52 protein-coding genes (1 of these 52 cut by a window edge) are annotated in these 53,842 nt (G+C 41.9%); 18 read left to right on the forward strand and 34 right to left on the reverse strand.

Going from position 1 to position 53,842, the window contains the following annotated elements; all coding sequences use genetic code 11:
- The 11 genes from fabZ to rimO all read right to left on the reverse strand — a co-directional run.
- Positions 1-420, reverse strand: the 5' portion of a protein-coding gene (fabZ, locus tag N5J47_RS04720) for a 3-hydroxyacyl-ACP dehydratase FabZ (RefSeq protein WP_010589348.1). It extends 66 nt beyond the left edge of the window; 420 of the gene's 486 nt are visible here — the first part of the coding sequence; the start codon lies at positions 418-420; its stop codon lies off the left edge, out of view.
- Positions 421-426: 6 nt separating this feature from the next.
- The gene (gene lpxD / locus N5J47_RS04725; protein ID WP_279959008.1) at positions 427-1,497 is read right to left on the reverse strand and encodes a UDP-3-O-(3-hydroxymyristoyl)glucosamine N-acyltransferase; all 1,071 of its coding nucleotides are present in this window, start codon (positions 1,495-1,497) and stop codon (positions 427-429) included.
- A gap of 3 nt (positions 1,498-1,500) precedes the next feature.
- Complete coding sequence (locus tag N5J47_RS04730; protein WP_267979452.1) at positions 1,501-1,989, reverse strand: OmpH family outer membrane protein; 489 nt, start codon at positions 1,987-1,989, stop codon at positions 1,501-1,503.
- Positions 1,990-2,035: 46 nt separating this feature from the next.
- Positions 2,036-4,549: an outer membrane protein assembly factor BamA gene (bamA, locus tag N5J47_RS04735; RefSeq protein ID WP_279959007.1), complete on the reverse strand. Its 2,514-nt coding sequence runs from the start codon at positions 4,547-4,549 to the stop codon at positions 2,036-2,038.
- 34 nt (positions 4,550-4,583) lie between these two features.
- Complete coding sequence (gene rseP / locus N5J47_RS04740) at positions 4,584-5,939, reverse strand: RIP metalloprotease RseP (protein ID WP_279959006.1); 1,356 nt, start codon at positions 5,937-5,939, stop codon at positions 4,584-4,586.
- A gap of 5 nt (positions 5,940-5,944) precedes the next feature.
- Positions 5,945-7,141 carry a 1-deoxy-D-xylulose-5-phosphate reductoisomerase gene (gene ispC / locus N5J47_RS04745; protein ID WP_279959005.1) on the reverse strand — a complete coding sequence of 399 codons (1,197 nt, stop codon included), beginning with the start codon at positions 7,139-7,141 and terminating at the stop codon, positions 5,945-5,947.
- Positions 7,142-7,966 carry a phosphatidate cytidylyltransferase gene (locus N5J47_RS04750; RefSeq protein ID WP_279959004.1) on the reverse strand — a complete coding sequence of 275 codons (825 nt, stop codon included), beginning with the start codon at positions 7,964-7,966 and terminating at the stop codon, positions 7,142-7,144.
- Between the two features lie 2 nt (positions 7,967-7,968).
- Positions 7,969-8,718, reverse strand: a complete 750-nt coding sequence (gene uppS, locus N5J47_RS04755) for a polyprenyl diphosphate synthase (RefSeq protein WP_279959003.1) — start codon at positions 8,716-8,718, stop codon at positions 7,969-7,971.
- A 4-nt stretch (positions 8,719-8,722) separates the two neighbouring features.
- Complete coding sequence (gene frr / locus N5J47_RS04760; RefSeq protein WP_004677618.1) at positions 8,723-9,277, reverse strand: ribosome recycling factor; 555 nt, start codon at positions 9,275-9,277, stop codon at positions 8,723-8,725.
- Between the two features lie 75 nt (positions 9,278-9,352).
- Positions 9,353-10,081 carry a UMP kinase gene (gene pyrH / locus N5J47_RS04765; RefSeq protein WP_004677620.1) on the reverse strand — a complete coding sequence of 243 codons (729 nt, stop codon included), beginning with the start codon at positions 10,079-10,081 and terminating at the stop codon, positions 9,353-9,355.
- Between the two features lie 48 nt (positions 10,082-10,129).
- Positions 10,130-11,473 carry a 30S ribosomal protein S12 methylthiotransferase RimO gene (gene rimO, locus N5J47_RS04770; protein WP_279959002.1) on the reverse strand — a complete coding sequence of 448 codons (1,344 nt, stop codon included), beginning with the start codon at positions 11,471-11,473 and terminating at the stop codon, positions 10,130-10,132.
- 328 nt (positions 11,474-11,801) lie between these two features.
- On the opposite strand from rimO, the gene glnL reads away from it, so the two are divergent.
- The 4 genes from glnL to argF all read left to right on the forward strand — a co-directional run bounded on the left by glnL (position 11,802) and on the right by argF (position 16,489).
- Positions 11,802-12,911 carry a nitrogen regulation protein NR(II) gene (glnL, locus tag N5J47_RS04775; RefSeq protein WP_279959001.1) on the forward strand — a complete coding sequence of 370 codons (1,110 nt, stop codon included), beginning with the start codon at positions 11,802-11,804 and terminating at the stop codon, positions 12,909-12,911.
- A complete protein-coding gene (gene glnG, locus N5J47_RS04780) occupies positions 12,898-14,400 on the forward strand; it encodes a nitrogen regulation protein NR(I) (protein ID WP_279959000.1) in 1,503 nt (500 codons plus the stop codon). Before glnL ends, glnG begins: the two co-directional genes overlap by 14 nt.
- Positions 14,401-14,547: 147 nt before the next feature.
- Positions 14,548-15,207, forward strand: coding sequence for a TetR/AcrR family transcriptional regulator (locus tag N5J47_RS04785; protein WP_279958999.1), 660 nt, complete (start codon positions 14,548-14,550; stop codon positions 15,205-15,207).
- Between the two features lie 361 nt (positions 15,208-15,568).
- A complete protein-coding gene (gene argF / locus N5J47_RS04790; RefSeq protein WP_279958998.1) occupies positions 15,569-16,489 on the forward strand; it encodes an ornithine carbamoyltransferase in 921 nt (306 codons plus the stop codon).
- A 34-nt stretch (positions 16,490-16,523) separates the two neighbouring features.
- On the opposite strand, the gene N5J47_RS04795 is transcribed toward argF, so the two are convergent.
- Positions 16,524-16,949, reverse strand: a complete 426-nt coding sequence (locus tag N5J47_RS04795) for a type II toxin-antitoxin system VapC family toxin (RefSeq protein WP_279958997.1) — start codon at positions 16,947-16,949, stop codon at positions 16,524-16,526.
- A 1-nt stretch (position 16,950) separates the two neighbouring features.
- Positions 16,951-17,208: a type II toxin-antitoxin system Phd/YefM family antitoxin gene (locus N5J47_RS04800; RefSeq protein ID WP_279958996.1), complete on the reverse strand. Its 258-nt coding sequence runs from the start codon at positions 17,206-17,208 to the stop codon at positions 16,951-16,953.
- Positions 17,209-17,387: 179 nt separating this feature from the next.
- Between N5J47_RS04800 and N5J47_RS04805 the strand changes: the two genes are divergently transcribed.
- On the forward strand, positions 17,388-17,912 hold the full coding sequence (locus N5J47_RS04805) for a protein tyrosine phosphatase family protein (RefSeq protein WP_267979463.1): 525 nt from the start codon (positions 17,388-17,390) through the stop codon (positions 17,910-17,912).
- On the opposite strand, the gene ispF is transcribed toward N5J47_RS04805, so the two are convergent.
- Positions 17,900-18,391 (reverse strand): 2-C-methyl-D-erythritol 2,4-cyclodiphosphate synthase, encoded by a 492-nt coding sequence (gene ispF / locus N5J47_RS04810; protein WP_279958995.1) that lies wholly within the window; start codon positions 18,389-18,391, stop codon positions 17,900-17,902. The two genes, N5J47_RS04805 and ispF, sit on opposite strands and share 13 nt — an antisense overlap.
- A 98-nt stretch (positions 18,392-18,489) precedes the next feature.
- On the opposite strand from ispF, the gene N5J47_RS04815 reads away from it, so the two are divergent.
- Entirely contained in the window at positions 18,490-19,137 is a 648-nt protein-coding gene (locus N5J47_RS04815; RefSeq protein WP_279958994.1) for a hypothetical protein, read from the forward strand.
- A 54-nt stretch (positions 19,138-19,191) separates the two neighbouring features.
- On the opposite strand, the gene N5J47_RS04820 is transcribed toward N5J47_RS04815, so the two are convergent.
- The 4 genes from N5J47_RS04820 to galE form a co-directional block, all read right to left on the reverse strand.
- Positions 19,192-20,436: a D-amino acid dehydrogenase gene (locus N5J47_RS04820; RefSeq protein ID WP_279958993.1), complete on the reverse strand. Its 1,245-nt coding sequence runs from the start codon at positions 20,434-20,436 to the stop codon at positions 19,192-19,194.
- Positions 20,437-20,543: 107 nt separating this feature from the next.
- Positions 20,544-21,035, reverse strand: a complete 492-nt coding sequence (locus tag N5J47_RS04825; protein ID WP_279958992.1) for a hypothetical protein — start codon at positions 21,033-21,035, stop codon at positions 20,544-20,546.
- A gap of 133 nt (positions 21,036-21,168) precedes the next feature.
- Positions 21,169-22,563 carry a class II fumarate hydratase gene (fumC, locus tag N5J47_RS04830; RefSeq protein WP_279958991.1) on the reverse strand — a complete coding sequence of 465 codons (1,395 nt, stop codon included), beginning with the start codon at positions 22,561-22,563 and terminating at the stop codon, positions 21,169-21,171.
- 205 nt (positions 22,564-22,768) lie between these two features.
- The gene (gene galE, locus N5J47_RS04835) at positions 22,769-23,776 is read right to left on the reverse strand and encodes a UDP-glucose 4-epimerase GalE (RefSeq protein ID WP_279958990.1); all 1,008 of its coding nucleotides are present in this window, start codon (positions 23,774-23,776) and stop codon (positions 22,769-22,771) included.
- 65 nt (positions 23,777-23,841) lie between these two features.
- Between galE and tusD the strand changes: the two genes are divergently transcribed.
- From tusD to N5J47_RS04855, 4 genes are all read left to right on the forward strand, one after another.
- On the forward strand, positions 23,842-24,210 hold the full coding sequence (gene tusD / locus N5J47_RS04840) for a sulfurtransferase complex subunit TusD (RefSeq protein WP_267979470.1): 369 nt from the start codon (positions 23,842-23,844) through the stop codon (positions 24,208-24,210).
- Between the two features lie 44 nt (positions 24,211-24,254).
- A complete protein-coding gene (locus N5J47_RS04845; protein ID WP_267979471.1) occupies positions 24,255-24,605 on the forward strand; it encodes a hypothetical protein in 351 nt (116 codons plus the stop codon).
- Positions 24,606-24,616: 11 nt separating this feature from the next.
- Positions 24,617-24,901 (forward strand): hypothetical protein, encoded by a 285-nt coding sequence (locus tag N5J47_RS04850; RefSeq protein ID WP_279958989.1) that lies wholly within the window; start codon positions 24,617-24,619, stop codon positions 24,899-24,901.
- A 70-nt stretch (positions 24,902-24,971) separates the two neighbouring features.
- On the forward strand, positions 24,972-25,283 hold the full coding sequence (locus tag N5J47_RS04855; protein WP_279958988.1) for a TusE/DsrC/DsvC family sulfur relay protein: 312 nt from the start codon (positions 24,972-24,974) through the stop codon (positions 25,281-25,283).
- 16 nt (positions 25,284-25,299) lie between these two features.
- On the opposite strand, the gene N5J47_RS04860 is transcribed toward N5J47_RS04855, so the two are convergent.
- Complete coding sequence (locus N5J47_RS04860; RefSeq protein ID WP_279958987.1) at positions 25,300-26,163, reverse strand: DMT family transporter; 864 nt, start codon at positions 26,161-26,163, stop codon at positions 25,300-25,302.
- Between the two features lie 122 nt (positions 26,164-26,285).
- Between N5J47_RS04860 and N5J47_RS04865 the strand changes: the two genes are divergently transcribed.
- Positions 26,286-27,680, forward strand: a complete 1,395-nt coding sequence (locus N5J47_RS04865; protein WP_279958986.1) for a PLP-dependent aminotransferase family protein — start codon at positions 26,286-26,288, stop codon at positions 27,678-27,680.
- Between the two features lie 4 nt (positions 27,681-27,684).
- Here N5J47_RS04865 and N5J47_RS04870 read toward each other — a convergent pair whose 3' ends face one another.
- The 12 genes from N5J47_RS04870 to nirB all read right to left on the reverse strand — a co-directional run bounded on the left by N5J47_RS04870 (position 27,685) and on the right by nirB (position 43,635).
- Positions 27,685-28,167 carry a helix-turn-helix domain-containing protein gene (locus tag N5J47_RS04870; protein WP_262574140.1) on the reverse strand — a complete coding sequence of 161 codons (483 nt, stop codon included), beginning with the start codon at positions 28,165-28,167 and terminating at the stop codon, positions 27,685-27,687.
- Between the two features lie 174 nt (positions 28,168-28,341).
- Positions 28,342-29,571, reverse strand: a complete 1,230-nt coding sequence (locus N5J47_RS04875; protein WP_279958985.1) for a molybdopterin molybdotransferase MoeA — start codon at positions 29,569-29,571, stop codon at positions 28,342-28,344.
- Positions 29,571-30,494, reverse strand: a complete 924-nt coding sequence (moaCB, locus tag N5J47_RS04880; protein WP_279958984.1) for a bifunctional molybdenum cofactor biosynthesis protein MoaC/MoaB — start codon at positions 30,492-30,494, stop codon at positions 29,571-29,573. The genes N5J47_RS04875 and moaCB overlap by 1 nt, the downstream gene beginning before the upstream one ends.
- A gap of 17 nt (positions 30,495-30,511) precedes the next feature.
- Positions 30,512-31,024 carry a molybdenum cofactor biosynthesis protein MoaE gene (locus N5J47_RS04885; protein ID WP_279958983.1) on the reverse strand — a complete coding sequence of 171 codons (513 nt, stop codon included), beginning with the start codon at positions 31,022-31,024 and terminating at the stop codon, positions 30,512-30,514.
- Positions 31,025-31,026: 2 nt separating this feature from the next.
- Complete coding sequence (locus tag N5J47_RS04890) at positions 31,027-31,278, reverse strand: MoaD/ThiS family protein (protein ID WP_279958982.1); 252 nt, start codon at positions 31,276-31,278, stop codon at positions 31,027-31,029.
- 23 nt (positions 31,279-31,301) lie between these two features.
- Positions 31,302-32,333: a GTP 3',8-cyclase MoaA gene (moaA, locus tag N5J47_RS04895; RefSeq protein ID WP_279958981.1), complete on the reverse strand. Its 1,032-nt coding sequence runs from the start codon at positions 32,331-32,333 to the stop codon at positions 31,302-31,304.
- Between the two features lie 290 nt (positions 32,334-32,623).
- On the reverse strand, positions 32,624-34,906 hold the full coding sequence (locus N5J47_RS04900) for a molybdopterin-dependent oxidoreductase (RefSeq protein WP_279958980.1): 2,283 nt from the start codon (positions 34,904-34,906) through the stop codon (positions 32,624-32,626).
- Between the two features lie 19 nt (positions 34,907-34,925).
- Positions 34,926-35,801 carry a MaoC/PaaZ C-terminal domain-containing protein gene (locus N5J47_RS04905; protein WP_279958979.1) on the reverse strand — a complete coding sequence of 292 codons (876 nt, stop codon included), beginning with the start codon at positions 35,799-35,801 and terminating at the stop codon, positions 34,926-34,928.
- Between the two features lie 170 nt (positions 35,802-35,971).
- A complete protein-coding gene (locus tag N5J47_RS04910) occupies positions 35,972-36,601 on the reverse strand; it encodes an NTP transferase domain-containing protein (RefSeq protein ID WP_279958978.1) in 630 nt (209 codons plus the stop codon).
- Positions 36,598-39,378 (reverse strand): nitrate reductase, encoded by a 2,781-nt coding sequence (locus N5J47_RS04915; protein WP_279958977.1) that lies wholly within the window; start codon positions 39,376-39,378, stop codon positions 36,598-36,600. The genes N5J47_RS04910 and N5J47_RS04915 overlap by 4 nt, the downstream gene beginning before the upstream one ends.
- 82 nt (positions 39,379-39,460) lie before the next feature.
- Entirely contained in the window at positions 39,461-41,083 is a 1,623-nt protein-coding gene (nirD, locus tag N5J47_RS04920) for a nitrite reductase small subunit NirD (RefSeq protein ID WP_279959162.1), read from the reverse strand.
- Between the two features lie 5 nt (positions 41,084-41,088).
- Positions 41,089-43,635 (reverse strand): nitrite reductase large subunit NirB, encoded by a 2,547-nt coding sequence (gene nirB, locus N5J47_RS04925; RefSeq protein WP_279958976.1) that lies wholly within the window; start codon positions 43,633-43,635, stop codon positions 41,089-41,091.
- 880 nt (positions 43,636-44,515) lie between these two features.
- On the opposite strand from nirB, the gene N5J47_RS04930 reads away from it, so the two are divergent.
- The 5 genes from N5J47_RS04930 (at position 44,516) to accC (ending at position 49,112) form a co-directional block, all read left to right on the forward strand.
- Positions 44,516-45,118: an ANTAR domain-containing protein gene (locus N5J47_RS04930; RefSeq protein ID WP_279958975.1), complete on the forward strand. Its 603-nt coding sequence runs from the start codon at positions 44,516-44,518 to the stop codon at positions 45,116-45,118.
- On the forward strand, positions 45,119-46,159 hold the full coding sequence (locus tag N5J47_RS04935) for an ABC transporter substrate-binding protein (protein WP_279958974.1): 1,041 nt from the start codon (positions 45,119-45,121) through the stop codon (positions 46,157-46,159).
- 676 nt (positions 46,160-46,835) lie between these two features.
- Positions 46,836-47,285, forward strand: a complete 450-nt coding sequence (gene aroQ, locus N5J47_RS04940) for a type II 3-dehydroquinate dehydratase (protein ID WP_279958973.1) — start codon at positions 46,836-46,838, stop codon at positions 47,283-47,285.
- A gap of 25 nt (positions 47,286-47,310) precedes the next feature.
- A complete protein-coding gene (gene accB / locus N5J47_RS04945; RefSeq protein ID WP_279958972.1) occupies positions 47,311-47,730 on the forward strand; it encodes an acetyl-CoA carboxylase biotin carboxyl carrier protein in 420 nt (139 codons plus the stop codon).
- A 17-nt stretch (positions 47,731-47,747) separates the two neighbouring features.
- Positions 47,748-49,112 (forward strand): acetyl-CoA carboxylase biotin carboxylase subunit, encoded by a 1,365-nt coding sequence (gene accC, locus N5J47_RS04950; RefSeq protein WP_279958971.1) that lies wholly within the window; start codon positions 47,748-47,750, stop codon positions 49,110-49,112.
- A gap of 52 nt (positions 49,113-49,164) precedes the next feature.
- On the opposite strand, the gene N5J47_RS04955 is transcribed toward accC, so the two are convergent.
- Positions 49,165-49,641 carry a hypothetical protein gene (locus N5J47_RS04955; protein WP_267980030.1) on the reverse strand — a complete coding sequence of 159 codons (477 nt, stop codon included), beginning with the start codon at positions 49,639-49,641 and terminating at the stop codon, positions 49,165-49,167.
- 205 nt (positions 49,642-49,846) lie between these two features.
- On the opposite strand from N5J47_RS04955, the gene N5J47_RS04960 reads away from it, so the two are divergent.
- Positions 49,847-51,337 carry an amidase family protein gene (locus N5J47_RS04960; protein WP_279958970.1) on the forward strand — a complete coding sequence of 497 codons (1,491 nt, stop codon included), beginning with the start codon at positions 49,847-49,849 and terminating at the stop codon, positions 51,335-51,337.
- 2 nt (positions 51,338-51,339) lie between these two features.
- Here N5J47_RS04960 and N5J47_RS04965 read toward each other — a convergent pair whose 3' ends face one another.
- Complete coding sequence (locus N5J47_RS04965) at positions 51,340-52,521, reverse strand: MFS transporter (protein ID WP_279958969.1); 1,182 nt, start codon at positions 52,519-52,521, stop codon at positions 51,340-51,342.
- A gap of 303 nt (positions 52,522-52,824) precedes the next feature.
- On the opposite strand from N5J47_RS04965, the gene N5J47_RS04970 reads away from it, so the two are divergent.
- Positions 52,825-53,016 (forward strand): hypothetical protein, encoded by a 192-nt coding sequence (locus N5J47_RS04970; RefSeq protein ID WP_279958968.1) that lies wholly within the window; start codon positions 52,825-52,827, stop codon positions 53,014-53,016.
- Between the two features lie 162 nt (positions 53,017-53,178).
- On the opposite strand, the gene N5J47_RS04975 is transcribed toward N5J47_RS04970, so the two are convergent.
- A complete protein-coding gene (locus N5J47_RS04975; protein WP_279958967.1) occupies positions 53,179-53,703 on the reverse strand; it encodes a glycosyl hydrolase 108 family protein in 525 nt (174 codons plus the stop codon).
- Between the last annotated feature and the right edge of the window lie 139 nt (positions 53,704-53,842).

Consider the following 53,842-nt stretch of genomic DNA (forward strand, 5'->3'; position numbering starts at 1 on the left):
ACTGGCAGTACAATTGTACTTGTAAATACCACGTTTTTGCATCACAAGTTCAGATTTTAAGATAAGCTGGTCACCTGCAACAACCTGTTTCTTAAATCTTATTTTTTCTGCACCAGCAAAAAGAAACAAGGAACCCTCACTCGGCTTCTGATTGGTCAAAACAAAACCCAATATACCTGAAACCTGGGCAAGTGCTTCAATGATGAGTACACCTGGCATAATTGGGTAGGTTGGGAAATGTCCCTGCAAGAACTCTTCATTGATAGATACGTTTTTATAACCGACAATACTGTTCTCAGTGACTCCCGTAACTCGATCGACTAACAGGAAAGGATAACGATGCGGTAAATATTCACGAATGGTAAGAATATCCATCGGTAATTCAGGCATTGTGAATGCTGGAAATGTTGACTCGGTCATAATAAATTATTTACGTAACTTAAGGGTTGATTCAAGGGACTCTAATTGAGCTTGCATATGATCAAGCCTTTTGGTGATCTGGGTCAATGGCACATCTGCTAATTGTCTAAGGCGTACCACAGTTCTTTTCCAGTGACTATTTTCAAACAGTCCAATTCCCGAAGAAAAGGTTCCCGCCTCAGAAATACTTTTTGTGACCATTGACATTCCAGTAAGTGTCACATTATCCGCAATATTTAAATGCCCTGCAACGGCACTACCACCACCGATAATACAGTTTTTGCCAATTCGGACACTTCCAGCAATTGCCGTGTTTGCAGCGATGGCTGTATGTTGACCAATTTGAACGTTATGTGCGATTTGCACAAGGTTATCAATAATGACACCATCTTCCAGAATAGTGTCATCCAAGGCACCACGGTCAATGCTGCAATTTGAACCAACACGGACATCATTACCAATCTGAACCGAACCCAGTTGTGCAATGCGATGCCATTTTCCCTGATAAGGCGCAAAGCCAAACCCTTCTGCACCTATCGCTGTATTGGCATGGATACGGATACGATCCTTAAGCTTGGCAGCCCCTGTAATGGTGACATGTGCATCAATAAAACAGTCCTTGCCAATTTCAACCTGATCATCAATAAAGGCATGGGCCTGAATAATGGTATTGCTGCCCACCACACAGTTTTCACCAATCACCACATAATGACCAATATAGGCATCATCAGCAATGATGGCTGAGGGATGGATTTTAGCAGTACTTGAAATTCCCCTTTGGGTAATTTTCTTTTCAAATATATGGGTCAAAGTCGCAAACGCGAGATAAGGATTATCAACGACAATAAAGTTATTTTTTGAGGAAAGTTGTTGCTTGAGCGCTGCGGTGACAATGTAGGCACCTGCCTGGCTTGCTTCTGCTTGCGATAGGTATTTATCCCCATTCACAAAACAGATATGCTGATTTTGTGCCTGTTCTAAACTTGCTAAATTAAAAACCTGAAAATCTTTTTCACCGAAACACTCACCTTTGACAAGGTGAGCAATTTCTTCTAAACGATAACTACGTCTATTCATTGATTATTTCATTGCATTAACCTTTTGAATCATTTTATCAGTTAAATCATACTGAGCGTCAGAGGCAATCGTAGAATTTTTATTTAAAATAAAATCCAGGTTATTTTCTTTTCTTAATTGTTCAGCGGCCTGCTTCACACGATTCTCAAAATTTGTATTCATCGTTTGCAAAGTCGTCTGTACTTTGGTCTGTAGACCTTGTTGAGTCGTATTAAACTCATTGACCTTGGCCTGATACTGGCCACTTAATTTCTGTAAATCAGCCTGATTAGCGGACTGGGCTTTTTGCTGCAAACTTTCAATCTCTTTACCTAACTGTTCCAGTTTAGCTGAAGTCGGTTTAACTGATTGACCCAAGCTGTCATTTTGCTGTTTTAAATAGGTACTGCTCTCAACGACCTTAGCCAGGTCCACAACACCTATACCACCCGCGTTTGCGACTGCTGAAACCGTTAATCCTAAACCTAACATAAGCATTGTTAATGTTTTCATTATTACATCCCTTATCTGTTTTGCAGAGTTCAAACTGAGGTCGTACTTAGAATGTACGACCGATTTCAAATTGGATTGATTTGGTATCATCGCCTTTCTTGTCATTCAGTGGGAATGCATAACTCAACGATAATGGACCAATCATGGTAATCCATGTAAAGCCAACACCCACACTGTAGCGCATGTTGTCAAAATTAAAATTGTAGTTGTCCTTACAGTACTGCTTGATATCAACATTGCTACTGTTCACCAAAATGTTACCACTTGGCACATCACACTTGGTGTCAAATACCTGCGCACCCTCGGCAAACAATACTGGCCGAACCTGACGTGCCCAGTCACCTTTAAATGGTAATGGCAACGCCAACTCTGTACCAAACTGAACCAGTGCGTTACCACCCACTTCTTCAGGATCTGGATCGCTTTGGCCAGTTTCCTGGAAAATTACACTTGGATATTTAGGTCCCAGTGAGCTGTTATCATAACCACGAACCGATCCATAACCACCAGCATAGAAGTTCTTATAGAATGGCAAGTCATTACCATAGCCCAGCTTGCCATAACCGCGCAGTACAAATCCGCCCCATAATGGCATGAATGCCTGAGCATCATAAGTAAGTTTTTGGTAATCAACATCACTGCCTGGAATACCAACTTCAAGACCTACACGATGTGACATACCTGAGGTTGGGAAAATTGGTCTGTTCAAAGTATTGTATGACCAGCCCAAGTTTAAGGTATAGGTCAGGAACTCACCTTCAAAGGCATTATCGTAGGTAATTTCCCCGCCTGGATTACACTCACCTGTATATTTTCCATCAGCATCTTTCGCCCATTGGTCTTCAGGGCAATACGTCGCACTACCTGTCGCCTTACCGCCATTTGCTAAAAGATAATCACGAATATAGGTTGAAACGCTTGGACCCGTTCTTACCTTGGTCTGGTCAATACCAATAGACGCACTTAAACTTTGGTTTTCATCAATCGGGTAACCGAAACTCAAACTTCCACCAACACTGTCAGTGACATAGTTATTGACGTTATAGTCCTTGTTTAACTTGGTTTTACGATAATAAACGTTGTAGCCGCGGCTCACACCGTCGATGGTGAAGTATGGATCAGTCACACTGAGGTTATAGTAATCCTGTGTTTCTGAACGGGACAGGTCAATCGCAACACGATTACCAGTTCCCATAAAGTTGGTTTGACTGAGCCCAGCCTGGAATGTGACACCGCCATTTTGAGAATAACCAACCGCAAGTGTGGTTGTACCAGAATGTTGCTCCTCAACATTGACATTCAAGTCAACTTGGTCAGGTGAGTTTGGCACGCGAACAGGTTTGACATCAACCGTTTTAAAGAAGCCTGTACGTTCCAAACGCACTTTGGACAAGTCAATTTTTTCATTACTTGCCAATGCGCCTTCCATTTGACGCATTTCACGACGCAACACTTCATCGGCCGTTTTACTGTTGCCTGTAAAGTTGATACGACGTACAGTGACTTGCTGACCTGGGTTGATATAGTAATTGAGGTTGACAATACCTGTCTGGTTATTGATCTCAGGTACGATATTTACCTCAGCGTAGTAATAGCCTGCATTACCATACTTACGGAGCAACAGTTGCTTAACCGCGTTTACTTTTTCCTGTGAATAGGTTTCACCATCTTTATACAGCTTAAGCATCTGCAATTCTTCTGGCTTATATAGTGCATCGCCCAGAAACTTGGTTTCACCAAACTTAAACTGGCCACCTTCGTCAACCGAAACCTCAATGAAGATATGCTTTTTATCCTCACTGATATTAAGTTGAGAGTTAATAATATTAAAGTTGATATAACCCTTGTTTAGGTAGAGGGCACGTAAAGCCTCAAGACTTGCCGCCATTTTCTCACGCGCATAGCGGTCATTACGGGTTACAACAGAGGCCCAGCCACTTTCCTTAACGGCAAATACCTGTTTGATATCACTGTCACTAAAAACAGTATTACCAATAATATTAATGTCAAAAACTTTTGCAGCCGTACCTTCATTAAAGTTTAGCTTCAACTCAACGCGGTTGTTTGGACGAGCAACCGTTTCCACAGTCACATCGGCATCATAACGACCTTGCTGGGTATATTGCTGTTCCAGCTCCGTTTCGATGGTTTGCAGGGCTGACTTTTTAAAGACCTCACCCTCAGCAATACCCATCTTCTTTAAGCCCTGCTCCAAGGCTTCTTTCGGAATGAGTTTATTGCCCTTGAATTCAAGCTTGGAAATGACTGGACGTTCAACAACCTTAAAAACCAGAACGTCTTTTTCTTTATAAGCCTTGATATCATCAAACAAGCCTGACGCATATAGGGTACGGATTGCCTCAGCGATCATTGGATCACTTACTCTATCGCCACTATTTATTGGTAACATCGAATAAATACTTGCAGGTGTTAAACGCACTAGGCCATCAATTCGTATATCTCGTGCAAGAAACTCATCTGCTGCGTATGCTTGTTGTACCACTGCCATCGCACTAACCAGTGCCAAAGGCATTAATAAATGTGTGTGACGCATGCCCATATATTTTCCAGTAAGTTAAATTCCATTTGCGTTTTTATAAACGCATGAAGTCGTTAAATAAAGCCAAAAGCATCATGCTACCGAGCAGTACCATACCAACTTTTAGACCAAATATCTGTATTTGTTCAGAAACAGGTTTGCCACGAATGGCTTCAATAAAGTAATACACCAAATGACCACCATCCAGCATCGGGATTGGAAGCAAGTTGAGGATGCCCAGACTGACACTCATCAAGGCCATAAATGAGATAAAGGTTTGCCACCCCATTTCAGCGCTTTGTCCAGCCACTTTGGCAATGGTAATTGGTCCTGACAAATTATCCAGTCCAATTAAGCCACGCACCATCTTGGTGATTGAGTTAAAGATCATGCCCGAAAGCTGTGTGGTTTTATCTACCGCAACACCCAACGCTTCGATCGGTGAATACTGAATGGTTTGCTTGTATTCAGCAGGAATGGTGATCTTGCCCGCGTCACTTTTCACCCCCAGCACACCTGTGGTATTGCCCATATTGTCACGCTGACCTTGTGGCATCACCTGCAAATGCACCAGTTGTCCCTGACGCATCACATCAATGTTTAAAAGTTTTTCAGGTGAATTCTGAACCACATCAACCACATCAAACCAGTCTTTCATGGCAACATTGTCAATTGCCACGATACGATCACCGACTTTCATTCCCTGACGTGAAGCGGCACCATCTGCACTTAATTCTTTCACGGTTGCAGGAATGACTGGACGATAAGGCAAGAAGCCCAGTATATCCAAAGGTGACTGGCTTTGATCTTTCAGGAAATCCTTGATTGGTAAACTAAACTGCTTTTCAGTACCTGCACGATCAACATTGATGGAAACTTGCCCTGTCTCTCCCACACGATTGACCAAGGTATAATTCAGTTTTTCCCATGTTGGCGTTGTTTGACCATCAACAGCCAGAATTTTGTCACCCACTTGCAAATCAGCCTGCGCTGCGGGAGTGTTGGGGATAATCTTGCCAATACGGGTATTTAGCTGTTCCTGGGCTGGTAAAAATAAAACCCAGAACAACAACACGGCAAAAATAAGATTGATCAATGGACCCGCTGCAACGATGGCAATACGCTTCCACGGAGACTGACGGTTAAAGGCGTAAGGCAAGTCCTTTTCAGCGACATTGCCCTCACGCTCGTCCAGCATTTTGACATAGCCTCCTAAAGGCAATGCCGAAAGCTGATACTGGATTCCAGATTTTTTAGACTGCCATTTCAGCAAGGTTGGGCCAAAGCCGATCGAATACACCAGAACCTTGACGCCAAGTTTACGCGCCACCCAATAATGGCCAAACTCATGAATTGCAATCAGTGGACCAAGTAATAAAATCGCTGCAACAATCATAAATAGTGCATTCATACGATTTAGCCTCCCATATCCACAATATACTTCTCTGCAACCTGTCTAGCGATCATATCAGTCTGTAAAATGATGTCTATGTCTTCTGCTTTGGCATTTTGTACAACTTGCAAGGTGTTCTCGACAATTTGAGCAATCTCAGTAAAGCGAATTTTTTGCTGCAAAAATGCAGCTACCGCAATTTCATTTGCTGCATTTAATATTGTAGGCGCCAAACCACCTGCCCGCATGGCCTGACGAGCCAAATCCAATGCTGGAAACTTAACAATATCAGGTTGCTGAAAATTCAATTGAGCAGTCTCAAACAAGTTTAACGCAGGAACATCTGTTGCCAGACGTTTTGGCCAAGCCAATGCATGTGCAATTGGTGTGCACATATCAGGGTTACCCATTTGTGCCAAAGTTGATCCATCCACATATTGCACCATGGAATGAATAATACTTTGTGGATGAACCACGACTGTAACAAAATGTTCTGATATTGAAAACAAATGACACGCTTCAATCAATTCCAGCCCTTTATTCATTAAAGTCGCAGAATCAACCGAAATCTTTTGTCCCATAGACCAGTTTGGATGTTTACATGCCTGTTGTGGCGTTACATCATGCAATTGTTCTAATGAATGGTTGAGAAATGGCCCACCAGAAGCGGTCAGTAAAATTCGGGAAACACCCAGCTGGGGCTGGCCTGTCCTCTCAGCATTTAAATAATCATGCGGCAAAGACTGGAAAATCGCATTATGTTCAGAATCGACGGGTAGTAACAGTGCATTATGCTCACGGGCAGCCTGCATCATGATGTCGCCAGACATGACCAAAGATTCCTTATTGGCAAGCAAGACACGCTTACCTGTCTTGACTGCGGCAAGGGTTGGCAACAAGCCTGCCGCACCAACAATCGCAGCCATGACGATGTCAACATCGGCATGCTCAGCAATGCTGATCAAGCCTGCTTCATCAGTCAGAATTTCAATATGTTTTAAATTTTCTTCATTTAGACGTTGTTGTAACTCAAATGTTTTTTCATTCGGCACCACAACAATTTTTGGATGATATTTTTTACAAATTTCCAAAAGCTCATCCAAACGACTATATGCAGAAACTGCAAATACAGTGTAATCGTCTGGATGCTGTTCCAATACTTTTAAAGTACTTTTTCCAATTGAACCCGTTACACCCAATATGCAAACAGCTTGAGTCATTTAAAGATCTACACCAATCAGTTTTAAAATATATATACCCGTAGCAAAAATGGGTGCTGCCGCAAGCAGTGAATCAATACGATCCAGCACACCACCATGACCTGGCAACACACGGCCAGAATCCTTAATCCCTGCACGACGCTTGATCATGGATTCAAACAGGTCACCCAGCACTGATGCAAACACGGTAATGACCGAAAGAATCAGGAATAAAATAAGCTGCAATGCGGTTAAATTTAAATAGGAATATTGTACAACCAGCATAATAATCACTGTTGTGGCGATACCACCGTATAAACCTTCAACGGATTTATTTGGACTGACTTTCGGGGCAAGTTTCTTTTTACCAAACTTACGGCCAACAAAGTAGGCACCGCTGTCAGCGCCCCAAACCAATAGGAATAAATACATCAGCCACCACGGTGAACTATGCCATACCGCATAAATTGCGGTAACAGCGGCTGAAATTAAAATAAATCCAATCAAGTGAAGCGAGACGTTGTACCAGTTATCAGCATCAGGGAAGTTTTTAACCCAGTAAATGCTCACCAGCCAGGTAAGAATGGATGCAGCCCAAAGCAGTAAGGCAACATCATTAAAAAACAATGCCAGTGTTGATACCAGTGCAACACAACCACCATATACCCAGGCCTTAGGTTTTGAGACAGTCGCCGACGCCTGTGGCATCAATTTAAACCACTCGTAGCCTGCAACCCCTGCCGCTAAAATCATAAGCATGAACATTGGATAATGTGATTGCGTTGCAAACATGCAACTTAGAACAACTGCAACTAATACCAATGCGGTAATTATCCGCTCTAACATTATTAATTCTCTATTTTCGCTTGTTGAATCTGTTCGGATGTCTTGCCAAAACGTCGCTCACGCCCTGAGAAAATACGAAATGCATGATCCAACTCTTGAATGGTAAATTCTGGCCACAATGTATCGGTAAAATACAATTCAGCATAGGCCGCCTGCCAAAGCAGGAAATTAGACAAACGATAGTCTCCCCCTGTACGGATCAACAAATCGACAGCAGGTAGATCATTTAGACTGACATATTTATCAAATAAATCAACATTTATCTGATCTATTTGGAGTTTTCCAGCAAGTGTATCCTGAGCAATGGTTTTTGCGGCATGGGCCATATCCCACATGCCACCATAACTGATCGCAATGGTCAGCGCCATGGAATCAAAAGTTGCTGTTTTCTGTTCTGCATACTGCATTAAATCACGTAATTCACTGGAGAGTTTGGAACGGTCTCCAATGAAGCGAAGTGAAATGTTGAATTTCTCCATACGTGGCAATTGCTCGTGAATGGTTTCTTCCAACAATTTCATGAGTAAATCGACTTCGTACTGCGGACGCTTCCAGTTTTCACTTGAGAATGCAAACACAGTTAAGGCTTTTACACCGACGTGTTTACAGTGCTCAACAATGGGGTCAAGGATATTTTTTCCTTCACGGTGCCCATCGCCTTTTTGCATCTGATTTTTTTTGGCAAAACGGTTGTTGCCATCCATAATGATGGCAACATGCTGGGGAAGAAGTTGTTCTTCTTGTGAGGTCATATAATCAGACCTTCATCAATTCTGCTTCTTTGGCTGCAAGACGTTTGTCCACTTCCGCAACAAACTTGTCGGTGATTTTCTGGATATCCTCACCTGCACGGCGTTCGTCATCTTCAGAAATTTCTTTTTCTTTCAGTAGTGCCTTGATGTCACCCAAAACGTCACGACGGATGTTACGGATGGCAACCTTGGCATTCTCCGCTTCTGAACGGGCAACTTTCTGCATGTCACGGCGGGTTTCTTCTGTTAAAGCAGCCAACGGCACACGAATAGAGTCGGTGGTAATCGGGTTTAAGCCCAAGTCACTTTCGCGGATTGCCTTGTCAATCGCAGACACCATGTTACGTTCAAATGGCTGAACAATTAAGGTACGTGAATCTTCAACACCCACGTTCGCCACCTGATTCAGTGGAACATCCGAACCATAGTAAGGAACCATCACGCCATTTAAGATAGATGGGTGAGCACGTCCAGTACGAACTTTTGCAAAACCCTGTTCCAAAGACTCAAGGGTTTTCTGCATGCGCTGTTCGCTGTCTTTTTTGAGATCGTTAATCATATGATCTTCCTTACTTATTCCTGAGGTATTACAAAATATTTAACGTAGTATAAAGAGCTTTCTGGCTCACGTATATTAATTCGTAACGTGAGTCCCTTCTTTTTCACCCATCACAACAGAAAGCAATGCGCCAGACTTGTTCATATCAAACACCTGCAATGGCACATTATGGTCACGGCATAGGCAAATTGCAGTTAAATCCATCACACCAAGCTTTTCATCCAAGACCTGATCGAAAGTTAAATTGTCATATTTAACCGCATCTTCATATTTACTTGGGTCCTTGTTATAAACGCCGTCAACCTTGGTTGCTTTCAGAATCAAGTTTGCTTCAATTTCGATACCGCGTAAACAAGCGGCTGTGTCAGTGGTGAAGAATGGATTACCTGTTCCCGCAACAAACACACAAACTTCACCCTGACTTAAATGACGAATGGCATCGCGGCTAGAATAAGATTCTACTACTGTGCCGATTGACAATGCTGACATTAAACGGGTCTTGATATTACGGCGTACCAATGCATCACGCATTGCCAAACCATTCATCACAGTTGCCAACATACCCATTTGGTCACCTGTTACACGACCAACCAGACCATCTTTCTGCAACTGGCTACCACGGTATAAGTTACCACCACCAACAACGATACCCACCTGCACACCCAAGCCAACCAGGTGGGCAATAGAAAGTGACATTTGATCCAGTACCTGGGCATCAATACCCATATCTTTATTTCCAGCTAAAGCCTCACCAGAAAGCTTGAGCAAAATGCGTGCATAACGTGGATTCTTAGAAGCTGACATACCTTTACTCCAAACCGATCAATCTCAAAATTTTCTTTATATCTTGTGTTAAGCAGATTTAACCTGAATTAACCTTGCAAATAAATCGTATTCATCTGCATCAGTAATTTCGACTTCAAGCAGGTCGCCTGCCTTAATCATGCTCTTATCAATATCTTCAACAAATACATTGCCATCAATTTCTGGTGCGTCCGCATAAGAACGGGCAACCGCAACTGGGAATTCTTCTTCCAGGCTATCCACCAATACAGTCATCGTCTGACCAATACGCTTTTGCAGTTTTGCCGCTGAAATTTCCTGCTGAACTTCCATGAAACGCTCATAGCGCTCTTGCTTGATTTCTTCAGGCACATGGTCTGGAAGATCATTGGCCGTTGCACCCTCTACAGGTGAATAGGTAAAGCAACCGACACGGTCAAGCTGTGCCTCTTTCAACCAATCCAACAGTATTTGGAAGTCCTCTTCAGTTTCACCTGGAAAGCCAACCACAAATGTTGAACGAATCACCAATTCAGGGCATTTTTCCCGCCACAATTTAAGGCGTTCCAAGGTATTTTCACTGTGGGCTGGTCGCTTCATCAATTTTAAGATGCGCGGACTGGCATGTTGAAAAGGGATATCTAAATAAGGCAGGATTTTACCTTGCGCCATCAGGTCAATGGCTGCATCGACATGCGGATATGGATAGACATAGTGTAAGCGCACCCAAATTCCAAGTTGTCCCAATGCTTCACACATATCGTAGAACTTGGTTTTAACGGGTTGGCCGTTCCAGAAATCCAGCTTATATTTGGTGTCCACACCATAAGCGGAGGTATCCTGGGAAATGACCAGAACTTCTTTTACACCCGCACGTTTCAATGCTGCCGCTTCATCCAGCACCTTTCCAACTGGACGCGAAACAAGGTCTCCACGCATGCTTGGGATGATGCAGAATGTACAGCGGTGATTACAGCCTTCTGATATTTTGAGATAAGCATAATGCTTCGGTGTTAAACGCACACCCTGCTCAGGAACCAGGTCAATAAACGGATTGTGCTTTGGTGGTGCAGGCACATATTCATGCACTGCCTCCATCACGTCCTGATAGGCCGCCGCACCTGTCACTTTCAGTACATTTGGGTGCATTTGGCGGATTTTATCTTCATCTTTGCCCAAACAGCCCGTGACGATCACACGACCATTCTCGCTCATGGCCTCACCAATCGCATCCAGCGACTCTTGTACCGCAGACTCAATAAAACCACAGGTATTAACAACAACCAGGTCCGCACCGTCATAATCTGATGCCACTTGATAACCTTCAGTTTTTAACTGGGTTAAAATTCGTTCAGAATCTACCAATGCCTTAGGACAACCTAAAGATACAAAACCGACTTTGGGGGTCTTCATGAATCTGCGCTCCACTTGAATCGGCGTATTGTATGACTTTTCGAGTGATAAAAACAGGTGGGGATTGCACAGTTTAATCAATGCACCAAAATACAACCAATATTTTAAATAAAATCCTACATCGCACCAATTTAGAACATTATAAAATCCAGATAAAACCGCATCTATGTGAAAAATACAGCATAAACGGCATATCTTTTAACTAAGTTGTTGAAATTTAGCCTATCAAAAGTTGGCTTATATTTTGCATTACATAAACCTTAGACATGAATGGCTATTCATTTATACATATATTTATTGCGCCATTTTAATACAGGACGATTCACAAATGGATCAACACCACACTATCGACTATCGACTCCTAGTAGATAATTTAACGACTGCCATTTTATTGGTCGATAGTAAGCTTAATATTTTTTATTTAAACTCCGCTTGTGAAGCATTATTTGATGTCAGCTTACTACGTGCATCAGGTCAACCTGTCTTAAATTTACTGCATGCCCACGATGATACCTTTAATACCCACGAAGCTTTACTCAACACCTTAGAAAGTGGACAACATTACACACGTCGCGAAGCGGTAATCAATGTAAATTTCAAACCGATTCATGTGGACTATACAGTTTCACAGCTTAATACAGGAAAGAGCTACCATCCCCTGTTATTGATTGAGCTGAACCCAATTGATCGGATGCTGAAAATTTCCAAGGAAGAAAATCTGGTTCAACAGCATCAGGTTGCCCGCCAGCTTGTCCGTGGTGTGGCACATGAAATCAAGAACCCTTTGGCAGGGATACGTGGTGCAACACAGTTACTGGCACGTAGTTTAAGTGATGAAAGCTATCGGGAATTTACCGACATTATTATTAGCGAAGTGGATCGTTTAACCAATCTGGCAGACACCATGCTTGGTTCACGTCAGTTACCAAGCTATGAGCTGGTCAATGTGCATGAGCCACTCGAACGCGTTCGTTCACTTATCGTCAACCAGACCAAGAAAAAAATTAAGATCACCCGCGATTATGACCTTTCCCTGCCTGATGTGATGGCAGATCGTGATCAACTGATTCAGGTCATGCTGAATATCAGCGTCAATGCGGTACAGGCCATGACCGAAAATAAAAGTTTCTTTGTCGATTCAGAACCTGAATTAATTCTAAGAACTCGTATTCAACGTTTAGTCACTATTAATGGTGTACTGAATCGATCTACAGTTCGTGTTGATATTGAGGACAATGGGCCTGGTGTGCCAGAAAGTATCTTAGAGTCAGTGTTTTATCCACTTGTGACTGGACGGGCAAAGGGAACAGGGCTTGGCCTCAGTATCGCGCAAAACATCATGCATCAACATAACGGAATGATCGAATGTCAGTCCGTTCCAGGAAAAACCGTATTTAGCTTATATCTACCTTGGGAGTCAGACCGTGTCACGAAATAAAATTTGGGTAATCGATGACGATCGTGCCATGCGCTGGGTACTCGAAAAGACTTTTAAAGAAGAAGGTTTTGACGTTACCAATTTTGAAGAAGCACAAACAGCGCTGGAACGTCTACATGATGATGCCCCTGATGTCATCTTGACTGATATCCGCATGCCTGGAATTGATGGCTTAACTTTTCTGTCCAAAGTGAAGAACACCCATCCAGACCTGCCTGTGATTATCATGACCGCCCACTCTGACTTGGAGTCAGCGGTATCAAGTTACCAGACTGGTGCTTTTGAGTACCTGCCAAAGCCTTTTGATATTGATGAGGCATTGGCATTGGTCAATCGTGCCATTTTGCATATCACCAAGCTTCAACAACAGGAAGCCACCAAAGCGGCGGCGGCTGCACCATTACAATCCACTGAGATTATCGGTGAATCACCTGCAATGCAGGAAGTGTTCCGTGCCATTGGACGTTTATCACAATCGCATATCACTGTATTGATTAATGGTGAGTCAGGTACAGGTAAAGAGCTGGTTGCCCATGCATTGCATAAGCATTCACCACGCCGTGCCAAACCTTTTATTGCGCTGAATATGGCGGCAATTCCAAAAGACTTGATTGAAACCGAGTTGTTTGGTCACGAAAAAGGTGCATTTACAGGTGCAAACACCCAGCATCAAGGGCGTTTTGAGCAAGCCAATGGTGGCACATTATTCCTGGATGAAATTGGTGATATGCCATTTGAAACCCAGACACGTCTACTCCGTGTACTTGCGGATGGAGAGTTCTATCGTGTCGGTGGTCACATTCCAGTAAAAGTCGATGTGCGTATTGTCGCGGCAACCCATCAGGACCTGGAAAAGCTGGTCAATGAAGGCCGTTTCCGTGAAGACTTGTATCATCGCCTCAACGTAATCCGTATTCACATTCCTAAACTTGCCCATCGTAGTGAAGACATTCCGATGCTGGCACAGCACTTTCTGGCGCGTGCAGGCAAGGAACTCGGCGTAAGTCCAAAAATCCTACGCACTGAAACAACGGATTATATGCAACAGCTACCGTGGCCAGGCAACGTTCGTCAGCTAGAAAATACCTGCCGCTGGTTGACAGTGATGATCACGGGTCGTGAGGTTTATCCTGAGGATTTACCTGCCGAGCTTAAACAGGTCTCGATCCAGAAAGCAACAAGTGATGCTGTGCAGCCAACAGCGGCCAGCCCAGCACTGTCTGAACGTATTGCAGTGCATCATTGGGATGAGTTGTTGGGTCAATGGGCCATTCAAAAGCTAAAAAATGGTGAAATGAAAATTCTGGATATTGCCACACCGATGTTTGAACGCACATTGATTAATGCCGCACTCCAGCAAACACGTGGACGTAAACGTCATGCCGCTGAGCTTTTGGGTTGGGGACGCAATACCCTGACACGTAAACTCAAGGAACTTGGAATGGATTCATCTGAAGATGATGATGACGAGGAAGTTCGTCCAGCCTAGCAGCCCTAAGCCATTAAAAAAGCGAGCAAATCATGTCTCGCTTTTTTAATATCAGGAGGATTTGCAACACTCATCAACTTCATAGCCATACAATGTATATGGTTTTTGCTATAATACAGATCACCCAACCCACTTCTCTTGAATACAATGACTGATATTTGTTACCCAAGTTGTGAACAGCCTCAAACTCGCCGTGGACAGGAACGTCGTCTTGCCTTGCTCATTTGTGCAACCGATCTATTTCTGGAACGCGGTTATGATGCTGTTTCGCTGGATGATATTGTCAATCATGCAGGTGGATCAAAAACGTCTATCTATAAATATTTTGGTAATAAAGAAGGCTTGTTTACCGCCATTTGTGATTATCGTCGAGAAGTTTTTTTCAAGGGGGTCTGTGTACCCTATATTCCAGAAAAGATTGATCTCAAGAACTATTTAAACCAGACCTTGATTCGTTTCTATCAACATATCATCCAACCTGAGAACATTGCCTTTATGCGCATGTTCACAGAGCAGTCACAGAAAGATATGCAACTGGCGCACTACTTCTATGATCAATGTGCTTTAAACATTCAAAATACCATTGCTTTTGCGCTTGAACATGCACATCAAAACCAGAGCATCTTTTGTAGCAATCCCCAATTTTCCGCCACAATGTACTTTGGCATTTTACGTGATGTTGAATGGCGTATTTTAATGGGCTTGAATATGCCAGCCAATGACACTGAGATATTTGATTATATTTATTATTCTGTAGATTTATTCCTAAAAGCTCACCAAAATCTAGGGCCTGTTGCCACTTTATAAATGAGTTGCGTTGTAGGCTAAAAATTCACCAGACAAGGCATGAAATGCAGGCAATGGCTATTCCCTTGCCAAGTTTCATAACGAAGTATGAGGGATTTTTAGCCACAACCCTTTGGGACAGGGACATTTTTTGCCGCTACTGCGTTATGTTTCTCTCATTTAGATCACTAAATTTCGCAAAACATGCCTTGTATCGTCTAAAAAATGTCCGCTGTCGCAACCATAGATAAAATGGCAACAGGCCCTTAATTCTTTTGCATTTTCCTGAGCGTATAGTATAGTAGTCAATTCCTTTTTATTCACCACTCGTCAAACAACAATTAATTATTGTTTTTATTCAATAATTATTGTGGGAGTAGCTATGGCGCTTCGGCATTTCCTAACTTTACGTGACCTATCCTCATTAGAACTGCAACGCATTTTAGATCGTGCGCAAGAACTCAAGCGTATGCAGCACAGCAATACGGTATATCAACCTTTTGTTGGTAAAGTTTTAGGAATGATTTTTGAAAAGTCGAGTACACGTACCCGTATTTCTTTTGAAGCAGGCATCTGCCAGTTTGGGGGTAATGCGATTTTTCTTTCACCACGTGACACCCAACTGGGTCGCGGTGAGCCCATTGAAGATTCTGCCCGTGTTATTTCGAGCATGCTTGATATTGTGATGATCCGTACTTTTGGGCATGACATCGTAGAGCGTTTTGCTTCTTATTCTAAAGTACCTGTTATTAATGGCCTTACGGATGATCATCATCCTTGCCAGTTACTTGCTGATTTACAAACCTATCAGGAACATCGTGGCAGCATTGCAGGCAAGACAGTAGCCTGGATTGGTGACGGCAACAATATGTGTAACTCTTATGTTGAAGCGGCACATCTGATGGGTTTTAAACTCAAGATCGCCTCTCCTGAGGGTTATGAGCCAAAACCTGAGTTTCTCGCCGAGTTTGCGGACTGTGTGGAAGTGTTCAACAAGGCTGAAGATGCAGCGGTTAATGCAGACCTGATCGTAACAGATGTTTGGGCAAGCATGGGACAGGAAGAAGAACAAAAATTGCGTGAAAAAGCGTTTGCCGATTTCCAGGTCAATGAAAAGTTGATGGACTTAGCTCACCCTGACTGTTTATTTATGCATTGCTTACCAGCACACCGCGGTGAAGAAATTTCTGAACACATGCTGGACCATAAAAATGCAGTGGTCTGGGATGAAGCGGAAAATCGTTTACATGCCCAAAAGGCATTAATGGAATTTCTACTCAATGAAAATTTAAACAAAGAATAAATACAAAAAACAGCATCCTCGTGATGCTGTTTTTTTAATGGTTTTGAGTAAATGGATTGAGTAACCTGATACCCATATCCTGAAAATCAGCAGTATTACGTGTCACCAATATAAGGTTATGCTGTATTGCAATTGCAGCGATCCAAGCATCATTTTCAGCTGCTTTGTCAGGCACATGTAAATTTGCACACAACCGTGCAGTTTCGTTATCAATAGTCAATATACGCTGTTGAAATGCTGATTTTACTGTATTTTCAAACCAGATTCGTAATATCTGCCCCTGTATTGGGTCTTTCCGCTCTAATCCCAGTACTCCACGTTCTAACTCCATCATTACCACAGTACATGTATAGAATGCGTGTGTATTCACACTTTTTGCCCATGTGGTTAAACCTGCATCAGCCTTGCCCTTAGGTAAACGGCGCATTTCACTAATGATGTTGGTATCCAGTAAATACATCTTAAAACTCTACAGGACGACGTTGTGCTGGACTGCGTTCTGGTATTTCCAGCTCAATATCAGCAACTTCTGAGTCCGCCTGAATAAACCAATCGGCCAAGTTTTGCGGTTGATTTTGAATAAGTTTCTGGTATTCCATATAGCTCATCAAAATATGGGTATATTCCCCTCTATTTGTGATGAATACAGGAGACTTTTCTGCTTCTTTTTTTGCCTCATTGGTATGTTGATTAAACTCTTTACTATTCATTATTTTCATATATTCACCCTCAATATGTCCCAAGGTTGCAATGTTACTACCTCCATTATACTAAAAAATCTGAAATTAGGTATTTTTAATAAATTGAACACTGAAATAAAAACACTTATAGTAAAGCCATCATTTTAAAAATAAGTTTCTCATATCATGAGAACTTCAATCATTGTATAGCGAACCTTATGACTTCACTCGAACAAGCTTTATCTCAGATACCAGGTTTTTCTTTGGTGCATGAGCACCTGTTTAGCTCTGCCCAGCCCTCGGTTGAGCAGTTGCAGCAGATTAAAGAATATGGTTGTAGTACAGTCATTAACCTTGCGACGAGTAAGTCTGAAAATCACTTATCCCAACAGGATCAAATTTGTCTGGGTTTGGGGCTAAACTATATTCATATCCCCATTGACTGGGATATTCCCTGCTCAGAACAGTGTCTTTTTATTTTAGATTTAATTGACCATCTGGTTCAGAATGAAATTGTCTGGTTACATTGTGCCCAGAATATGCGTGTCAGTTGCTTGATGTATTTATATCGTCAGTTTTATATGAATATTGAATTACCTATTGCCCAAGAGTTGCTTCATCAAATCTGGGAACCGAATGAGACCTGGACAGGCCTGATTCACAGCATTACCTTACAACTGCAAGGTCGTAAAGCAACACAGGAATTACAGCAGTCATTGATCAATGCCGATCATTTTGCCTGATGGGAAACAAGCACTGTCGCCGTTGCCAGAATGCCTTCCTGACGGCCAGTAAAACCTAGTTTTTCAGTTGTGGTCGCCTTAATACTAATTTGTGTGACATCCACATCCATCACATCCGCGATGCTTTGACGCATCTCCAGATTATGTTTGGCAAGTTTTGGCCGTTCACAGGCCACGGTAATGTCAGCATTGTTGAGATGATAACCACGATCTAAAATCAACTGATATACATGCTTAAGCAATACCCGACTATCTGCACCCTTATATTCTGGGTCAGTGTCAGGGAAATGCTGCCCAATATCGCCTAAAGCCAATGCGCCCAACAATGCATCACACAGCGCATGCAGCACCACATCACCATCAGAATGGGCTTTTAAACCATGTGTGTGGGGAATCTGAATACCCGCCAAGGTAACAAAGCTGCCTTCTTCAAAAGCATGTACATCCATTCCCTGTCCAATACGAATGTGAGCAACCATATGATTTTCCTTTTACAATATACTGAACAAATCTTGTATTCTGGCTTTCTATTTCGCTATAGTACATTGAGCAAATTAGACTGAAAGTATGCGTCATTATGCTGTTGAATACGGTAAGAAATCAATTAAAGAACGTCGGTTATATCATCACATTGAGTTGTTTTTACTCAACATTTACATTTGCGAAATCAATCGATTGCTCAGATCGTACACTTGACCTTAAAAAGATATGTTCCAAGCAATATGATGAACAGCGAATTAAACTCAACAATAAGTTTTTAACTGCTTATTTGGTGACCGATGCCCCCTTACAGCTATTACATGATACCCAGAGATTATGGTTAAAACAGTTACAGCAATGCAAATCCAAAACCTGCTATCAACAACAGTTTGAATTGCGTTTGGATGACCTGAATTTTTATACCTCAATGAACCAGACGCTAACCCAGCATTATCTAAAATATGAACAGGGAAAATTAGCCGCTCAACCCATTCATTTACAGATTCATCAACTGGATAAAGACAAGCTTAAAATTGAGGGTATTGCCTATCGCAACCCAAACAATCGGCTGGAAACCCAAATACTGTCATTGCTTGCCTACAGTACACCTGAACAAAAAAATCAGATCACTGATAATGAAAAGAAATGCCAATACCAGTTTGATTTTCAAAAGGCCTTACTGATTGTCAAAACAGATCAAAAAGGCTGCGAACGTTTTACAGGCATCTACCGTTTATATGACTAAACTTGAATGATTGAATTTCAAAAGCCGATGTTTTTAAACATCGGCTTATGTTCTTTAACATGGAAATTTTTGTGCAATTTCCTGACTGATGATGATTGCTGTTGCAGCCGATAGTGTCCAGCCTAAGTGACCATGACCTGTGTTATAGAATACTCGCGGATGATTTCCCTGTTTTACGACTGGCATCATATTTGGCATCATGGGACGTAGGCCTGCCCAGGGAACAACATGCTCAGTTGAAATATCAAAGTTTTGATTTACCCAGTTGATCAACGGTTGGATTCTGTCAGCCCGAATATCACGGTTATAGCCATTAAACTCAGCCGTTCCTGCAACACGCAAACGATCTACCCCTAGACGCGAGGTCACGATTTTTGCACTTTCATCCAGCAAACTAACCCACGGCGCATTATTCATACTACGCTCATCTTTAAGTTGCACTGTAATCGAATAACCTTTTACAGGATAAACATTGACCCGATCTCCCAGCATATCCGCCAGTTGATAACTTCCAACGCCACCACATACCAGCACTACATCTGCTTCGATTTCCGTATATTCCTCAGCATCTGTATGCATATTTTCTGAGCTGTTTTTACAGTGGATGATCACCTTATCCTGCATATATTTAACATTGACCACATCTAGGCCAAAACGATAGATCACACCATATTGCTGCGTTTTTTCCACAAGCCCAACTGAGTATTTATGAATGTCACCTGTTGCATCACTTGAAGTGTAATAACCGCCAAAATACTGACCTGTCAAGGTCGGCTCGATTGCTTTCATTTCTTCAGGTGTAATTGCATAACGTTCCAGCTTTCCCTCAACCAGAACATCATTGACCTGCTTGGCAATTTGATAGTCTGCCTCAGTGTGGTACATATGCAAAATGCCACGTTTTTCCAGATCAAAAGAAATATTTTCCTTTTCGGCAATTTCAAATAGCCGTTGTCTTGCCAATAACGCCAACCGAACAGTTTCAATGGTGTTGGCTTTATAATTTTTGATATGGGTTAAAAACTCAACCAGCCAACGGTACTTATGCAGACTAAAAGATGGGTTGAGCAATAATGGTGCATCTTTTTTACTCATCCACTTGATACCCTTGAGTACCGTTGCTTTCTGATTCCAGACTTCAGCATTGCAGGCGGACAACTGCCCACCATTGGCAAAAGAAGTCTCCATTGCAGGAAAGAGATGTCTATCAATGACCGTGACCTGATAACCCAGTTTTATTAATTCATAGGCAGAGGTAACGCCTGTAATTCCCGCACCGATCACAACAATATGAGGCATAGCAAACTCCTTGAAATGCAAGGCATTTCATAATAAGCAATATATATGCCGCGTGGTTCTATAAAGATGAGTCAATAAAAAAGCAGACCTAAGTCTGCTTACCCATCTTAAAACTTACATTGCAGAATTTGCTCTGAGAACAGACTTTTCCATTGTTCACGCAAAGTCGGCAAATAGAACTTCTCACCAATCATGACCAGTTCCGCATCAATCAAGGCATGAATTTCATGCATGAGTATATAATCCAAAGCAATAAGTGAGAGTTCAGGATGTTTCTGGGAAATTTGCTTGCGTCTAACTTGAGCTTTTTTCACCAATTCATTGGCAAAGTTTTTATCTTTATAGGTGGTAATTGCACTTAAACGAAGTTCAATAATGCCCCAGCCCTCTAGTAATTTTTTGAAAACCTCAAAGTCTTTGGCAGTTGCTTCCCATGTCACATTTTCCAGATTATTGTCTTCTGGCAACACAGGTAACAACAGGTCCACTGTACTTGGAAAAATTTTCTTTAAATTTAATAGAAATTTAACAGGATTTTCATGAGACAGACCAGAATATTGAATATGAGTTTGAGTATCTGTTAAATAAATATTAAGCATAATAAAGCAATGGTCTAGTCAATCAAACGGATATTGTACGCACTTGCAGGCGAGAAGTACACTTTGCAAGGGCAACCATCCCATGCTTCTCAAAATAATAAGGGCGCATACAATACGCCCCTACCACTCATGATTATTTACTACTCGGCGCAATCATCTGCTCAGGACGAACCACTTCATCAAATTGTTCAGCAGTTACCAAGCCAAGTTCAACCGCAACCTGTTTTAAGGTCTTGTTTTCCTTATATGCTGTTTTGGCGACTTTGGCAGAGTTTTCATAACCAATGACGGGATTGAGTGCAGTCACCAACATCAGTGAATTATGCAGGAAATAATCAATTTTCTCACGGTTTGGTTCAATCCCCACTGCACAGTGGTCATTGAAACTATTACATGCGTCACCAAGCAACTGGATTGATTGCAATAAGTTGTAAGCGATCACAGGCATGAATACATTTAGCTCAAAATTACCAGATGCACCAGCAATATTGATAGTTGTATCATTGCCCAATACTTGAGCCACCACCATGGTCATGGCTTCACTTTGTGTCGGATTCACCTTACCAGGCATGATACTTGAACCTGGTTCGTTCTCAGGAATACGGATTTCACCGAAACCACAACGAGGACCACTTGCCAACCAGCGAATGTCATTGGCAATTTTATTTAAGCTTGCTGCTAAAGTTTTTAATGCACCAGATGCAAAAACTGCGGCATCACGTCCTGCCAAGGCTTCAAACTTATTGGGTGCAGTTACGAATGGCAAGCCTGTCAAATCAGCCAATTGCTCAGCCGCTTTAACCGCATAATCTGGATGAGCATTAAGCCCTGTACCCACCGCCGTTCCACCTAAAGGCAATTCATACAAACCTGCAAGTGCCTGATGTAAACGCTTTAAGCCATGATCCAGTTGCGACACATAACCACTAAATTCCTGTCCTAGCGTTAATGGAGTCGCATCCTGTAAATGGGTACGTCCAATTTTGACAATATCATCGAACTCTTCAGATTTACGCTGTAAAGTTTGTTTGAGTTTCTCAACCGCAGGAATCAGTAATTCATTGATTTGCAGACTTGCGGCAACATGAATTGCGGTTGGGAAAGAATCATTGGTCGATTGCGCACGGTTGACATGATCATTTGGATGGACAGGTTTTTGCGCCCCCAAAGCTTGCCCTAGTTTCTGGTTGGCAATATTTGCAATCACTTCATTACAGTTCATGTTGCTTTGCGTGCCAGAACCTGTCTGCCATACCACCAATGGAAACTGAGCATCCCATTGCCCAGCAATGACTTCTTCAGCAGCACCCACAATATATTGACTTAACTCTTCAGGCAGTTGTTTAAGTTCTGCATTGGTGATGGCAGCAGCTTTTTTTACAAGACCCATTGCACGAATCATCGCACGGGGTAAGCGTTCCTGACCTATTTTAAAGTTTTGTAAACTTCTTTGCGTTTGCGCACCCCACAAGGCTTCATTTGGAACCTCAATTTCACCCATGGTATCGTGTTCAATTCGCATGTGCATAACAACCTCTGCTCTATCTTGGTAAGAATTTTCACGGGCTGAAGCAAATAGATGCCTTGGCTAGCTAATATTGATGTTCATCAAGGATATTCAACAAACCGCCGTATTATCCCCAAATGGTTTAAAAATGTAAATAATAATCATTATCCAAAATCTATTGCCAGTTTTAATGGACTGTATTCGTAATCATCAAGCGACAGCAGACTTAGTTACCTTTTAGCGTATTTAGGTAAAAACGCCATTCATCTTCAATCATTTGTGTTAAGGATCGTTTCGGTGTCCATGCAAGCACCTTTTCTGCTTTATCAATGTTTGCCCCCAGTTGAGCCAATTCCTCATGTTGATAAACTGCGGGCTGAACCCGAATTTCGGACTGGGTTACTTTGGCAACTTCATCTAATAAACCTTGAATAGAGGTGGTTTTTGAGTGGGCGATATTAAATGCCTCCAAACAGCCAACCTGTGTTTCCAGCCACTTTAAGCCTGCCAATACAGCATCGCAGACATCCAGTACATGCAAGAAGCTTCGTTCAACCGTACCATCTTTAGTCTGTGCCTGATTTTGCAACTCAATGCAATCACGTTGCATTGCAGCCACCTGCAAAGCTAGAGGCACAATATTCTTCGGTAATTGAACGACATATTCACCCAATACCCCATGTTCAAAGGCACCGACAATATTGGACAACCGCAGGTTAATGATCTTCCATTCATGGTCAACCCTGTAGGTATCCGCAATAATATCCTCCACCATTTGCTGGGTACGAATATAGGGATTGGCATAGTGATAATTAAATTCAGTCTCCTCGGAAAGTTCCGAATCAGACTTTCCATAGACCGCCACGCTGGATAGGTTGATGAGCTGTCTCACCCCCATTCGTTGCATGGCACGCAATAAGCTCATGATACAACTGACATTATCATTATAATATTCAAGAGGTTTTAAAACCGATTCCTCCAGCGATTTAAAGCTTGCAGTATGAACCACCGCATCTATGGAATATTGTTCAAACACCTTATTTAAGGCAGGCGTGTTGCGTACATCCAGCTTTGCAAAAGGAATATACATGCCTGAGATATATTCCAAACGTTCCAGAGTCTGTAATGTTGAATTGGCCAGATTATCAACAATGACAATTTCGTGCCCACGAGCCAGTAAACTCAAAGCAATATGTGAACCGATAAAGCCTAAACCACCTGTCACCAAAATCATTGTATAATTACCTTCTTTTTAATATGTCCATCTTTATTTTTGCCTATGACCATAGTGAATGTTCCATGAGTACACTACTGTTAATTACCTCAGCACCTACTTCAATGATGGCCTGGCATGCATTTGGTTTAGCACAGGCATTACAAAATAAGCACGAGGAATTTCGTGTCTTCTTTTACCAGGACGGTGTTCAGGTTGCGAACGATTTACAGTGGTTTCCTGATGATCAGCGCAACCTAAAACTGGAATGGCAAAAGCTTGGCATTCGACTCCCTGTCTGTGTCAGTGCTGCCCTTGCTCGGGGAATCACTGATGCCAGCAATGCACAACGTCATTCACTTCAACAGCACAACCTGGCCCAGGGTTTTGAGCTGGTTGGGCTTGGAGAACTTGCAGATGCTGTACAAAGCTGTTCTCGTCTAATTCAATTCTAGATCAAGTTCTTTATATAGCGTGTTGCTTTTAAAAGGTAAATTGTGTGAAAACTGTACTCGTCATCCTAACGCAGCCCAATTTAACCAGTTTGCAGGTCAATGAAAGCTTGTCTGCAACTATGGTTTTAGCAACCTTTGGTATTTCTGTCAAAGTATTATTAAAGGATGCTGCACTGAGTTTACTGAACAATCAACTAGCGTTCGACCAATTCACGCAGGCCTTTAAAATTGCCGCCAATATGGTGGAAAGTTTTGAGTTTTACGATTTAACCCCAATTTTGGTTGAAAGCAAAAATCAACAATTGACTATCGTCAAAAATACAGATCAGGACATTGAATTTATTGATATTCATCCTGAATTTATTCAGTCATTTGATCATATACTGTATTGGTAAGGGATTCGCTCATGAAAAATTCAACCTTGTTTCTCATCCAATCTCCTTATAACAATTTCAATAAAATTTTAGATGAGTTATCGCAAATGGCAAAAGCGGATGACCATATTGTGATGATGGGTGATTCAGTCTTACAAGTCACAGATGCCGTTGTGGATATTTACCAAAATATCTATTGCCTAAGCAATGAACAGAGTTTATTGCAGGATGATCTTAAAGAGCATGTACGCATTTTGGAATATGCTCAATTTACAGATTTAGTATTACAGTTTCAGCGTTGTATTACGTTGAAATGAATATATCGTTAATTTAGTGATACCCATAAATTATTAGGCGTATACAATACGCCCCTACTTAGGCTATTTTATGCAGTTAGAGTTAGACCAAGACGGTCATTTGGTCGATTACACCATCTGGAATCAGCAAGTTGCTCATGAACTTGCCAAATCACTCGATTTAGAGCTGACAGAATGGCATTTTGAAGTTCTTGATGCAGTACGGCAGTTTTATCAGCAGTTTGGGCATTCACCTGCAACACGCCCCCTGATCAAGTTTTTGATGAAGACGGTAGATCCTGAAATCAATAATGCTGAGCTACAGCAAAAGTTTAATACAGGTCTAGTCGCCCGACATTTAAGTCGCTTGGCTGGCGTTCCCAAACCTGCCAATTGTTTATAATTTTTGAATCTACGAATTAAGCGAATTTTTTGGCACAGGCAACGCAGGCAATTACGGTTATGGTGACCGCAAACATGGCTGGACTGACTTGCTCATGCAATAAAATGGCGGCAATCATCAAACCCAATATAGGCTGCAATAGTTGCAACTGCCCAACTGTCGCAATACCGCCTTGGGCCAAGCCTTTATACCAAAAGAAAAAACCAATCAGCATACTAAACAGCGAAACATAAGCCAGCCCAAGTTTTGATGAAAATGAAATTTGATCAAAATTAACTGGCATATATAGACATGAAATCAACAGCATCAATGGCAAAGTCATAATCAATGCCCAGCAAATGACTTGCCAACCGCCCAGATGCCTTGATAATTTTCCACCCTCTGCATAGCCAAAGCCACAAAGCAGTATCGCAATTAGCATGAAAATATCACCATAGTTGAATGACCAATTTCCTGCTTGAATCAACATATATCTAAAAACCAGTGAACTACCTAAAATAGCAAATAGCCAAAATACTAAACTTGGTTTCTCACCACTACGCAAGACACCAAAAATTGCCGTTGCCAAAGGTAATAAACCAATAAAAACAATAGAGTGTGCAGCACTCATATATTGAAGTGCCAAAGAGGTAAATAGTGGAAACCCAATCACCACCCCAATTGCAACATAAAATAAAGCAAGCCAGTCTTTCTTTTCTGGGAGTTTCTGTCGTGATAATAAAATCAGCACTAAACCCAGCATCCCTGCAATCGCAGCTCTGGCGGCTGTTAAAAACGTGGGGCTAAAATCCATCACAGCCACACGTGTAGCAGGCAATGTTCCAGAGAAGATAATGATCCCGATCAAACCATTTAACCAGCCCTGACTCGTATTCTTCATTTCATTCTCCAAATTTGTATGGAGAATTTAAACTGTGATATGGTGAGTTCACCATACACAATACAGTACAATTTTAAATAACTGTATTGGTATATATACCCACACAGTTAGAATAGGCCAAGATGAAAACCACAAAAATTGATTTCGTTATCCAGCACATCAATGAACAAATCAAGAATCGCTCATTGATGCCAGGTTCTCGTCTTCCCTCGGTACGCGCTTTGGCTGGCTTGTTAAACCTGTCTATCTCCACCATTGTTGAAGCCTACGAACGGCTTGCGGCGCAAGGCTTGATTGAGGCAAAAACAGGTTCAGGTTTCTTTGTCGCTGGGCCACTTGCGCCTTTATCAATTTCTGAAATCCATCCCAAGATTGACCGAAACATTGACCCGTTATGGATTTCAAGACAGGCTTTGGAAGCAAAACAAGATGTTTTAAAACCTGGATGTGGCTGGTTACCTGATGACTGGATGCCACATGAAAACATTCGTAAGGCGATTCGAAAAATATCCAAGGCCAATAATAGTATCTTGACGGATTACTCAACTCCGCTTGGACTTCCAGCCTTGCGTGAGTTACTGTCCCGTAGAATTCTGGCTAAAGGCATTGAGGTTGTTCCCAATCAAATCCTACTTACGGATTCAGGTACACAGGCCATTGACCTCATTTGTCGCTATTTCTTAAAACCAAATGATGTAGTTCTGGTTGATGACCCTTGTTATTTTAATTTCCATGCCTTACTCAAGGTTCATCAGGTTCAAATCATTGGTATTCCCTACACGCAAACAGGGCCAGATTTGACGGCATTTGCAGATGCGGTTAAAAATTATAATCCGCGTTTATATATCACAAATTCAGGCATTCATAATCCAACTGGTGCGGTACTGACTGCTTCAACGGCTTATCAGGTTTTAAAGCTTGTAGAGCAGTCTAATTTAATTGTGATTGAAGATGATATTTTTGCAGATCTGGAACGACATACCGCTCCAAGACTCGCTGCACTGGATGGTTTATCTCGTGTTATTCATATTGGCAGTTTTTCCAAAACCTTATCAGGCTCAGTGCGTACAGGTTATATTGCGACAAAACCCGAATGGATTGAGGACCTAACCGATATCAAAATTGCAACCAGTTTTGGGGGCAACAATTTATCTGCTGAAATCTTGTTTGCTGCATTAACCGATAGCCATTACCGTAAATATTTGGAAGAATTAAAAATACGCTTGGCGAAAGCCATGGATTCGACCATCAAGCAGCTAGAAAAACTTGGGATCAATCCCTGGATTAAACCACAAGCGGGATTGTTTTTATGGTGTAAATTGCCTGAACATTTAGATACAGCACGTATTGCCCAAACCTGCCTGGAGCAAGGTGTAATTTTGGCCCCTGGCAATGCCTTTAGCCAAAGCCAGAATTTTAAAAACTTTATTCGTTTTAACGTTGCGCAATGTCAGGATTCAAGAATTTTTGAAGTTCTATCCCATGCCATTCAACAGGAGATAGAACACTCAGAATGATGAATCAGGCGCTTTTTTGCTTTTGTTCAACAAACGCAAAATAACCTGGGCCAGCAGCGACCTTTACCTCTTTCACATCAATGGGTTCATTACATTCTGAACAAACAACCTTTGAGTTAAATTTATGACCACAGGTTTTATGGGTAAATTCAATCGGTTTACCCAAGCCCATATCCATCCACTTATCGGCCCATTGCACCATTGCCAGAATAATCGGATACAAGTCCAAACCTTTATCGGTAAGTTGATATTCAAAACGTTCCTGACGCTCCACATAAGGAACTTTGGTTAAAATTCCATGCTCAACCAGACGCTTTAACCGTTCTGAAAGGACATGGCGTGTGAGTCCCAAACTACGCTGGAAGTCATCAAAACGGCGTATACCCATAAATGCGTTGCGCAAGATCAGCATGGTCCAACGGTCACCCAATACTGAAAGCGTCCGCGCCACTGAACATGGCTGATCGCCAATCTCATCCCATTTCATTATTATCACCCATCATTTTTCAAGCTTATAAGGTATGCAATCCACACCTTGAACCGTAACACTAAAAAGCGAATCAATATAAAATATACACTAATTTATCTTGGTCACCAGATACAAGTTGGCTTCAAGCTAAACACGATAAAATAGTCAATTTTGCATCAATCCATCAACAATTTAATTGTGAATAAATACACCTGAAACTTCTTGTCCAACTTCCAGTTTGATATTGGCTGGGATACGCACTAGACAGTTTGCCTGCATCAAATTGCTCAGCATATGTGATTGCTGTTTTGCCAGACTTTGTAGCTTGAGTTGACCCTGTTCAAAATAGGCATACATTCTTAGAAAACGCTCACGCGCATCTGATTTTAAATCATGGGTGAGCAGTCCACTAAACCACGCTAAGGATTGACGCTGGTTTTGTAGTGCATCCAATAATGCCTTGCCATAAATCTGCATACAGACATAGACCGCCGCAGGATTACCTGGCAAACCCAGTAAATAGCAATGATGATGTTGTGCTGTATACTCAGCAAAAAATAATGGCTTACCTGGTTTCTGTTTCACTTTCCAGAAGATTTGTTCAAAACCTGTTTCAAAAGCACAGGGACGTACAAAATCATAATCTCCCACAGAAACACCACCTGTGGTAATGATCACATCATAGTGCTGTTTTAGACGTTCAAAGCATTGTGTGACTTGTTCTGCTTCATCTGCAATATGCAAAATATCCACATCAATCCCATAGTCTTGCAACCATGCTTTTAACAATGGGCCATTTGCATCAAACACCTTGCCTGCTTGCAAATCTTCTGCTGTTTCAGCAACCTCATCACCTGTAATGACAATCGCTACTTTAGGTTTTTGAAATACATCAATTGTTTTTACACCAGCCATACTCAAGGCAGCCAGCGCACCAATATTGATGTTCTGACCGACCTCTGCCAATAGCTGACCTGACTGAACTTCTTCACCAGTAAAACGAATATCAGCCTGCGGTTTGAGCTGTTCAACCAGTCGAATTTGGCTATCAGACTCAACTACGACAATTTCCTGTCGGGCCACATGCGTTGTTCTTTCAGGTATTTTTCCACCTGTAAAAATACGCATGGCTTGTCCATCTGCAAGTTGATGATTTAAACCACTGCCCGCCTTAATCTCACCCACCACATCAAAAACAGTATCTTGCAGATTTTCCAGTGAGCTATTAATGGCATAACCATCCACCGCACTTTGTGAAAAGCTAGGCAAATTTACATCTGAATAAACTGCCTTGGCTAAATAACGATGTAGGCCCTTTGCTAAAGGCAACGTCTCAACCGCTAATGCTTTCACTTTGGTTTGGATCAGTGCTAGCGCTTCATCAATACTGATCAGACCTTTTTCAGCGCCACATCCTGACATTATTCATAGCCTCCTGGATGTGGTAAGTCAAGACAGACATCAAAAATATGCACCAAAGCAGGTAAAATTGCTGCCATCGATTCGCTGGCACCACCACGACTGCCTGGCAAAGTCACCACCAAAGAACGATCAATAAAGCCTGCCACGCCACGAGACATGGCTGCATAAGGGGTACGTTTTTGCCCAAAGGAACGTGCCGCCTCCATCAAACCGTCCAGCTTTCTTTCCAATAACGGTTCCAATGTATCCACGGTAATATCTCGCTTACCAATGCCTGTACCACCAACCGTCATGATACATGCATAAGATTTGGTCAGCTCTAACACCAAATCTTTGAGTTGATCAGCCTCATCCGCCATAATCTGATAATGAATCGGGTCAAAACCTGCTTCAGTTAATGTGTCTACTACAGACTTACCTGCGGTATCAGGCTTACGACCTGCTGCTACAGTATCAGATAGTACAATCACGGCTGCTGAAACAGGTTGGCGTAAAGTGCGCTTAAAGTGGGATTTCCCCCCTTTTTTCTTGAGCAGTTTACATTGGTCTAAACAGAGTTCTTCAGGCTCACAATGTGGTTTCAGCATATCATAAAGCGTTAAACCCGCCAGACTTGCCGCTGTCAATGCTTCCATTTCCACGCCTGTTGGCCCAATCGTTTCAACCGTTGTAAGAATCACCACATGGTCATCATGCAAATCATAGTCTACATCAGCCCGATAAATCGGTAAGGGATGACACAGCGGAATCAGTTCATCGGTACGTTTTGCTGCCAGAATGCCTGCAATACGTGCTGTTTTTAAGGCATCACCTTTTTCAGTATTTCCATCACGGAGCAACTGGATACAATGTGCTGGCGCATGTAAGATCGCTTGCGCTTCTGCAACACGGTAACTCTCAGGTTTCATCCCAACATTTTTCATCTTAACTTCCTAAAAGCTTATTCGTGTGTATGCTCATGTGTGCAATGTTCGTGTTGATGGTGTGTATGTTGATGTACCTTTGCTTGAGGCTCAGCAGTATCTTTACGAATACAACAGCCCTCAACGTATTGACTGGTTCCATCCATAAAGAACTCCTCTTTCCAGATCGGCACTTCATGTTTTACCCGCTCAACTGCTTCTTCACAGGCTTGAAAAGCTTCACGGCGATGTGCAGCATAGGCAATTGCAATAATGGCCGTTTCACTGACATCTAAATAACCAATGCGATGGATAACACGAACATAAGAGACCTGATATTTCTCTTTAATTTCCTGTTCGATTTCACGAATCATCTTTTCAGCAACAGGTGTATAAGAGGTATATTTCAGTGCTTTAACTGCTTTACCCTCGTGGTGATTTCGTACCGTACCAATAAAAATATCAATTCCACCACATTCAGGAAAATCCTGGATTGGGTCAAAGCTCTCTAAACTTAGCGCCTGATCTTGGACTCTGGCAAATTCACGCATGTCTATCCTCCTGCCACAGGTGACAACAGCACTAAAGTACATGACTGATCCAATGGTGTTTGACGTGTAACGATATCTTCACCAATGGCACAGGCACACTTTTCCATCGCGCTACTTGCATCTGGATAAAGCGTCACAATATGTGTCAATACATCGTCAACCATCCGATCCCCTGCAAACTCAAATGCAAGTGCTTTGGGTAATAGCCGTTCTATCGCACCAAAAGCTTCTATTTTTATCTCAATGGTTTGCATATTTTCTCCAGACCACTTTCTATTTAACCACCCAGCATGTGCATGCTAATCTTACGTGCTTGCTGATGTTGTATCGCATGATAGCCTTTGGCTTTATGCCAAATATAAGGCTTAATCTGTTGATCAAGCTGCAACAATGCTTGCTGTTTTAATTCAGTATTTTGTTTAATCACTTGTAGTAAATAAGGTTTTATATTTAAACCCTGTTGCGCGAACAGGCAATTATACAATTCACCTTGAGCCGTCAGCCGAATTCGGTCACAGTCTCCACAAAATGAATGGGTTATCGTTGAAATAATACCAAGATGATAGTGCCCATCAAGCTGATATAGACGTGCAGGCTCATGCTGCTGTTGTAGCAGTTGAATATCATAAAGAGGTTGCAGTTGTTCCAAGATTTCCGCTTCACTGACCACTGCCTGATCAGTCCAATGCTGATCGCCATCCAAAGGCATAAACTCGATAAAACGTAATGGAATGTTGTGCTGTTTTGCCCATTTCACCATCGGGATAATTTGGTCATCGTTTTGACCCTTGATCAGCACACAATTAATTTTAAACGGAAGACCTACTTTTTTTGCTGCTTCAATTCCATCCAGTACAGGGGCAAGTTCTTTCTTGGTCAATTGTTTAAATTGCATGGAATCAAGACTGTCCAGACTAATGTTTAAATCATCCAGACCTGCTTGTTTTAATTGCTCCGCATACTTGGCTAAATAGTGTGCATTGGTGGTGATCGAAATCCGCTTCAATCCCAAAGCTCTTAAACGCTGTAAATCACGAATAAAATGCACCACACCCTGACGCATGAGTGGTTCACCACCCGTAATACGGATATTCTCAATCCCCTGCCCAACCATATATCGACAAAAAACCAGCAAGGCTTCAAAGCTAAGCAGGTCTTGTTTTTTCATCCATTCAGGATACTCTGGCATACAATAAATACATTTGAAATTACAGCGATCGGTTACAGAAATCCGTAACTTACGCTTAATCCGACCATACTGATCCTGTAGGATCGGTATCGCCGTTTCTTGTATTTCATGCTTCATCATACGCACTCATTTTGTGAATCTTTTGACTGGGTTTGGCACAGGTTCTGTGCATCCTTGCTTTACTCATCACAGAGAATTGTTTTTACAGCAATAATTATTCCAACTATAAACAAATATCTTGGCTTAAGGATATTCATATATTTAAACAGGCAACCCTTTCAATCTACAAATAAAAATGGCGCCTGTCTTGCATATTTTTGTTGAAATCATCTTGCACCATTTGCAAACCGCCTTTGTTTGCAATGAAAGAATTTGGTGCAAGTCATCTATTCATTCAATACGCCTATCATTTAAGTGCTTAAACGTTCCAAACGTACTGGAACATACTTATGATAGGGTGTCTTGGACAATGGATCACAATGCTGCGTGGAGGTTAAACGATTAATTTGCGGACCAATCGGTTCACTATTCCCATAACGCAGTCCATAACCATGTGGTAATGACACTACACCTTTACGCATGCCATCATCAAGTTCCACCGTGACCCGAATTGCGCCATGTTCAGAAATACATTGCAAGAGCTGGCCTGTTTCCACACCGAGCTGTAAGGCATCCTCTGGATTAATCCTTAAACGTCCATCTGCATCGACTTTACGCCATGCAGGATCACGATAAATTTGATTGGCATTGTAACTACGGCGTTCACCTGCAAGCAGAATAAAAGGATAATCCTCTTTTACAACCAATGGCTGTTGTTTCAGTTGAGCAAGTTCAATAAACATTTCAGGAATGGCTAAACGGATTTTTTTGTCTTTGTATGCAATCAGGTTCCATACATCAGCATAGTCATGCTGTGACAATACCACCCCTGAACGCTGTTTTAAAATGGCCTGGAACAGCTTTACCCCAAGATTGAGACGATTACCCTCGTAGCCTGCCTGCTTAACTGCCTGATAATGCTGGGCAGTATATTGCATACATAGCGGCAATAGCAAAGCCGTGGCAGCCGCATCATTTGGCAAAGTCTTGCCTAAAGTGCGATAGACAATTGAGGCAGCAAATGGAATAAGCTTCTTGTTTTTCGCAAAACTAGCACCTAGAGCAGCAAAATACCCAAGATAAGCGGTATTTGCTGAATCTTTTTCCGCAATTTTACTCAGGATTGGAAATTGTTGAGGAATGGCTTTCATCGCCTCAAGCAAACGTGTGTAAATTTCTGCTTCAGGTAAGGTATTGCCTTGTGGTTGAAACAAGGGATGGCGTAAATGAAAACCATTTTTTGGAAATTCCAGATTAAAGCCAGTAAACTCCCATTTTTCAAACTGGCTATGGGCTGGCAAGATGTAATGTGCCAAACGCGCTGTTTCGGTCATGGCAACATCGACCACCACCAATAGATCAAGTGATTGAAAAGCCTGTTCATAAGCAGCCGTATCTGGATAAGTCAGTAATGGATTACAGCTATCAACAAAGACTGCACGTACCCGCTTTTCACCTGCTTTCAAAATTTCATCTGGCAGAATATTCGGTGGGAAAAATCCTGAAATTGGGAACATTTTGTGATGTACAGTACGGCGGTATTTAGGATTGCGCTCATCGGTATTGGTTAGGATTGGAATAAACATGGTATGCAGATTATTGCTTCCCTGTTTACCAAAGTGCCCAGCCAATAAATAGAGTAGCTTTTCCAAATAACCGTTTAGCGTGGTATTTAAGGTATGCTGGATACCTAAATCTATCCGAACACAGCCTCGTTTTGCTTGGGAAAAATCACGTACAATTTGGTAGATCAATTCAACCGAAACATCAGCCTTCTGAATATACTCCTCAATTGGAACAGCAAGAAAAGCCTGTTTGACCTCATCAAAACCATGTGTATGCTGTTGAATAAACTTGTGATCATAGAGATTTTCACGCAGCATGATCGCAATCATGGCTGACATCAGATAAGCATCTGTACCTGGCTTGAGTTGCACATGAATATCAGCCTGCTTGGCAGTTTCGGTGACACGTGGATCAAACACCACCATGGTTCGATCTGGATCTTTTTTAATATGTTTTAAGGTGTCCCGTGCATTGGGAATACCATGCGCCTGAAAAGGATTGGTTCCAATAAACAACACATAATCAGCATGCTCCACATCTTCTGTGGTATGGCAGGCCTGACTGCCAAACAAACGACCATTGACCCAAAAATCGCCTGTTTTTTCCTGAGCCAACGAATTATAAGCATAGAAACTTTTCATGGCATAAAGTAACTGACGACCATAAGCTGCACCAAGGTGATTACCCTGTCCACCACCGCCAACCGAAGCAAATGCAGTTCCACCATAATTATTGCGAATATACACAAGCTGATCAGCAATCTCTTGAATGGCCTGTTCCCAACTTACTTCCGTGAATGAACCATCGGCTTGACGTTTTAATGGTGAAGTCAAGCGATCAGCATGTTGCTGGTAATGCTGCAAACGAGCAGCCTTTTGACAAATGTAACCCTGAGAAAAGGGATGCTGATCATCACCTTTAATTTTCTTGAACTGGTTATTTTCAATTTCTACACTTAGACCACAATTTCGTGAACATAAAATACAAGCTGTCACATCCTGTCTTAAAGCTGAACTAGTCGTTGTCATTTGTTTTCACCTTATATTTTTATGAATAATGACCCATTAAACAAATTTGCCCTGCTGAACCAACAACACGAATAAACTTTTGATCGTGTTCAATTGCCAGCTCAACTTTATTGGCTTGCGATGGTAATTTTACAGGCTTTAAAAATCGGACATCTATTTGTTCGATAGGCTCAGGTAAAAACTCAAAACTACGTGCAAACACCCCAAAGCCATGGAGTACTTTTTGACCAAAACTAGAGAGTTTTGCCAAGAAACCAACCCAATGAATTGGATTAAAATCACCTGTCAGTAAGGCAAATTTAAAGCCATCATCTGATGTTGTTGACCATTCTCCCAAGCTTTGCCAGTTTTTATCATCGGTAGTTTCAGCACGTTTGGTTTTTTCAAAATGCGGCAAAATAAATGCCATATGCAACACCGCTTCGACTAGATTAGGTTGAGCAATTGTACCTGTGATGATTTGAACTGAAACACGTGCTAAACCATTGCGTTCATCAACGTGGGAAATCTTGGCTTGAATCAATAACTTTTCATTACGAGGAATCTTGCCATGAATCTTTAGGCTAACCCCTTGATTGATGACTTGGCTGAGTGGATAGCTGGTTTGTAAGAGCAAACGTGTTGCAAATGAAAGTCCCCATTGAGAGACCATGTGTGGGGGAATAGAATCCTGATATTTATGTGGTTGCGCACCACTCCACTGTACATAATGTTCCACCAACTCATGACTCGGTGCTTCAATCACTTCATTAATCGCCGCAAGCGCCCACCAATCGGCTTGATTTCCTTTTGTGTTTTTTAAGCTTCGTATTGCTATTTTCCCAAGTCCCGCCAAAGTTGCCTGATGCTCAAATAAAAATTGCAATGGAATTTGCTGATAACGCAATGCCAACATATATAGCTCCTATTCCCCTTATTTTTCTAACCTTGTTTTCATTACATTAATGTTGTTTAAACATCTTCTCACAACATGATTGCTAGATTGCACATTTAATAAGTTCCAAAATAGAACTTAATTAAACAAAGGTCAAGAATGCTCATCAGAATCTTTAAAGAGAAAAGGCGTTAATTCGAAATAAATATTTGTCTAAATGCTTTCATTTGCTGGTATTGCTGTAATTCATCCATCGAATTGATGCTATGACAAAATAAGCTTTGCTTCTGGAATGCAACTGTTTGTGCATGCAGTTGCTTAAAACAGTCACGCAAACTTAAGCGATTGGCTGCGATCTGTTGCTCCAGCACTGCCAAGCTTGCTCTTTTTAACAGACAAAATGGATATAAGGCATCTCCATTGATAGTGACATAGACGGCAGATGCCTGGGGATTTTTTTGTAGTGTACGATGTAGCCTCGAAAGCACCTGGGCAGGAATGTAGGTGACATCACAGGGCACAAATAACACATAATCTGATTGTACATGAGACCATGCGCTTTTCATGCCCATTAATGGTCCTAAAAAACCAGTTTGATCATCTGCATAACACTGGATATTGGGTTCAATACGTTTGTAGATGGAACTATCACGGTGACTGTTCACCCAAAGCTGTTGTACTTCTGGTTTGAAGCGTTGACAGATTTTGGAAAGCTGAATTTGGTCATCAAACTGTTGTAATAATTTATTCATACCATTCATACGGCGTGCTTGCCCTCCCGCCAGAATCACCAAATCTGTAGCGGGAAATTCTGTATTCATACTTCTGCCTCCAATTGACAGGTTTTGATCAGACCACGAATTTCTGGTAAACATGAACCACAGTTTCCACCTGCTTTTAAGCATGCGGTGACCTGTTTCTCATGGGTCATTTTTTGTGTTTTAATCGCTTCAACAATCTTGTTCTTACCTACTTTAAAGCAACTACACACCAAAGGTCCATCATTACTGACAGCCGACATTGGCATCCCCGCAAGCAAGGCTTTACGGTGCAAGGCGCTTAAACGCTCACGTTTAAACAAACTTGCCACCCAGTCCCGATCAGGCAATAAATCAGGGGGTGCAATGTATAAACTGGCAATCAAGATGCCATCTTTTAAAATAATACTATGGCTCAGTTGCGATGAAATATCTTCCAGACTCAGCCATTCATAGGTTTCATCCACAAAAGGCAAAAAGTTTTTGAGGTTCTTTTGAGTTTGGTCAATACTTTGGCGATCAGCAAGTTCATAACGCACAGCTTTGGCAGTTTTGATCTTGGTCCACCACGCACAGCTTTGCAACGATGCCTTGATCTGCTGCTCAAAACCCTCTCGAACATACAACACCCCTTGCCAAGTGGTATGGAACGGCTGAATCAAAACAGGTGTATGCTTAAACTCTGGTTCACCAGAAATCGCATCCACAATTGGATTCACCACTTTACCAATTCGGGCATCTGAAGCCACTTGCTCAGTCCAGTGGATTGGAGCAAAAATTTGTCCACGACGAACACCCTGTGCCAGCGTGACCCGCAATACACAACTGCCCCAAACCGAACGAACCTCGACCAGTGCTTTATCACGGATACCAAATTTCAAGGCATCGTTGGGATGAATTTCACAAAATGGTTCAGCACGATGCGTGGTTAAGTTTGCAGACAAACCTGTACGCGTCATGGTATGCCATTGATCACGAATACGCCCTGTATTCAACACCAATGGATAATCTTCGGAAATTGAATGAACAGGATCAATAGCCACTGTTGGAATCAGTTTGGCTTTTTTATTTTTATGACTAAAACCACCTCGATCAAATAATTGCTCAACCGCAATACTTTGGCCTTTCTCCCACACTGGCCACTGGATTGGACGTAAATGATTATATTCATCTACACTGAGATTCATTAAGCCTTTTAAGTTGAAATAACGGAAGTTTTCAACCTGATCACGTTGATCGACACTGGCATTTTGATAGGCAGATAAAGCAGCATGTTCGTTAAAAATCTCACAGGCATTGTTAAAATCGAATCCATTAAACCCCAGTTTCTTTGCCACCTCACACACTGCCCACCAGTCTGCTTTCGCCTGTTTTGGTGCAGACAGGAAAGCTCGCTGGCGGGAAATACGGCGTTCTGAATTGGTGACGGTTCCATCTTTTTCACCCCAGCCCAAAGCGGGCAGCAACACATCAGCATAAGCGGTGGTATCGGTATCTGCGCAAATGTCTGATACCACCACAAACTCGCACTGCTCTAATGCTCGCTTCACCTGATCTGCATTGGGTAAACTCACCACTGGATTGGTTGCCATAATCCAGATGGCTTTAATTGTGCCACTTTCAACGGCCTGAAATAGATCAACTGCTTTTAAACCAGCTTGCTTAGCAATCGCTGGACTATTCCAAAACGTTTGTACCAAATTTTGATGGGCTGGGTTATCAATATCCAAGTGCGCTGCCAACATATTGGCAAGTCCACCGACTTCACGTCCACCCATCGCATTGGGTTGCCCTGTCATTGAGAACGGCGCAGCACCCAATTTTCCAATTTTTCCAGTCAGTAAATGGCAGTTGATAATACTATTGGCTTTATTCACGCCTTGTGACGACTGATTGACCCCCATCGAAAACAGGGTCATAACTTTTTCAGTCTTTGCAAACTTCTCAAAAAACAACTGTAATTTTTCTGCTGAAATGCCTGTGCGCTTCACCAATGCATTGAAGTCGGCTTCTGTTTCACTCGCATCTAAAAGTGCTGCCAAACCCTCGGTATAGCTTTCAACAAAGTGGTGATCTACATGATCATTTTTATAAAGGTACTGCAATAAACCATTAAATAAAGCGACATCTTGCCCTGGTAAAATAGGCAAGTGTAAATCAGCCTGTTCACAGGTACTGGTAAAACGTGGATCGACCACGACAACAAACAAGTCTGGATTTTTACTTTTGGCTTGCATGATCCGTTGATACAGCACTGGATGGCACCATGCGGTATTCGAGCCAACCAAGATTACCATATCCGTATATTCAAAGTCCTCATAGCTTGCAGGAACAATATCCTCACCAAAGGCGCGTTTATATGCAGCAACCGCAGAGGACATACAGAGGCGTGAATTGGTATCAATATTTGCCGTACCTAAATAGCCTTTAACAAATTTATTGACCACATAATAGTCTTCGGTAAGCAACTGACCAGAAACATAAAAAGCCACACTGTCCCGTCCATATTGGTCAATACAGGCTTGAAACTGATCTGCAATTTTTTCAATCGCCACATCCCATGTGGTGACTTTACGATGATTTTTACGCCCAAACATCGGATTCAGCACACGGGTTTCCAGCCCCAAGGTATCCGCCAGATTGCTACCCTTAATACACAAACGACCCAGATTTGATGGATGTACTGTGTCTCCAGAGACCTTGATCGTTGTACCTTGCGCTTTATGTTGGACAGTGACATCCACACCGCATCCGACACCACAATAGGGACAAGTTGTTTTTGTAATGATTGTTTCTGCTTGATCGGAGCAACTGTGTTCTAAATTTTGAATACTGTTCATGACTGCCCCTTACCTAATTCATTTTTTCCTGCATACACATTCTTTTTTAGCTTAGGAGCCTTTGCTCCCAAGCCAAAGGTAATTAACCTGCTTTTTTCATCGCAAAATCTTTACCAAACAACAATTTATTCCTAAAACTGACAATTGGGGTCTGATCTGCAATCAGCTCGGCATACCACATGCCGTCTTCGGTATCACCAAACAACACCGCACCAATCACTTTATCTTTCTGGATAATAATACGCTTGTAGATTTGGCGTTTTTCATCGTTCAGGATAATGTCTTCATAATCCTCTTTTGGCTCAAAGTTACCCGCAGAGAATACATCCACACCGCTCACTTTTAACTGAGTTGGCACGGTTGGCGATTTAAAAGTGAGGCTACCGTGTTCAGCCAAATGGGTGGCGCAAATAAAGGCTTGACCCCAAAGCGGCTCAACCAGACCAAAAGTTTGATTACGATGTTCAATACATTCACCCACTGCGTAAATACTTGGATCAAAGGTTTGCATGGTGTCATTGACCATAATGCCACGGTTACAACGTAAGCCCGCCCTTTGTGCCAAGGCAATATTTGGACGGATACCGACTGCAAACACAACCAAATCTGCATCCAGCACCGTACCATCTTTTAAGCGGACTTGAGACACATGACCTTTTTTACCAATCAAGGCTTCGGTATTCGCTTCAGTGATAATTTTGATGCCTTTTTGCTCAATACTTTGGCGCAACATACGGCTGGCACGACCATCAAGCTGACGCTCCATGATACGGTCCATTAAATGCAGTACCGTCACATTCATACCACGTTGTTTTAGGCCATAGGCAGCCTCTAAACCGAGCAAACCACCGCCAATCACCACGGCATTTTTCTTGGTTTCGCAGTATTTGATCATGGTATTGACATCGTAAATATCGCGGAAACTAATCACGCCTTTTAAATCCACGCCCTGAACAGGTGGAATAAATGGGCTGGAACCTGTCGCAATAATCAGACGGTCATAATCAACTTTCTCACCTTTTTCGGTATAAACCACTTTACGCGGACGATCAATTTTAACGGCTGGGTCATCAGCAATAAATTTAATGTCTTTATCGCTATACCATGCATGTGGGTGCAGCATGATGTCATCAATGGTTTTTTCACCTGAAAGTACAGGTGACAACATAATTCGGTTGTAATTGCCCCAAGGTTCCTCACCAATCACCGTCACATCATAACGGTCAGGTGCCATATCCAGCAGGTCTTCAAGACAACGCATCCCTGCCAAACCATTGCCAATCAGAACCAGTTTTAATTTTTCTTGCGCAGTTCCATTATTAGTGATGTAAGTTTTTTGTGGCACTGGACTCACCCAAACCCGACCATTTTCAATTTTTGTTGGGAAAACCAACAGTTTTTGGTCTTTGTCTTCCAGACAACGACCTGTCGATAAGCTAAAATGTTGTTTATAAATCGGTGATGCGATGACACGTTCACCTTGTACATCGCCAATGATGCCACGACTCATCACATTGGCCTGGCTAAATGGGTCTTTGTTGCTGAGCGCATAGACACGCTTTTCATGTCCAACACGGAATAAAGCGACCGCTTGATCACCTACCAATGCACCCACGCCTGTATTCGGTGTGATGTCATTGAGGCTACAGACTTCAACCCATTCTTGTTCAGGAAGCATATTCATTTTTAAATTGGTCATGTTGATTCTCCTTATGCTTCAACCATTGGGATACGATCTACTGAACGTTCTGCATCATTTAAAGGACGGATTTGGTCACGAACCTGAGTAAATTGAATGTGTGGATCAGCCTGTTGCTCTGCACTGGCATTGATATAGGTTTGGAAACGTTTACGGATTTCAGGATTTTCCACCGCAGTACGCCATTCATCCTGATAAGTGCCAATCACATGACGCATACGGTTTTCAAGTTCTTCAGCCAGACCGAGAGAATCTTCAACAATCACCGCTTTTAGATAATCTAAACCACCCTCCATATTGTCACGCCATACACTAGTACGTTGTAAACGATCTGCGGTTTGAATATAGAACATGAAGAAACGGTCGATATAACGAATCAAGGTTTCGGTATCCAGGTCAGAAGCAAGTAACTCGGCATGACGTGGTTTCATCCCACCGTTACCACATACATATAAATTCCAGCCTTTTTCTGTGGCAATTACACCAACATCTTTACCTTGTGCTTCGGCACATTCACGGGTACAACCAGAAACAGCCATTTTTAATTTATGCGGTGAACGTAAACCTTTATAACGATTTTCCAGTTCAATCGCCAAGCCAACCGAATCATCTACCCCATAACGGCACCATGTACTGCCGACACAGGATTTCACAGTACGCAACGATTTACCGTAGGCATGACCAGACTCAAAACCTGCGGCATTGAGCTCTTCCCAGATGAACGGTAATTGGTGGATTTGCGCACCAAATAAGTCAACACGTTGACCACCTGTGATTTTAGTATACAGGTTATATTTCTTGGCAATTTGCCCCACTGCAATCAAGCCATCTGGGGTGACTTCACCACCTGCCATACGTGGCACAACTGAGTAAGAACCATCTTTCTGGATATTACCCAAGTAATAGTCATTACTGTCTTGCAAACCTGCATGGCTTGGTTCAAGGACGAAATCGTTCCAGCATGATGCCAAGATATTGGCAGCCATCGGCTTACAAATATCACAGCCTAGACCATGACCATGTTGATGAATAAGATCATCAAAGGTCTTGATTTCATTGACACGCACCAAATGATAAATCTCTTGGCGTGAGTATGGGAAATGTTCACACACATGGTTATTGACTGTTACACCTTGACGTTGTAACTCAGATTTTAATACTTGAGTGACAAGTGGCGCACAACCACCACACGCGGTTGCTGCTTTGGTACATTTTTTCAAAGCACCTAGTGAAGTTGAACCGTCACAGATGGCTTGGCAAATATCCGCTTTAGATACATTGTTACATGAACAGATGGTGGCACTATCAGGCAGTAAATCCACACCACTTCCGCCCGCTTTGGCACCTGAATCGGCAAAGCCTGGCATGATCAAACTTTCAGGAACATCAGGAATTGCCAAACCATTGAGCATCATTTGCAAAAGGTCGTTATATTCCTTTGCATCACCGACCAATACCGCACCAAGTAGTTTGGTTTTATCAGCATCCACCACGATTTTCTTATAAATCAAGGCATCTTCATCAGCATAGAAATAGCTGAGTGAATTTGGAGTCATACCATGTGCATCACCGACAGATGCCACATCCACACCCATCAATTTCAACTTGGTGCTCATATCCGCACCAGCAAAGCAATGAGTTTCTTCTTCTAGAATATGTTTCGCTGCAATACGTGCCATGTCATAGCCAGGGGCAACCAGACCATAGATTTTATTGTCCCAAAGTGCACATTCACCAATGGCATACACATTTGTATCTGAAGTTTGGCAATAATCATTAATCTTGATCCCGCCACGCTCGCCAATGGCTAAACCACTGCTACGCGCCAACTCATCACGTGGACGAATGCCTGCTGAGAATAAGATCACATCTGTTTCAAGCTCGCTGCCATCAGCAAACTTCATCACATGAGTCGATTGATTGCCTGCTTCAATAGATGACGTTGCTTTTTGAGTGTGGACTTTTACCCCTAAGTTTTCAATTTTACGGCGGAGAACCTTGCCACCTAAATCATCAATTTGCACTGCCATTAAACGTGGTGCAAACTCAACTACATGCGTTTCTAGGTCTAAATCACGTAAGGCTTTCGCTGCTTCCAAACCAAGCAAGCCGCCGCCAATTACTACACCCGACTTGGCATTTAAGCTTGCTGCACGAATCTCGTCCAAGTCTTCAATGGTACGGTAGACAAAACAGTTTTCACGGTCATTGCCCGAAATTGGCGGAACAAAAGCGTAGGAACCTGTCGCCAAGACCAGTTTGTCATAGCGAATCACATCGCCAAGGCTTGTGGTTACCGTTTGTGCTGCGGTATCAATCGCAATGGCTTTGGTATTGAGTCTTAAATCAATTCCATAGGCATCAGCAAAGTCAAAACGTGCAAGCGATAGGTCTTTTGCAGATTTACCTGAAAAGTATTCAGTCAAATGTACACGGTCATATGCAATACGCGGCTCTTCGGCAAGAATCGTAATTTCCAGTTCATCATCAGCTTTCTCCAGGATGGCTTCGATGAATTTGTGCCCCACCATACCGTGACCAATCATCACTAATTTCATTGTGTCTCTCCTCAATTCTTCTCTATTTGTTCAGCTAGCGGTTGCTTGCGTTGCTGTTGTTGCTGATATATCTGGTATAAGGATTTGCAAAACCAAGGCAGAATTTATCTACACGCCATTGCTTGCATTTGTATGGCGTGTAATTCAGATAAGGGCTTGGAAATGTTTTGGGAAATTGAATAATGTGCAGCTGGCATCAGAACAGATAAAAAAGCGAGCCGCCCTGTTGAGCGAGCTCGCGACGCTGGAACTGAAATTTTAAGTAGGCTTACGATTACTTTATTTGTAGATAAAAAAGACATTGCCATCTCCCATACTGAACGTATATTGCTTTGCTGACACAATTCACTTGTGTAAACAAACCGATCAGATCGGACATCGTTGGCCGTCTTACAATTTTAAAAAGTCATCTTCGACTCACAGAATAATTAGCAAATGCTGTGCCAACTTTTACAACATATCTATATAGTTACCATTACCCTTTGTTTTTTATAAATTTTATAGGTATAAAATAAATATCTGGAGATAGACCAATAGATTCTCATACCGTCTTAGCAGGCACTGACCTGTTTTAAAGCACAATTCACTCTGCTTTAAAATAACTCTTTTTATGCACTAAAAACGAACACAAACTTATTTTCCATAGCTAAATACAGATTTTCATTTCTTCAATAGAGAGGTAGCGATACAATAAAGCGCATAAACCCTATAAGTTAGAGGGCAATTGCACCGAATAAGACAATTAAAAACATACTTTATGGCATTAATTTTGCTTCAAAAAATTATAGGATCTTTCATATTTCGCAGTTGAAATGCCCATAAGACCCACTCATAGCACGACCTAAAATGTGCAACTATCTACTGTTGACCCTGTACACTTATGCCGAAACTTAAAATTGCACTCATTGACGATGATCAGGCTCGGGCTGAGTACATCAAAACGTGTTTGATTGAACACGACTTCGATGTGGTTGCCTGCTTTACACTTGATCACCTGAATATTTTTAAACTCGAACATCTACAGGCAGATGTGATTCTGCTGGATATGGACCATCCCCATCGCGATGTGATTGAGAGTTGTGTCAGCAATTTTGACCTGCCTACTGTCCTGTTTACCAAAAATACTGATAAAGACACTATTAAACAGGCCATTGATGCAGGCATTACCGCCTATATTGTGGATGGTATTGACCCGAGTCGCCTACATACCATTTTAGATATTTCCATTGAGCAATATAAAAAGCATAAAAAACTGGAATGTGACCTTAAAGATGCCAAAACCAAACTTGCTGACCGCAAGGATATTGAAAAGGCCAAAGTATTGCTGATGCAGTTGCATGGCTTAACCGAAGATACTGCCTTTCAATTGCTGCGCAAAAATGCCATGAGCCATCGCATGACTATTGGGGAAATGGCACGCCGTTTACTCGATGCACAACAACTTTTAAGCAATCAATTAAATAGCCAGCTAAAGGATGAATAGATGAGTCATTTAGTCGAATTAGAGAAAGTAGAAAAAACTAAACTGCAACTTGGCTATATTCCCTTGCTGGATTGTATTGCACTGCTTTGGGCAAAACATCGTGGTTTTTTTGATGATGCTGGACTGGATGTCACACTGGTGAAAGAAGCATCCTGGGCAAGTTTACGTGATCGCCTTGCTTTTGGACTGTTGGATGCAGCACATTGTTTATCGGCAATGTTACCTGCTGCTACGGTTGGTGCAGACCAAATTGGTATCCCCTTACAAACTCCTTTGGTATTGAGTGAAAACCGTGCATTTATAAGTTTAAGCCAAAAGCTCTGTTATGAGCTTAATATTCAAAAGCATGATTCCGCCGAGACATCCGCAAAAAAATTGGTCAGCCATATCAAACAAAATCATACTGTTTCCTTAGCTCATGTGTTCAAACATTCCATTCATCATTACTGTTTAAGGGAATGGCTGGCACTGGCCGATCCAGAACTGGCCCAGTCAATTTCAATGAAAACACTGCCCCCACCATATATGGTTGAAGCCTTAAGTAATCATCTGGTTGATGGTTTTTGTGTGGGAGAACCGTGGAATACACAAGCTGAGCTGCAAGGACTAAGCCATATTGTCTGTTCAAGCCAGGATATTATTCCAAATGTGGCAGATAAGGTTTTAGCTGTAACCCAGGAATGGGCACAACAGCATCCAAATACTTTGGTTGCATTAACAGGGGCCATTCTAAAGGCACAGCAGGAACTTCGGGAACTAGATGATTTTGCACCTATATGGCAATTGCTGATTGAGTTTGATGTGATTCAGTTCAACTGCTCTACAGAAGTGCATGTCGAGAAATACTATACCATTCAAAATATTGTTCGGAATTTTGTCCAAGAGAATGCTGAACCCAAGCTCAGTGACTTTGAATGGCTGTTTCAACAAATGCAGAAATGGAATGGTTCTGATCAGGACGTGAAATTTGTTACTCATCAGGCTCAAAACTGTTTGTTGCCTGACATACATCACACCGCATTACAGACCATCAAACAATAGGAAAAAAAGCTGCCTTTAATTTTAAAGACAGCATTGAAAGACCCATAAGAGATTACGCCAATCAAAAGTAGTCTCTTAAGTACTCACCATCTTAATCAACAAGGGTTATCTTTTTCGGACATTTTTATGTCATTAGCAGCCATCCCGAAACGAAAAAATCATCATTTTTGCCAACCCTGAATTTTTTAAAGCTATACAACGAACAATCACTTTTTAAAAACCTTTTGTGTCTATCCAAAACCCAACACAAATGCTATCCATATAAATTAATCTAAAACAATATATTTCAACTAAAATAAATAAAAACAATAAATTAAAATAAAATTTAATCCTTATTGAATCAAAATCGTATATGCTAGTTGAAATTTATGATGAGTTTGCATGTAGTTAAAAAATCATCATTTGGCGAGCTTGACCATTGAGTTACACAAATCCCATGAACTAAAAGTGGCAATTCAGTTTAGAATAATGAAAAAGCAAAACACCCTAAAATTTGTCATATTTTAACATTGCCAATTCCTTACAAAGTTTTCATTATATGCAGCATGCTTGGTATGCAACTTTCTTCATCGATTAAAATAAATTATAAAAAATTGCAGAATTTTGTGCCATAATGAGCAAACTTTGCAGACATCTTGCAAAACATATTTGCAGTTTTAGAATTGGAGCAGGCTGAATGAGCTCAACCATTTTGGTGATTCACGGACCGAATTTAAACTTGCTAGGAAAGCGCGAACCAGAAGTCTATGGTTATCTCACTCTAGAGGATATTAACCAGCAACTCACTGCTCAGGCTAAAAATTCGTCATTGACACTGGATACCTTTCAAAGCAACTGGGAAGGCGCAATTGTGGATCGCATCCATCAGGCACAAAATGAAAATATAAAATTTATCATTATCAACCCTGCTGCCCTTACCCACACCTCTGTGGCCTTACGTGATGCCCTACTTGGTGTTGCCATCCCATTTATTGAGGTGCATTTGTCAAATGTTCACGCCCGTGAAGCATTTCGCCATCACTCATACCTGTCAGATAAAGCCATTGGCGTAATCTGTGGACTAGGTGCCAAGGGTTATTCCTTTGCACTCGATTATGCCATCGAAAAAATTCAATCTTCTAACTAATTTACACATTTAGGAATGCTCACTCATGGATATCCGTAAAATCAAGAAACTCATCGACCTGATGATTGAATCTGACTTACAAGCGATAGAAGTTAAGGAAGGCGACCAATCCATTTCACTGACTCGTCCAACGCCTGTATACGCAGCGGCTCCTGTTGCAGCACCAATCACCTCAGCGCCAGCAGCACCTGCTGCAAAAACACCACGTGGTGCGGTTGAGACCTCTCCAATGGTTGGCGTTTTCTATTCAGCACCAAGTCCAGGTGAACCACCATTTGTCAATGTGGGTCAAACAGTTTCTGCGGGTGAAACTCTGGGTATTATTGAAGCCATGAAAATCATGAACCCAATTGAGGCAACTCAAAGTGGTGTAATTGAAGAAATTCTGGTCAAGAATGGTGAAGTGATTCAGTTCGGTCAACCGCTTTTCCGCTACCGTGCCTAATGAGTCTGGGGATTCCTATGTTGCAAAAAGTACTCATTGCCAACCGTGGTGAAATTGCTTTACGAATTACGCGGGCTTGTAAAACTCTTGGCATAAAAACCGTTGGAATTTATTCCGATGCCGATAAGGATTTAATGCATCTACGCTTTGTTGATGAAGCGGTCTGCATTGGCCCAGGTGCAAGTAGTGAAAGCTACTTGAATATTCCTGCCATTATTACCGCCGCAGAAATTACAGGTGCGGATGCCATCCATCCTGGTTATGGCTTCCTGTCGGAAAATGCCGAGTTTGCTGAAATTGTTGAAAACTCTGGCTTTATTTTCATTGGTCCACGTCCTGAACATATCCGCCTGATGGGAAATAAGGTTTCAGCGATTATGGCAATGAAGAAATCTGGTGTTCCAACTGTACCAGGTTCCGCCCATGCGGTGACACCAAACAACGCGCTTGCAGAAGCCAAAGAAATTGGCTTTCCATTGATTGTCAAGGCTGCGGCTGGTGGCGGTGGTCGTGGTATGCGTATTGTCGAGCGTGTCGATACGCTGCTTGAATCGGTACAGGCTGCCCAGCGTGATGCAGAAATGTGGTTTGGCGATGATACCGTGTATATGGAACGTTTCCTACAAAAACCCCGTCATGTGGAGGTTCAGATACTTGGCGATGGCAATGGCCATGCAATCCATTTGTATGACCGTGACTGTTCGCTACAGCGTCGCCATCAAAAGGTACTGGAAGAGGCACCTGCACCAAACCTGCCAGAACAGGCGCGCGCAGATATTCTGGAAGCCTGTGTCAATGCCTGTAAATTGATGCAGTATCGGGGTGCTGGTACGTTCGAGTTTTTATTTGAAGAAGGCGAATTTTTCTTCATTGAAATGAATACACGGGTACAGGTTGAACACCCTGTCACTGAAATGGTCACGGGTGTGGACATTATTGAACAGCAGCTTCGTATTGCTGCGGGTTTAGGTTTAAATCTTGAACAGGATGAGATTGAGGTTAAGGGCCATGCTATTGAATGTCGTATCAATGCAGAAGACCCGACCACGTTCTTGCCATCCCCTGGAAAAATTGAAATTTTCTATGCACCAGGTGGCGCTGGTATCCGTCTAGACTCTCATATTTATCAGGGTTACAGCATTCCGCCTTACTATGATTCCATGATTGCCAAACTGATTGCACATGGGAAAGATCGTGAAACATCGTTAGCCCGTATGCGTCAGGCGCTGGATGAAATGATTTTGACAGGAATCAAGACCAATATTCCACTGCATAAAGACCTGATTTTGCAGGATGCCAATTTCTGTGAACAGGCAATGGATATCCATTATCTTGAGAAGCATTTATTAAAACAGTTGGCACAACAGGCTGAAACTGCTTAAACAAAAAAACCTCTTATAAAATTATAAGAGGTTTTTTATTGGCCTTGATTCTTTATGGTAAAACACGGCGTAAGGTTGCAAAGCACTTTTCGCCTTTTTCATTGGCACAAAAATCAATGGTATTATCATTCGCCCATTTCACAAAGTATTGTGAAACCTCACCCGTTTGATCCTGTTGTTGACCAGAACAGTCCATCTCATTATTGTCATACTTAATCTGTAAAATCAGTGCAGGCAAACGTTCCTTGTGATCTTCAGAGGGCTGGTAATCATACAGACCATAAGACCATTCCTGACCACTTTTTATCACCACATCACTCATGCCACGGAAGTTATAATATTCGACACATTTCTTGTTATTGGTAATTTCCATTCCCCACAAACCCATAATTTCTGGGCGGCTGGTGACACGAATTGCATTTGCTTTTGCAATTTGCTGCGGTGTCACTGTTTTCGCATTCACAACCGTATCTGCCATAGTCCATGTTGAGCAAGCCCATAACAATCCAATAATATAAATATTTTTCATAGATTTAATTAAGTCGTAATCTAAACGTTGCATTGGCTTAACTTAGCATATTTTTAAAGAAAATCCCGCAATCATAACCATATAAACACAATATTTTTATTCTGCAATTTATTTGATTGTTCTTCATTTTTTTCAGGTATTCTTACCCACAATAACGCTTAAAATTTTCCATTTTATTAACGGTTTAGCTTTAGGGATAAAAGCCATGAAATTTTCTGAATACATTCAATATGACGGACTCGGTTTGGCCAAATTGGTCAGGGGCAAAGAAATTCACCCATCTGAACTGTTACAGGTTGCATTGGAACATACTCACAAAGCCAATCCAAAACTGAATGCAATCATTATCCCTATGTATGAACAGGCTAAACAGCGTGCCCAGCACCCCCTTACGGGCGCATTTGCGGGTGTTCCTTTTTTGGTCAAGGACCTGTTTCAGGAATATCAAGGTGTACCCACATCCTATGGCAGCAATGCACTGAAAAGAATCAAGTACACACCTGACTTTAATGCAGAAATTGTCAATCGCTGGGAAAAAGCAGGAATTGTGACTTTTGGCCGTACCAATACACCTGAGTTTGGCATCAAGGGTATTACTGAGCCAGATGCATGGGGTTCATGTCATAATCCTTGGAACTTAAAGCATAATAGTGGCGGTTCTTCGGGCGGGTCTGCCTCAGCAGTGGCTGGTGGTCTGGTTCCTGTTGCGGGAGCTGGCGATGGCGGTGGTTCAATCCGTATTCCTGCCTCCTATTGTGGGCTGTTTGGACTTAAACCGAGCCGTGGACGTACACCGTGGGGACCGCAGTTTAGTGAAGCCATGCACGGTGCGGCCATGCAGCATGTGCTTTGTAAAACCGTTCGGGACAGTGCTGCCATGCTGGATGCAGTTCAAGGTCCAGAACAGGCCTCACTTTTTATCATTCAATCTCCAACCCAGAAATATCTGGACGTTATCCAGCAGACTCCAAAAAAATTGACAATCGCATTTAATACCCAGTCACCGATTGGCACCAAAGTTTCCAAAGATGCGATTCAAGCGGTTCAGCAAACAGCCAAGCTTCTAGAGTCACTTGGACATATCGTGGTTGAAGACCGCCCGCAAATAAATGGTCTGGAACTCGCTAAAGACTTTATCACCACATGGTTTAGCCAGTTTTCCTACATGCAGGCACAAATTAAACAAATGTCAGGTGCGACCGATGAGGATTTTGAGCTTGACTCCAATGCCTTGGCAGCCTTTGGTGCGAAAACGACAGCAACAGACTATATTCATACCCTAGGCCATTGGGGAATGTATAGCACCCAAATGAATATCTTCTTTGAAAAATATGATCTTTACCTAACCCCAACCACTGCTTCTGTTGCACCCAAAAATGGTGAAGTTGCAATGCCTAGCTGGCAAAAGCCTATCCTCAAAGGTTTATTAAAAGTTGGAAAAGCCCATTATCTTGCACAAGGTAAACTGGTCGAGAAAATGGTACAAGAGAACTTGAGCTGGGTGCCTTTTACCCAATTGGCAAATGTCACAGGCTTACCTGCCATGTCTGTGCCTTTATACTGGAATAAAAATGGCTTGCCTTTAGGCAGTCAGTTTATTGCACCATTTGGGCGTGAAGACCGTTTACTTCAACTCGCTGCACAGCTTGAGCAGGCACAACCGTGGATGCCACAATATAAAAATATTCAGCTTTGAATTTAATTGAGATTTAACTTGGGTGCTGTCGTTTCAATTTGATTCGGCAGCCAGACCACCAAAATCAAGCCTAAAAGCACAACCACACTGGCACATAAAAAAATGGTGGCACCTGAAAGAGTCTGCCAATAATGCCCTGCCAATAAACTTCCCGATGCCACACCAAGCCCCCACATGGTGCTATAAAGTGCCTGCCCGCGACCTTGCTGTTCGGCAGAGAAATTCTGGAAGATGACTTTCATTGCAATCAGGTGAAAAAGCCCAAAACTAAATGCATGCAGGCATTGTGCTAAAAGCTGTCCAACAAAGTGTGTATTTAATATACCCACCAATAACCAGCGTAAACTGGTCAAGATCAAGCAAATAGCAACCAATGTTCTCCAGGAAAAGCGGATAAAAAAGACTTTTTGCGCCACTGCAAACATCACAATCTCAGCAATCACACCTGTCGCCCATAAAGTTCCAATCTGCATGGTAGTAAAACCGATTTCTTTCAGGAAATTGCTATAGAAACTATAAAAAGGCGCCTGTGAAAACAGTAAAATAAACTCAATACAAAAAAAGGCGGCCACCATTGGCTTTTTTAAAATTGGCAATAAAGGTTCCAGCTTCTTTTGCGAGCTTGGCGCATGTTCAGGCTCCTTAATGCTAAATGACCATAAAAAGGCCAAAAATGAAACTGATAACAATAGAATAGGTAACATTGAAATTGGAATAATTTCCAATAATGCGCCTATGGCAAATACCCCAACAATAAAGCCGACTGAACCCCATTTCCGAACCTTGCCATATAACTCAGCCCGCTTTTCACCCAGCCAGAATAAAGTCACCCCCTCAAACTGTGCCAGAATCGCATTCTGGAAAAAGCTAAAAACCAGCATCAATAAAGCAATCGATTGAAAGCTATTCGGAATCACAAAAATTGCAAACCAGATACAGGCTTCCATCCATGTCGCAATTCGTACCAGTAACATCCGCTTTCCCGATTTATCTGCAATCCAGCCCCAAATCAAGGGGGCAAAAAAACGGGTAATAATTGCAATCGAAGATAAAATCCCAATTTGCTGATAATTAAATCCCTGATCTTGTAGATAGAGGTTCCAATAAGGCATGAACGTTCCCACTATGGAATAATAGAACAGGTAGAAACCTGACAGTTTTGCCGTGATTGTTAATGGTTGCATACAATTGCTTTATCTTGCATTATCAATATGTTGATTTAAAATTAAGTTGCATACAATTGCCTACGAATGTTTTGTATTGCAATTTACAAGTCTACAAATCAGTCTACAAACAGAAGAAATATTTTTTTCACAAATTTTTGTAGACTTGGTAGATAGCATCATACATTTATTACTTTAAGTGTCACCCTGATTTTATCCACAGAACAATAATATGCTTGTTTTGACAATATAGACTTTATGGCTTTTTATCCATTTTTGATTATGATGTGGCTATCGTATTCTAATAACAGTGGGAAGCAGAACGTGTCTGGATTTGATGAAGAATACTATCACAACATACTTAAACTTAGTTTGAATCACTACAAGCCTGAGCACTGGACAGTAGAACAGCTAGAAAAAGCCTGTTATGCACTTAATCTGATTGTTCACTTGGATGATGTTGAAAAAAGAAGATTTGAGAATATGAAGCAAGTTTACCCTGAGAACAACAATTAAAAAATTATTCAAATAAAGGAGACGCTCAAAATCAGGAATGAAGTTGAGCGTTTTGTTTTATGCACAGAAATTTTTATCCAAAATTATAACCAATTTGATCAAAAAACAATCAAAATAAATGTGCTCACAATCAGACTTGAAAGTGAGCGTTTGCAATGAATCTTAATTATCGACTGCTGCATATTGCAACTGCCCCGCAACCCGATTGACCCACCCCTTTCCATACGTGGGCCATGTTGAGAGCTTAGTGTAGTAATTCAGGCGCTCCGCATTGAACTTCATCAACACATCATTTAGATCAGTGCTGTTAATTACTTGCAGAGTAATAGGTCCAATAATCCCGTCATCTGCAACACCCACGGCAGATTGCAATTTACGCTTCGCTGTGGACATGCCTGCATTAATAGCAAAGTCCCACACCTGGAATACAATCGCTGTATCAAGCTTATTTGCACTAAGAGCATCCCACCAATCGCGCTTATAAATCTGCTTTGCCTGATCCAGTGTCAGATTCTTAATATCAAGCTGCGGGTAAGTCATTGCTGAAATGCCGTACTTGGTGCCTTTTAACTGCCCTTTTCCAATAATGCCTGTGGTCCAGTTCCCGCGGTCATTTTTATCATTTGTGAAGTTTCCCTCATGTCCAATCAAACGTTCAAAAGCTTGATCAAAAGTTAATTTACTCATTTCACTTTCCTTTAGGCGTAAAAAAGCCGCCTTTCGGCGGCGTTGGTTAAAATTGAATGATTAAAAGTTGTCTTTAAAATCTTTGAGTTCTTTTCCTACATCCAGGATCGTTGCGTTCTCTCTGGCATTCACATAATTG

It is taken from the genome of Acinetobacter sp. GD03645, assembly GCF_029845285.1.
GTDB classification, from domain to species: Bacteria; Pseudomonadota; Gammaproteobacteria; order Pseudomonadales; family Moraxellaceae; genus Acinetobacter; species Acinetobacter corruptisaponis.

Excerpts from the sequence above, each read along its gene's own strand:
- N5J47_RS04885 (WP_279958983.1), bottom strand. The coding sequence starts at position 31,024 with ATGCGTGAATTTGCCAGAGTCCAAGATCAGGCGCTAAGTTTAGAGAGC.
- moaCB (WP_279958984.1), bottom strand. The coding sequence starts at position 30,494 with ATGAAAAATGTTGGGATGAAACCTGAGAGTTACCGTGTTGCAGAAGCG.
- N5J47_RS04875 (WP_279958985.1), bottom strand. The coding sequence starts at position 29,571 with ATGTCAGGATGTGGCGCTGAAAAAGGTCTGATCAGTATTGATGAAGCG.
- pyrH (WP_004677620.1), bottom strand. The coding sequence starts at position 10,081 with ATGTCAGCTTCTAAGAATCCACGTTATGCACGCATTTTGCTCAAGCTT.
- N5J47_RS04860 (WP_279958987.1), bottom strand. The coding sequence starts at position 26,163 with ATGAAGAATACGAGTCAGGGCTGGTTAAATGGTTTGATCGGGATCATT.
- bamA (WP_279959007.1), bottom strand. The coding sequence starts at position 4,549 with ATGGGCATGCGTCACACACATTTATTAATGCCTTTGGCACTGGTTAGT.
- rseP (WP_279959006.1), bottom strand. The coding sequence starts at position 5,939 with ATGAATGCACTATTTATGATTGTTGCAGCGATTTTATTACTTGGTCCA.
- uppS (WP_279959003.1), bottom strand. The coding sequence starts at position 8,718 with ATGACCTCACAAGAAGAACAACTTCTTCCCCAGCATGTTGCCATCATT.
- glnL (WP_279959001.1), top strand. The coding sequence starts at position 11,802 with ATGGATCAACACCACACTATCGACTATCGACTCCTAGTAGATAATTTA.
- N5J47_RS04750 (WP_279959004.1), bottom strand. The coding sequence starts at position 7,966 with ATGTTAGAGCGGATAATTACCGCATTGGTATTAGTTGCAGTTGTTCTA.
- accC (WP_279958971.1), top strand. The coding sequence starts at position 47,748 with ATGTTGCAAAAAGTACTCATTGCCAACCGTGGTGAAATTGCTTTACGA.
- N5J47_RS04730 (WP_267979452.1), bottom strand. The coding sequence starts at position 1,989 with ATGAAAACATTAACAATGCTTATGTTAGGTTTAGGATTAACGGTTTCA.
- N5J47_RS04865 (WP_279958986.1), top strand. The coding sequence starts at position 26,286 with ATGAAAACCACAAAAATTGATTTCGTTATCCAGCACATCAATGAACAA.
- N5J47_RS04915 (WP_279958977.1), bottom strand. The coding sequence starts at position 39,378 with ATGAACAGTATTCAAAATTTAGAACACAGTTGCTCCGATCAAGCAGAA.
- N5J47_RS04975 (WP_279958967.1), bottom strand. The coding sequence starts at position 53,703 with ATGAGTAAATTAACTTTTGATCAAGCTTTTGAACGTTTGATTGGACAT.
- N5J47_RS04935 (WP_279958974.1), top strand. The coding sequence starts at position 45,119 with ATGAGTCATTTAGTCGAATTAGAGAAAGTAGAAAAAACTAAACTGCAA.
- N5J47_RS04800 (WP_279958996.1), bottom strand. The coding sequence starts at position 17,208 with ATGAAAATAATGAATAGTAAAGAGTTTAATCAACATACCAATGAGGCA.
- N5J47_RS04900 (WP_279958980.1), bottom strand. The coding sequence starts at position 34,906 with ATGACAACGACTAGTTCAGCTTTAAGACAGGATGTGACAGCTTGTATT.
- N5J47_RS04820 (WP_279958993.1), bottom strand. The coding sequence starts at position 20,436 with ATGCCTCATATTGTTGTGATCGGTGCGGGAATTACAGGCGTTACCTCT.
- N5J47_RS04890 (WP_279958982.1), bottom strand. The coding sequence starts at position 31,278 with ATGCAAACCATTGAGATAAAAATAGAAGCTTTTGGTGCGATAGAACGG.
- ispC (WP_279959005.1), bottom strand. The coding sequence starts at position 7,141 with ATGACTCAAGCTGTTTGCATATTGGGTGTAACGGGTTCAATTGGAAAA.
- N5J47_RS04870 (WP_262574140.1), bottom strand. The coding sequence starts at position 28,167 with ATGAAATGGGATGAGATTGGCGATCAGCCATGTTCAGTGGCGCGGACG.
- accB (WP_279958972.1), top strand. The coding sequence starts at position 47,311 with ATGGATATCCGTAAAATCAAGAAACTCATCGACCTGATGATTGAATCT.
- lpxD (WP_279959008.1), bottom strand. The coding sequence starts at position 1,497 with ATGAATAGACGTAGTTATCGTTTAGAAGAAATTGCTCACCTTGTCAAA.
- galE (WP_279958990.1), bottom strand. The coding sequence starts at position 23,776 with ATGATTTTGGTGACAGGTGGTTTAGGCTTTATCGGTTCACATATTGCT.
- fumC (WP_279958991.1), bottom strand. The coding sequence starts at position 22,563 with ATGCACATGCGAATTGAACACGATACCATGGGTGAAATTGAGGTTCCA.
- ispF (WP_279958995.1), bottom strand. The coding sequence starts at position 18,391 with ATGGTTGCTCACATTCGTATTGGACAGGGAATGGATGTACATGCTTTT.
- N5J47_RS04960 (WP_279958970.1), top strand. The coding sequence starts at position 49,847 with ATGAAATTTTCTGAATACATTCAATATGACGGACTCGGTTTGGCCAAA.
- argF (WP_279958998.1), top strand. The coding sequence starts at position 15,569 with ATGGCGCTTCGGCATTTCCTAACTTTACGTGACCTATCCTCATTAGAA.
- tusD (WP_267979470.1), top strand. The coding sequence starts at position 23,842 with ATGAGTACACTACTGTTAATTACCTCAGCACCTACTTCAATGATGGCC.
- N5J47_RS04910 (WP_279958978.1), bottom strand. The coding sequence starts at position 36,601 with ATGAATACAGAATTTCCCGCTACAGATTTGGTGATTCTGGCGGGAGGG.
- N5J47_RS04850 (WP_279958989.1), top strand. The coding sequence starts at position 24,617 with ATGAAAAATTCAACCTTGTTTCTCATCCAATCTCCTTATAACAATTTC.
- aroQ (WP_279958973.1), top strand. The coding sequence starts at position 46,836 with ATGAGCTCAACCATTTTGGTGATTCACGGACCGAATTTAAACTTGCTA.
- N5J47_RS04855 (WP_279958988.1), top strand. The coding sequence starts at position 24,972 with ATGCAGTTAGAGTTAGACCAAGACGGTCATTTGGTCGATTACACCATC.
- N5J47_RS04930 (WP_279958975.1), top strand. The coding sequence starts at position 44,516 with ATGCCGAAACTTAAAATTGCACTCATTGACGATGATCAGGCTCGGGCT.
- moaA (WP_279958981.1), bottom strand. The coding sequence starts at position 32,333 with ATGATGAAGCATGAAATACAAGAAACGGCGATACCGATCCTACAGGAT.
- N5J47_RS04785 (WP_279958999.1), top strand. The coding sequence starts at position 14,548 with ATGACTGATATTTGTTACCCAAGTTGTGAACAGCCTCAAACTCGCCGT.
- N5J47_RS04805 (WP_267979463.1), top strand. The coding sequence starts at position 17,388 with ATGACTTCACTCGAACAAGCTTTATCTCAGATACCAGGTTTTTCTTTG.
- N5J47_RS04825 (WP_279958992.1), bottom strand. The coding sequence starts at position 21,035 with ATGCTTAATATTTATTTAACAGATACTCAAACTCATATTCAATATTCT.
- N5J47_RS04955 (WP_267980030.1), bottom strand. The coding sequence starts at position 49,641 with ATGAAAAATATTTATATTATTGGATTGTTATGGGCTTGCTCAACATGG.
- nirB (WP_279958976.1), bottom strand. The coding sequence starts at position 43,635 with ATGAAATTAGTGATGATTGGTCACGGTATGGTGGGGCACAAATTCATC.
- frr (WP_004677618.1), bottom strand. The coding sequence starts at position 9,277 with ATGATTAACGATCTCAAAAAAGACAGCGAACAGCGCATGCAGAAAACC.
- N5J47_RS04815 (WP_279958994.1), top strand. The coding sequence starts at position 18,490 with ATGCTGTTGAATACGGTAAGAAATCAATTAAAGAACGTCGGTTATATC.
- N5J47_RS04905 (WP_279958979.1), bottom strand. The coding sequence starts at position 35,801 with ATGTTGGCATTGCGTTATCAGCAAATTCCATTGCAATTTTTATTTGAG.
- N5J47_RS04965 (WP_279958969.1), bottom strand. The coding sequence starts at position 52,521 with ATGCAACCATTAACAATCACGGCAAAACTGTCAGGTTTCTACCTGTTC.
- N5J47_RS04795 (WP_279958997.1), bottom strand. The coding sequence starts at position 16,949 with ATGTATTTACTGGATACCAACATCATTAGTGAAATGCGCCGTTTACCT.
- rimO (WP_279959002.1), bottom strand. The coding sequence starts at position 11,473 with ATGAAGACCCCCAAAGTCGGTTTTGTATCTTTAGGTTGTCCTAAGGCA.